The sequence below is a fragment of the Planctobacterium sp. AWM4_229 genome (assembly GCF_056160305.1).
Genome location: NZ_JBSWWX010000015.1, coordinates 1 through 49,142 on the forward strand (window position 1 = coordinate 1; position 49,142 = coordinate 49,142).

48 protein-coding genes are annotated in these 49,142 nt (G+C 43.6%); 14 read left to right on the forward strand and 34 right to left on the reverse strand.

What is annotated here, in order from left to right; translation table 11 throughout:
* Nucleotides 1-462: 462 nt before the first annotated feature.
* Entirely contained in the window at nt 463-918 is a 456-nt protein-coding gene (locus tag ACXAGP_RS21635) for an RNA recognition motif domain-containing protein (protein WP_475263861.1), read from the forward strand.
* Nucleotides 919-971: 53 nt separating this feature from the next.
* On the opposite strand, the gene ACXAGP_RS21640 is transcribed toward ACXAGP_RS21635, so the two are convergent.
* Nucleotides 972-2,237: a DUF5610 domain-containing protein gene (locus ACXAGP_RS21640; RefSeq protein ID WP_475263862.1), complete on the reverse strand. Its 1,266-nt coding sequence runs from the start codon at nt 2,235-2,237 to the stop codon at nt 972-974.
* 165 nt (nt 2,238-2,402) lie between these two features.
* Between ACXAGP_RS21640 and trmA the strand changes: the two genes are divergently transcribed.
* On the forward strand, nt 2,403-3,503 hold the full coding sequence (trmA, locus tag ACXAGP_RS21645; RefSeq protein ID WP_475263864.1) for a tRNA (uridine(54)-C5)-methyltransferase TrmA: 1,101 nt from the start codon (nt 2,403-2,405) through the stop codon (nt 3,501-3,503).
* Nucleotides 3,504-3,507: 4 nt separating this feature from the next.
* On the opposite strand, the gene fabR is transcribed toward trmA, so the two are convergent.
* Nucleotides 3,508-4,134, reverse strand: coding sequence for an HTH-type transcriptional repressor FabR (gene fabR / locus ACXAGP_RS21650; protein WP_475263866.1), 627 nt, complete (start codon nt 4,132-4,134; stop codon nt 3,508-3,510).
* A gap of 104 nt (nt 4,135-4,238) precedes the next feature.
* Here fabR and ACXAGP_RS21655 point away from each other — a divergent pair, with 104 nt between their 5' ends.
* Together ACXAGP_RS21655 and sthA are read left to right on the forward strand one after the other, a co-directional pair.
* Complete coding sequence (locus tag ACXAGP_RS21655) at nt 4,239-5,372, forward strand: acyl-CoA desaturase (RefSeq protein WP_475263867.1); 1,134 nt, start codon at nt 4,239-4,241, stop codon at nt 5,370-5,372.
* A gap of 97 nt (nt 5,373-5,469) precedes the next feature.
* Nucleotides 5,470-6,906: a Si-specific NAD(P)(+) transhydrogenase gene (gene sthA / locus ACXAGP_RS21660; protein WP_475263868.1), complete on the forward strand. Its 1,437-nt coding sequence runs from the start codon at nt 5,470-5,472 to the stop codon at nt 6,904-6,906.
* Here the strand turns inward: sthA and ACXAGP_RS21665 are convergent.
* Nucleotides 6,903-7,241 carry a pyridine nucleotide transhydrogenase gene (locus tag ACXAGP_RS21665; protein WP_475263869.1) on the reverse strand — a complete coding sequence of 113 codons (339 nt, stop codon included), beginning with the start codon at nt 7,239-7,241 and terminating at the stop codon, nt 6,903-6,905. The two genes, sthA and ACXAGP_RS21665, sit on opposite strands and share 4 nt — an antisense overlap.
* An 87-nt stretch (nt 7,242-7,328) precedes the next feature.
* Here ACXAGP_RS21665 and ACXAGP_RS21670 point away from each other — a divergent pair, with 87 nt between their 5' ends.
* A complete protein-coding gene (locus tag ACXAGP_RS21670) occupies nt 7,329-7,898 on the forward strand; it encodes a uracil-DNA glycosylase family protein (RefSeq protein WP_475263870.1) in 570 nt (189 codons plus the stop codon).
* Here ACXAGP_RS21670 and ACXAGP_RS21675 read toward each other — a convergent pair.
* Nucleotides 7,890-10,142: a bifunctional diguanylate cyclase/phosphodiesterase gene (locus ACXAGP_RS21675; RefSeq protein ID WP_475263872.1), complete on the reverse strand. Its 2,253-nt coding sequence runs from the start codon at nt 10,140-10,142 to the stop codon at nt 7,890-7,892. The genes ACXAGP_RS21670 and ACXAGP_RS21675 overlap by 9 nt on opposite strands.
* A gap of 302 nt (nt 10,143-10,444) precedes the next feature.
* On the opposite strand from ACXAGP_RS21675, the gene ACXAGP_RS21680 reads away from it, so the two are divergent.
* A complete protein-coding gene (locus ACXAGP_RS21680) occupies nt 10,445-11,350 on the forward strand; it encodes a TIGR03899 family protein (RefSeq protein ID WP_475263874.1) in 906 nt (301 codons plus the stop codon).
* Nucleotides 11,351-11,361: 11 nt separating this feature from the next.
* Here ACXAGP_RS21680 and ACXAGP_RS21685 read toward each other — a convergent pair whose 3' ends face one another.
* The 9 genes from ACXAGP_RS21685 to ACXAGP_RS21725 form a co-directional block, all read right to left on the reverse strand.
* On the reverse strand, nt 11,362-12,117 hold the full coding sequence (locus ACXAGP_RS21685) for a phosphoadenylyl-sulfate reductase (protein WP_475263875.1): 756 nt from the start codon (nt 12,115-12,117) through the stop codon (nt 11,362-11,364).
* The gene (gene cysI, locus ACXAGP_RS21690; protein WP_475263877.1) at nt 12,110-13,810 is read right to left on the reverse strand and encodes an assimilatory sulfite reductase (NADPH) hemoprotein subunit; all 1,701 of its coding nucleotides are present in this window, start codon (nt 13,808-13,810) and stop codon (nt 12,110-12,112) included. Before cysI ends, ACXAGP_RS21685 begins: the two co-directional genes overlap by 8 nt.
* Nucleotides 13,810-15,624, reverse strand: a complete 1,815-nt coding sequence (locus ACXAGP_RS21695; protein ID WP_475263879.1) for an assimilatory sulfite reductase (NADPH) flavoprotein subunit — start codon at nt 15,622-15,624, stop codon at nt 13,810-13,812. Before ACXAGP_RS21695 ends, cysI begins: the two co-directional genes overlap by 1 nt.
* A 160-nt stretch (nt 15,625-15,784) precedes the next feature.
* Complete coding sequence (locus ACXAGP_RS21700; protein WP_475263881.1) at nt 15,785-16,756, reverse strand: DUF2333 family protein; 972 nt, start codon at nt 16,754-16,756, stop codon at nt 15,785-15,787.
* 56 nt (nt 16,757-16,812) lie between these two features.
* Complete coding sequence (locus ACXAGP_RS21705; RefSeq protein WP_475263882.1) at nt 16,813-17,139, reverse strand: hypothetical protein; 327 nt, start codon at nt 17,137-17,139, stop codon at nt 16,813-16,815.
* A gap of 27 nt (nt 17,140-17,166) precedes the next feature.
* Nucleotides 17,167-17,367, reverse strand: a complete 201-nt coding sequence (locus tag ACXAGP_RS21710; protein WP_475263883.1) for a PspC domain-containing protein — start codon at nt 17,365-17,367, stop codon at nt 17,167-17,169.
* 43 nt (nt 17,368-17,410) lie between these two features.
* The gene (gene pspA, locus ACXAGP_RS21715) at nt 17,411-18,070 is read right to left on the reverse strand and encodes a phage shock protein PspA (protein ID WP_475263884.1); all 660 of its coding nucleotides are present in this window, start codon (nt 18,068-18,070) and stop codon (nt 17,411-17,413) included.
* A gap of 408 nt (nt 18,071-18,478) precedes the next feature.
* Nucleotides 18,479-18,601: a hypothetical protein gene (locus tag ACXAGP_RS21720; protein WP_475263886.1), complete on the reverse strand. Its 123-nt coding sequence runs from the start codon at nt 18,599-18,601 to the stop codon at nt 18,479-18,481.
* Between the two features lie 10 nt (nt 18,602-18,611).
* Nucleotides 18,612-18,884, reverse strand: a complete 273-nt coding sequence (locus ACXAGP_RS21725; RefSeq protein WP_475263888.1) for a hypothetical protein — start codon at nt 18,882-18,884, stop codon at nt 18,612-18,614.
* A gap of 290 nt (nt 18,885-19,174) precedes the next feature.
* Between ACXAGP_RS21725 and nadE the strand changes: the two genes are divergently transcribed.
* A complete protein-coding gene (gene nadE / locus ACXAGP_RS21730; RefSeq protein ID WP_475263889.1) occupies nt 19,175-21,148 on the forward strand; it encodes an NAD(+) synthase in 1,974 nt (657 codons plus the stop codon).
* 16 nt (nt 21,149-21,164) lie between these two features.
* Here the strand turns inward: nadE and dusA are convergent, their stop codons facing one another.
* The 3 genes from dusA to ACXAGP_RS21745 form a co-directional block, all read right to left on the reverse strand.
* Nucleotides 21,165-22,181: a tRNA dihydrouridine(20/20a) synthase DusA gene (dusA, locus tag ACXAGP_RS21735; RefSeq protein ID WP_475263890.1), complete on the reverse strand. Its 1,017-nt coding sequence runs from the start codon at nt 22,179-22,181 to the stop codon at nt 21,165-21,167.
* Between the two features lie 157 nt (nt 22,182-22,338).
* Nucleotides 22,339-23,409, reverse strand: a complete 1,071-nt coding sequence (locus ACXAGP_RS21740; RefSeq protein ID WP_475263891.1) for a c-type cytochrome — start codon at nt 23,407-23,409, stop codon at nt 22,339-22,341.
* Between the two features lie 150 nt (nt 23,410-23,559).
* Nucleotides 23,560-24,789, reverse strand: coding sequence for an OmpA family protein (locus ACXAGP_RS21745; protein ID WP_475263893.1), 1,230 nt, complete (start codon nt 24,787-24,789; stop codon nt 23,560-23,562).
* Nucleotides 24,790-25,058: 269 nt separating this feature from the next.
* Here ACXAGP_RS21745 and ACXAGP_RS21750 point away from each other — a divergent pair, with 269 nt between their 5' ends.
* From ACXAGP_RS21750 to ACXAGP_RS21760, 3 genes are all read left to right on the forward strand, one after another.
* Nucleotides 25,059-25,490, forward strand: coding sequence for a transcriptional repressor (locus ACXAGP_RS21750; protein ID WP_475263894.1), 432 nt, complete (start codon nt 25,059-25,061; stop codon nt 25,488-25,490).
* Between the two features lie 133 nt (nt 25,491-25,623).
* Entirely contained in the window at nt 25,624-26,088 is a 465-nt protein-coding gene (locus ACXAGP_RS21755) for a chemotaxis protein CheX (RefSeq protein ID WP_475263896.1), read from the forward strand.
* A gap of 16 nt (nt 26,089-26,104) precedes the next feature.
* Nucleotides 26,105-26,524, forward strand: a complete 420-nt coding sequence (locus tag ACXAGP_RS21760) for a secondary thiamine-phosphate synthase enzyme YjbQ (RefSeq protein ID WP_475263897.1) — start codon at nt 26,105-26,107, stop codon at nt 26,522-26,524.
* A gap of 6 nt (nt 26,525-26,530) precedes the next feature.
* Here the strand turns inward: ACXAGP_RS21760 and ACXAGP_RS21765 are convergent, their stop codons facing one another.
* The 14 genes from ACXAGP_RS21765 to ACXAGP_RS21830 form a co-directional block, all read right to left on the reverse strand.
* Complete coding sequence (locus ACXAGP_RS21765; protein WP_475263899.1) at nt 26,531-27,052, reverse strand: SEL1-like repeat protein; 522 nt, start codon at nt 27,050-27,052, stop codon at nt 26,531-26,533.
* Nucleotides 27,053-27,077: 25 nt separating this feature from the next.
* Complete coding sequence (gene dnaB / locus ACXAGP_RS21770; protein WP_338294059.1) at nt 27,078-28,490, reverse strand: replicative DNA helicase; 1,413 nt, start codon at nt 28,488-28,490, stop codon at nt 27,078-27,080.
* A gap of 131 nt (nt 28,491-28,621) precedes the next feature.
* On the reverse strand, nt 28,622-29,587 hold the full coding sequence (locus ACXAGP_RS21775) for a DUF4097 family beta strand repeat-containing protein (RefSeq protein ID WP_475263901.1): 966 nt from the start codon (nt 29,585-29,587) through the stop codon (nt 28,622-28,624).
* Between the two features lie 63 nt (nt 29,588-29,650).
* A complete protein-coding gene (locus tag ACXAGP_RS21780; protein WP_475263902.1) occupies nt 29,651-30,184 on the reverse strand; it encodes a hypothetical protein in 534 nt (177 codons plus the stop codon).
* Nucleotides 30,177-30,743: an RNA polymerase sigma factor gene (locus ACXAGP_RS21785; RefSeq protein WP_475263904.1), complete on the reverse strand. Its 567-nt coding sequence runs from the start codon at nt 30,741-30,743 to the stop codon at nt 30,177-30,179. The genes ACXAGP_RS21780 and ACXAGP_RS21785 overlap by 8 nt, the downstream gene beginning before the upstream one ends.
* Before the next feature lie 259 nt (nt 30,744-31,002).
* A complete protein-coding gene (gene rplI / locus ACXAGP_RS21790) occupies nt 31,003-31,455 on the reverse strand; it encodes a 50S ribosomal protein L9 (RefSeq protein ID WP_338294062.1) in 453 nt (150 codons plus the stop codon).
* A 28-nt stretch (nt 31,456-31,483) separates the two neighbouring features.
* On the reverse strand, nt 31,484-31,711 hold the full coding sequence (gene rpsR, locus ACXAGP_RS21795) for a 30S ribosomal protein S18 (protein WP_229531161.1): 228 nt from the start codon (nt 31,709-31,711) through the stop codon (nt 31,484-31,486).
* Nucleotides 31,712-31,733: 22 nt separating this feature from the next.
* A complete protein-coding gene (gene rpsF / locus ACXAGP_RS21800; RefSeq protein ID WP_338294063.1) occupies nt 31,734-32,132 on the reverse strand; it encodes a 30S ribosomal protein S6 in 399 nt (132 codons plus the stop codon).
* A gap of 209 nt (nt 32,133-32,341) precedes the next feature.
* Nucleotides 32,342-33,217 (reverse strand): DMT family transporter, encoded by an 876-nt coding sequence (locus tag ACXAGP_RS21805; protein ID WP_475263905.1) that lies wholly within the window; start codon nt 33,215-33,217, stop codon nt 32,342-32,344.
* Nucleotides 33,218-33,269: 52 nt separating this feature from the next.
* The gene (locus tag ACXAGP_RS21810; RefSeq protein ID WP_475263906.1) at nt 33,270-33,728 is read right to left on the reverse strand and encodes an NfeD family protein; all 459 of its coding nucleotides are present in this window, start codon (nt 33,726-33,728) and stop codon (nt 33,270-33,272) included.
* 27 nt (nt 33,729-33,755) lie between these two features.
* On the reverse strand, nt 33,756-34,691 hold the full coding sequence (locus tag ACXAGP_RS21815) for an SPFH domain-containing protein (protein ID WP_475263907.1): 936 nt from the start codon (nt 34,689-34,691) through the stop codon (nt 33,756-33,758).
* Between the two features lie 367 nt (nt 34,692-35,058).
* Nucleotides 35,059-36,264 carry a hypothetical protein gene (locus tag ACXAGP_RS21820; RefSeq protein WP_475263909.1) on the reverse strand — a complete coding sequence of 402 codons (1,206 nt, stop codon included), beginning with the start codon at nt 36,262-36,264 and terminating at the stop codon, nt 35,059-35,061.
* Nucleotides 36,265-36,344: 80 nt separating this feature from the next.
* Complete coding sequence (locus ACXAGP_RS21825; RefSeq protein WP_475263911.1) at nt 36,345-37,109, reverse strand: glycosyltransferase family 2 protein; 765 nt, start codon at nt 37,107-37,109, stop codon at nt 36,345-36,347.
* An 85-nt stretch (nt 37,110-37,194) separates the two neighbouring features.
* Nucleotides 37,195-38,166: an NAD-dependent epimerase/dehydratase family protein gene (locus ACXAGP_RS21830; RefSeq protein ID WP_475263913.1), complete on the reverse strand. Its 972-nt coding sequence runs from the start codon at nt 38,164-38,166 to the stop codon at nt 37,195-37,197.
* 150 nt (nt 38,167-38,316) lie between these two features.
* Here ACXAGP_RS21830 and ACXAGP_RS21835 point away from each other — a divergent pair, with 150 nt between their 5' ends.
* Entirely contained in the window at nt 38,317-39,420 is a 1,104-nt protein-coding gene (locus ACXAGP_RS21835) for an O-fucosyltransferase family protein (protein WP_475263914.1), read from the forward strand.
* Nucleotides 39,421-39,575: 155 nt separating this feature from the next.
* Here ACXAGP_RS21835 and ACXAGP_RS21840 read toward each other — a convergent pair whose 3' ends face one another.
* From ACXAGP_RS21840 to ACXAGP_RS21855, 4 genes are all read right to left on the reverse strand, one after another.
* A complete protein-coding gene (locus ACXAGP_RS21840) occupies nt 39,576-40,322 on the reverse strand; it encodes an ABC transporter ATP-binding protein (protein WP_475263916.1) in 747 nt (248 codons plus the stop codon).
* Nucleotides 40,323-40,337: 15 nt separating this feature from the next.
* Nucleotides 40,338-41,159 carry an ABC transporter permease gene (locus tag ACXAGP_RS21845; RefSeq protein WP_475263917.1) on the reverse strand — a complete coding sequence of 274 codons (822 nt, stop codon included), beginning with the start codon at nt 41,157-41,159 and terminating at the stop codon, nt 40,338-40,340.
* Between the two features lie 33 nt (nt 41,160-41,192).
* Nucleotides 41,193-42,254, reverse strand: a complete 1,062-nt coding sequence (locus ACXAGP_RS21850) for a glycosyltransferase family 2 protein (RefSeq protein WP_475263918.1) — start codon at nt 42,252-42,254, stop codon at nt 41,193-41,195.
* A gap of 70 nt (nt 42,255-42,324) precedes the next feature.
* Nucleotides 42,325-44,790 (reverse strand): STT3 domain-containing protein, encoded by a 2,466-nt coding sequence (locus tag ACXAGP_RS21855; protein WP_475263919.1) that lies wholly within the window; start codon nt 44,788-44,790, stop codon nt 42,325-42,327.
* Nucleotides 44,791-45,511: 721 nt separating this feature from the next.
* Here ACXAGP_RS21855 and ACXAGP_RS21860 point away from each other — a divergent pair.
* From ACXAGP_RS21860 to ACXAGP_RS21870, 3 genes are all read left to right on the forward strand, one after another.
* Nucleotides 45,512-46,942, forward strand: a complete 1,431-nt coding sequence (locus ACXAGP_RS21860; protein WP_475263921.1) for a GMC oxidoreductase — start codon at nt 45,512-45,514, stop codon at nt 46,940-46,942.
* A gap of 44 nt (nt 46,943-46,986) precedes the next feature.
* Nucleotides 46,987-48,009: a glycosyltransferase family 15 protein gene (locus tag ACXAGP_RS21865; protein WP_475263922.1), complete on the forward strand. Its 1,023-nt coding sequence runs from the start codon at nt 46,987-46,989 to the stop codon at nt 48,007-48,009.
* 575 nt (nt 48,010-48,584) lie between these two features.
* On the forward strand, nt 48,585-49,142 hold a 558-nt coding region (locus tag ACXAGP_RS21870; protein ID WP_475263923.1), incomplete at its 3' end, for an O-fucosyltransferase family protein.

Sequence of the window (49,142 nt, forward strand, 5' to 3'; positions counted from 1 at the left end):
TAACTAAAGGCCTGTAGAGTTTTTACGCAATTCAGTTTTTGTGCCTTTAGAAGCTGCTTCTGAGTTGTCTCTTTACTAGGAAAGAACGTTTGCCCCTGAAGCGAGCGCGCATTCTACAGACATCATCTTCACCGTCAACACTTTATTGCAAATTTTTGACAAAAAAGGTTTAAGTGATGAATTATTGACCACCCCGATGAAAAAACTATCATTTCCAGGCATTTATTGGACTACATTTATTATTTATTAATCGAGGCGTGCTTTCTAAGTTCATTTATATAAATAATCAGCACAACGGTACTAGCGCATTCATGGCAAGCCCCGCTTATGCAACATAACATTGTGTTTGAGCAGATATTGGTTACTATGTTCTACTATGCGTGTCTTTATTTAGTGTCATCTTTTCAGTGATACAAAAGCGCACTATTACTTATTACAATAATTATAGTTAAAGGATATCTCATGCCACTTTTCTTACCAGGCTTGGCAATTGGTGCACTTATTGGTGTAGCAGGCTATTTGCTCTTAGCATTTGAACTTTTCAATCTCGATTCATCCATTGCTTTTTTAGCAGGCGCTCTTATTTCAGCGTTAGCTATAAGTTTCGCAGCGAAAAACAAAGACGTTTCTGATGATGCAGAAGATTCTGATAGTGAAGTCGCTACTTTATATGTGGGCAATCTTCCATATCGAGTTAATGAACAAGCCGTAAAAGACTATTTTGAAAAAGTCACTAAGGTTCACTCAGTGAGACTTCTGCGCGACCGAAAAACTGGTAAACGCAAAGGCTTTGGTTTTGTTGAAGTGCCAGAAAAAGACGTGGACAAAATTATCAAGAAGCTCAATGACAGCGAATTTGAAGATCGAACATTAAAGGTTCGGGTTGCTAAAGACAGAAATGACAGAGAAGAATCCTGATCTGATTTTACCACTTTAGTAGAACATACTAAAAAGGCGCTTTAGCGCCTTTTTTATTGAGTTACATCATTTGGTTGTGATTCTGGAGCTGCACCTGTTGTTTCGGGTAGGCTACTCAACAACCTCTGATTAAATTCCTGAAATCGGTTAAACGCTTCAAGTAACTCTGGCGTTTTTATATTCTCAACTTCACTGATAAGGCCATTAACAAGTTCGTCAAAGGTATTTCGTTGGCCAAAGATTTGCTCGTTCTTACCGATGGAATCCAATAAATTATCGAGGTATTCAGAGATAGTCTTAATTGGTGGTTTTTCGGCTTTTTCTGCTTCACCCTCATTATAATGGGAAACCTGTTCGTAACGCTGCACCGTCTCCAACTGCTCGCTCTTAGATAACTCTAAAGCAAAAGCCGTAATTTGTGAGTCTTCCAGTCCTATGTCACTTGCTTGCTGGTAGGCTTTTTCGATGTCACCGTTAAAAAACTCATCAACAACACCGGACGTTTGCTCTACAAATTGGGCGATATCTTCCAACTCTTGAGCACTTAAGTCACCTTTTACTGAGAAACTAAAGCGCTCACTCTGGAAAAACTCATAAGATTGACTGTAACCAACCGTGGTCTCTAAACTACCGTCTACAGACGTTTGTTGACTGGCAAAGGCCTCTTGCTGAGCTCTGAACCGCTGAATAGATTCAAATGAAATACTAACTTCATCTCCTTCGGCAGTTCGAAGTGTCAATTCACTACTTTCTTCCTGTGAACCTGCAACACTCAGACTAGCTGCAACAGTTTCAGATTCTGGTTTGCCAAAATACTCTTCTTTGAGTTCGTCTAAACCCTTAGTAATGGCTTTAAGACTGTTAGTGATCCCCTCGTCTAACTCTTCATTCATAAAAGCAGCAAGATCTTTGCGAGCAAGAGAGATCCCCTTTTCAACGCCTTTTCTGGCCTGCTCAAACATTTCCGTTAATTTTTCGTCATCAGCACCATTTTGCTTTGCTAGCTTTAAAGCGCCACCAATGAAGGTCAGCACATTCTCAGCCACTTCTTCAAAGTCGAATGGTTTATTTTGGGGCTTGGGTTTTAGATCCGCCAATAATTCAGCTTGACCAGAAAACATCACATTTTGATCGAAACTAGACTGCAGAATACGAGCGGCCGCTACAGACTTGGCATTGCTACTCAGCGATACCTGTTCGTCTACCATTTCCTTTAAAGCCTGATTGTCCCCTGCCGTAGCTAGTTTATCAGGCGTTACCTTTTTACCTTCCACCTGCGTTTTGTCAGCACCTGTGGATTTGATATCACCTAAGTTCATGACACTTTCCTCAATTAACCTCATCCATGTTATCGACCTCCAGAGTACAGATTTTAGTCTCTATTGCAGATAAAGTCAGGGATACACTGATCTTCAGCCAGTTTATGGTATTATTAGCGATTGCTTATAACTACTAACCAACCTAATTTTGGTGATTGCTGCGCTATGCAAAACTTCTCTAGTGAACCTGAGCAATATCAGGCACAACTTAACGAAAAGCACGAAAGATTAACGACACTTTTCCAGCCCTACTACCGTGATGAATTGGCGGTATACCCTTCTCCTCTAAAACATTACCGTTCCAGAGCGGAATTTAGGGTGTGGCATGAAGGCGATGAGCTATACCACATTATGTTTAACCAAGAGAACAAAGAGAAGTACCGGGTGGACCAGTTTCCGGTGGCAATAGAAACCATTAACGAACTTATGGTTCTGCTACTCTCTTATATCAAAGACAAGCCGGTGCTACGTCGTAAGTTATTCCAAATTGATTACTTAAGTGGATTAAGTGGTGAGACTGTTATTTCACTACTTTACCACCGTCAATTGGATGCGGAGTGGGAAGCCGCCATTGCGAAGTTGAAAGAGAATCTTGCAACCACCCACAAAGTCCATTTTGTCGGACGGGCAAGAAAGCAAAAACTAATAAAAGAGCAAGATTACATCACTGAGTCTCTCACTGTGCATAACCAGAAATATCATTTTATGCACATTGAAAATAGTTTCACTCAGCCAAATCCCTACGTCAACCAAGCCATGATTGAATGGTGTCTCGACAACACGCAAAACAAATCCAATAGTGACCTCCTTGAGTTTTATTGTGGCGCTGGAAATTTCTCAATTCCACTGGCGCAAAATTTCAGGAAAGTTGTGGGCACAGAAATATCCCGTACTTCGGTGATGGCTGCTAACCACAACATTAAACTAAACAAGCTAGATAATGTGTTTGTTGCACGAATGTCCAGTGAAGAATTCACTGAATACTACAAAAATGGTGGAAGTAAAAAACGCCTTGAAGGCGCAGGACTTGAGGATCTCGACATCTCAACGGTGTTAGTGGATCCTCCTAGAGCAGGAGTCGACCCTGATACCATTGAATTGATAAGAGATTACAATGAAATTATCTACATTTCCTGCAACCCCGAAACACTGATAGCCAATGTTGCCAGTCTCAGTAGTAGCCACGAAGTCACTCAAGTGGCGCTATTTGATCAATTTCCTTATACCCATCACATCGAAACGGGCGTGATTTTGAGAAAAAGATAGGGCGCTACTCGCCCTCTTCCTCAGTGTTATTGTCGGAACGAGAAAAGCGCAATGCCCCGATAGCGATAAAGCGCAATTGTTTTTCCACTCGCTGGGCAAGCATTTTCATTTGTTCCGGTGAGGCATCGATAGCGTCCGCTCCTGCGCTAAACACTATCCGTACCATAGCTTCTGCTTGTAAACTGGACATCTCACGACTCATTTTAGTGGTTTCCACCGTGTAATCTGTAAGCTCGTCTGCGAAATGACTTATTTCTCTTTGCACCGCAGCCCGAAACGCCTGTGATGTTCCCGTATGTTCACGCAATAACAAACGAAAAACATTGCTATTGGCTGAGACGTATTCCATGAATGTACTCACGGAAGTATGTATTACGCTACCACCGGATTCGATACGGATGCGTGCCTGACGCATCAACTGTCTCAATGCCAAGCCAGCTTCATCTACAAGGGTCAAACCTAGCTCATCGATATCATTAAAATGTCGATAGAAAGAGGTAGGAGCGATACCAGCCTTACGAGCCACTTCTCGCAACGAAATACTGGAAAGGCCCCGCTGTTCATCCAGAATTGAAAAGGCCGCATCAATTATCGACCTGCGAGTTTTTAGTTTCTGTTCCTTTCGATTCAAATATCTTCCCCTGCATGAATCAAATGATTGTTTTCTGTTTCAAGGTTGCCAATCATAATTGAAGGCACTAAAATTAGCGAACACTTGTAAGCTTAAATATTCAGATGACCAAACCACGCCTTTTAATTGTTAACGTTTTATTCTTCCTTTTCACCACTGCGGTTGCAGTATTTGCAGTGCCTTTAGAAGCCGTAATCAATGGCCTGGACTGGGCTGAGATCACTGCATGTATCGCGCTAATCTGGATGTCTGGTATGTCCATTACCGCCGGTTACCACCGACTATGGTCGCACAAAGCCTACGAAGCGCATGCCATTATCCGTGTACTTTTCGCTATATTCGGTGCCATGGCGGTACAGCGGAGCATCTTGCATTGGAGTTCTGATCACCGCATTCACCACAAGCACGTTGATGATAACGAAAAGGACCCTTATTCCGCCAGGAAAGGGTTTTGGTTTTCTCACCTGGGTTGGATGCTGAGAGATTATCAGACCAACCCCTATGTAGATTATGCCAACTGCCGAGACTTGCAAAAAGACAAAGTTGTAATGTGGCAGCATAAACACTATGGAAAAATTTCGATTGCGGCAAATGTCGGTATCCCGGCATTGTTGGGGTGGCTGAACGGTGATGTATTAGGCATGTTACTCTGGGCTGGGGTCTTGCGCCTTGTAGTAGTTCACCATGTCACTTTTTTCATCAACTCACTGGCGCATTTGTGGGGGCGTCAACCTTACACAGATAAAAATACGGCAAAAGATAATGATATTTTGGCCTTTTTTACTTTTGGCGAGGGTTACCACAATTTTCATCACATTTTCGAATACGACTATCGCAATGGCATCCGTTGGTGGCAGTTTGATCCCACTAAATGGTTAATCGGTGGCTTGTCTTGGTTAAAACTTACCTACAATTTGCGTCGATGCCCGGAAGAGCGCATAGAGAAGGCAAGACTCGCAATGCAATTGCAGTATGCTACAGAAAAAGCGCTGAGCTTGGGTCATCCAAACAAAGATGAAATTTTAGCCAAACTTCAGGTGGAATATGACGCGTTGGTTATGAAAATGACAGAGTTTTATCAAGCGCGGAAAAGACTGATGGAGTTAAAAAAGCGTGCTCTCATTCAATCCTATGAAGGCCTAGAGATTCGCTATAAGTACAAGGAATTAAAAGCATCTTTGGCAGTACAACGAAATAAATGGCTGGATTTGAGTAGAATGCCTTTGCAATATGCTTAGTTAAACTGTACTTAGCTACCGCAGTTAAGACTTTACAGTTTCACAATTGCAGTTACCTGGCTATTATTCTCCTTAAGCGTTTGAATTGGAGACAAAAATGGCTAAAAGAGCGAGTCGTAAACGGGTAACTGCAAAACCAAAGTATCAATTTGATGCTATCGTTATTGGTAGCGGTCCCGGTGGCGAAGGTGTGGCCATGCAGTTGGCCAAAGCCGGCAAAAAAGTCGCCATCGTTGAGAAATATGAATTGGTTGGCGGTGGTTGTACCCACTGGGGCACGATCCCCTCAAAAGCATTAAGGCACTCTGTAAGCCGTTTAATCGAATACAATAGCAATCCTCTATTTAACGACAGTGAAAAAGCTCATCACTTAACGTTCGAGCAAATTCTAAGTCACGCCTCCTCGGTTATTCGCAAACAAACGCAATTACGCAGGGGTTTTTACGAGCGAAATCGTGTCACCGTTTTACATGGTGAGGCTTCCTTCGTAGATGAACATACCTTAAAAATCAACCACCCGGATGGCTCTGTTGAAACTCTGACGGCAGAACAATTCGCTATTGCCACTGGTTCCAGGCCTTACACGCCCAAAGACGTCGATTTCAATCACCCGAGAATTTATAACAGCGATACTATCCTGTCACTCAATCACGATCCTAAAAGTATCATCATTTACGGGGCGGGTGTTATCGGCACAGAATATGCCAGTATCTTTCGCGGTATGGATGTGAAGGTAGATTTGGTCAACATGCGTGAGAGACTGCTTTCTTTCCTGGATGCGGAGATATCAGACGCCATTAGTTACCACTTATGGAACAGTGGTATCGTTATCCGTCATAACGAACAGTATGAATCCATCGAAGGTAGAGAGGATGGGGTAGTTCTGAACTTGCAATCGGGTAAAAAGATGAAAGCCGACTGTTTGCTATTTGCCAACGGTCGAACGGGTAATACTGATATGCTTAACTTGTCAGCGGTCGGCCTGGAGGCCGATGGTCGAGGGCAGTTACGGGTCGATGCTAATTACAAAACCACTGTAGACAATATCTATGCTGTCGGAGATGTAATAGGTTATCCAAGTCTTGCTTCTGCGGCATATAATCAAGGCCGTTTCGCCGGCGAGGCGATGCTTCAAGGTGAGAGCCACTCGACGCTGGTTGAGGATATTCCTACCGGTATTTATACCATTCCTGAAATTAGCTCTGTAGGTAAAACCGAGCAAGAATTAACCGCACAAAAAGTCCCCTATGAAGTGGGTAGAGCACAGTTCAAACATCTGGCCAGAGCGCAAATTGCACACAGCTTAGTAGGCGGATTAAAAATCATTTTCCACAGAGAAACGAAAGAGGTGTTGGGAATACATTGTTTTGGGGAACGTGCTTCTGAAATTGTGCACATAGGACAAGCGATTATGCAGCAAGGAGGCAGTGCTAACAGCATTGATTATTTTGTTAACACTACCTTCAACTACCCTACTATGGCTGAGGCCTATCGGGTAGCTGCCATCAACGGATTAAACCGTTTATTTACTTAATAGTACGCGCTTTTGCTCTGCTCTGTGTCAAGCTTGGCCAGAGCACCGCTGTTCGCTTCGTCATCATGAGCGATGATATGAATTTCCATGAGTTCTGGGTAAAACTTCATGGTCGCCATTGCGTTACCGCCTAGATCTCCAATTTGCGTCTGGAAATCTGACTGAAATTCTTTAAATTTTACATTGCTTTCAATAGTTTGAGACAAGCACTCAGCATTTAAGCTTAATTCTGTTGAGTCAACACACTTGAACAAGTTGTTTTTATCCTGGACAGACTCAGCAAAAGACATTGTACTTACTAAGGTTGATACCAAAAACAAAACTGATTTACGCACCTTTACCTCCAAATAAGAGCCAATCACATTATTAATGTAGCACAATTAATTACCAATGTAACCATTTTCGATTATATTCTTTTTTGTATGAAAAATTTAATTCAAATTATAAGCAAATGTGACCTGTGCAAAGCTTCATTGCCGCAGTCTCCCAAGCCGATATTACAGCTAGGGAAAAGTGCAAAAATCATTGTTATAGGTCAGGCTCCAGGAAGATTAGCTCATGAAACGGGTAAGCCCTGGAACGACAAATCAGGTGAAAGGCTGAGAAGATGGCTAAACCTGACGGAAACAACGTTTTATAATCCTGAACAGCTAGCATTAATACCTATGGGCTTTTGTTTTCCTGGCTCTGGAAAAAGTGGTGACTTGCCACCGAGGAAAGAGTGCGCCCCTTTTTGGCACCCCCAAATCATTGCTGCGTTGCCTAAAGGTATTCCGAGATTGCTAGTGGGAAATTACGCACAACAATACTATCTTAAAGATAAGTTGTCGCTGACTGAACGCTGTCGCCAATGGCATCGGTATGCGCCAGATTATCTGCCACTGCCGCACCCGTCTCCAAGAAATAACATCTGGATAAAGAAAAACCCCTGGTTTGAAGCAGAGGTTTTACCTGAATATCAAAAAATAGTACGAAATGTCTTGTCAGCCTGAAGTCGGCGCCTCGGAGTCATGCTTGGCCAAGAACTCAATGAGTTCATCATAAGGCATGGGTTTGGCGAACAGATAGCCTTGGGCTTCATCACATCCCAGATCCAGCATGTACTTGGCTTGTTCGCGCTTTTCCACCCCTTCAGCAATCGTTTTCAAGCCCAATTTCTGCCCCAAGGTAACTATGGTTTCAGCAATAAAGGCTTGTTTACCTGGCTCTACCTCTTTCACAAAAGCACGATCAACTTTCAGCCGATCTAAGGGTAACTGCTGTAGATAACTCATTGATGAGAAACCCGTTCCAAAATCATCAATGGCAATTTGCACACCACTGCTTTTCAGATCTTTTAACGACTCCACAACAATTTGTGGATCGTCCATTACCAAGCTTTCTGTTATCTCCAACTCAAGATTTTGTGGCTTAATTTCCAGTTTGTTTAACGTGTCCTTGATTAAAGGTACAAAGCGAGGATCACGAAATTGTGGCATAGAAATATTAACCGCAACACGCAAGTCCTTATAACCTAAACCTTCCAACGCTTTTAAACGTTCACAGGATTCAAGTAACACCCATTCACCGATCTCTATAATCAACCCAGAATATTCAGCGAGAGGAACAAATACCGCCGGTGAGACATAACCGCCTTCTCGTGAAGGCCAACGCAACAAGGCCTCCATACCGATAACTTTTTCAGTAGCAAGATCAATTTGTGGTTGAAACCATACCTGTAATTTTCGCTCGGCGAAGTCAGCCCGCAACTGACGAATCATGCCCAAACGCCAGGTGGTTTTTTCTTCCATCTCTGGCGCGTAGAACTCGTAATTTGTAGTAATGTTTTTCTTGGCGCGATTTAATGCAATATTAGTTTGCTTGAGTAAATTAATACCACTGGCTGATTCTAATAATCGCGTTAATCCGATGGTGATATTCACGGGTAAGGTGTGATCTCCGGCCTTAAAAGGCACCGAAAATATGGAATCGATATGTTTTGGTTCGAGTCTTTCACTCTTGCCAATCAAGCCAAATACATCGGCTCCGATTCTCGCCATTAAACAATTATCACCAAACTTTTCGGTCAATCTTTCAGATACAGCAATTAACAACTTATTGCCCACTTCTTGACCCAAGCCATCATTGATATCAGAGAAGTGATTAATGTCGATTAGCGCAATCATATCCGCATCTGAATCGTTATCAGTGCGATTGAGCTCATCTAACATGTTGATGAATTCGTTGCGATTAGGCAGTTTGGTAAGATAATCCCTGAACGCTGCATTGCGTAATTGATGGAAAAGATTCACGTTCTCGTAACCAACAGAGACACTGGATAGAAATACTTCTAATAATTGCTTGTTTACGTCACTGATTTCATTACCGGCCTGGATATACACTGCCGCTTCGTAACCAGAGCTATCCATGTAGAGAACAGAATAATCTTCACCAAAGATATGATTTCTCATCTGAAGACATTGCGTGACGTGCATCACTATTTTATCGTTGCGAATGCTTTCCAGTCTTTCATTAATAAAGGTGGCAAAGTCACCAGCAGCGCCAAGAACATAAACGCCATCTTCTTCTTTGTCCAACACAGAGCCAGCTCGCGCGCACAATACGCCGCCCGCTTCCAGCCCTATTAAAGAGCTAATTTGCTCGACAACCCCCTCGCAGAATCCTTTAACGGAGTGTTCCTCCAACAGGTTTGCGGCGGAGCCAATGATTTTTTCAAGGCCTTTACGGCTCTGATTGATGGTTAAAATTTGTTGATAGGAACGCAACGAAGCAATGATAGTAGTGACCAACTTACTGCGGGTTAGCTCAGTCTTGGTTTTGTAGTCATTAATATCATACTCTTTAATGACACTTTCTTCAGGGGCATAACCGGGTTGCCCCGTACGCAAAATAATTCGGGGTTCTTCAAGATTCATTTCCTCGCGCATTTTACGCGCTACCTGAAGCCCGGCATCATCAGCTTCCATTACCACGTCAAGTAACAGAACCGCTATCTCATGACCCCGCTCCTTAAGAAATGACAAGGCCTCTTCGCCTGAATAGGCATGATGAAAATATAAGCTTTTGCCATTTAGGCTCAAATCTGAAAGGGCGAGGCGGGTAACGGAGTGAATTTCCTCATCATCGTCCACAACCAGCACATGCCAAACTCCTGCTGTTGACTCAGATGCTTCTAAATCGGCATCTTCTTCATCCAGGAAGATTAATTCATCGTTCTCGTAATCAGTGGGACACATCTACTCTTCGCCAAATATTATTATAGTAAGTTGACTAAAACCTTGTACGCCATCACCTCTGCCTTAAGCGCATCGGCTTACAAATGGCTCTGCTTTTTTCACTTATTGAACTTACCTTAGCCTAAAGTCAGCAAAAGCGAAACATCTATTCACATCGAAACAGGGGTTTTACTGTACAAAATTCCATCACATCGTACTGTTTACCATGCTACCGCCTAAAATTACCTAAAGTCGGGGACATTTTGATGAAAATAGTGGCATATTAATGATAAGTTCAAACCCTGTAGTCTTTTGAATATTTTATGACAGATGTACGAAGCGTGTCAGGCGCAACACCGCAATCGCTAGCCAGTCCCAAAAAAACAGCTTCAGCTACAGAAGCCGTGCAACTGCCTGAATCTGACAAAAGTGCTGAGCGAAAATCCTCGCAAGCCATAACGAATCGCATTACCAACTGGTTTGCTCAAGCCGGAGTTTCCAAAAAGAGTGATGGCTTTGAACGAGATGTACATAAAAAGACCGAACGTCGTCGTATAATCAATGAACAACGCAAGCTACAAAACCTTGAAAATGTAATGGAGAAGGCGCTGGAGTTTTGCCCTGATTCAGACACCGCCGAGAATATTGATCCCGATTGGTTTTTTAGTTTCGTCACAATGGCGGAAGATATTTATTCGCCAACTATGCAGGAGATCTGGGGAAAGATATTCGCTGTTGAAGTTACCACTCCAGGCACTTTTTCAACCAGAACGTTGCGCACTTTAAAAGAATTAACTCAACGGGACGCCAAAATGTTCCAGGCTGCAGTGAGTCTGGCATCAAGGAAGAAGGGAGAATATAGTCCTAAAATCATTTATGGCTATTATCAAAAACCCTCATTCATCCGCTTTTTACACCTCAATAAAAATCGCCAACTCAACCTTGCCGAGTTTGGGCTTCCTTATCCTGACATATTGTCATTAATGGATGCTGGCCTTATTTATAACTCAGAAATCGAATCTGGTGAGCTATCCACGCGTTCCCGCACAGAATGGCGGTTAGGGAACCATACTATCCACTTGTCCCCAAAACGTAGCAGTTTATTTTTGAATTATTATAAATTTACGCCAACCGGCGCAGAATTAAGTAAATTGGTGGCCACAGAACCAGGCCACGCTTATTTGGAAAAGCTCAAGACGTTTTTATCAGTCGATTTCGATGTGGTATGAAGTTACCCGAATTAAATACCATCACCAAATTCGTGCAATCCACACTCTCTTTTCAAACCATTAAAGCGGGTGTCTTGTTCGCTCATACCTGCTTCTAGTGGCCTTGTCGTATGCCAATCTCCGACAGATACATAACCCTGCTCCCAAAGAGGATGATAAGGCAAGTTATTGTCTTCCAGAAAATAATGAATGTCTTTGTTGGTCCAGTCCAAAATTGGATACACTTTGAATTTATCGTCCACAATTTGAAGAACCGACAAAGTATTGCGCAGATCAGACTGGGTTCTGCGCAAACCCGCAAACCAACTTTTTATGCCTAGCTCCTCCTGCGCATTCCGCATAGGAGTAACCTTATTCATGTGGTTATATTTGGCGAGGCCTTCTTCGCCTTTTTCCCAAAGCTTTCCGAATCGGGCCTCCTGCCATGCAGGAGAAAGGCTGGCTCGGTAAGTTTTCAAATTCAGGTTGAGTTTTTCCGTTAATTGGTCAGCAAATTGATAGGTTTCCGGAAAAAGGTATCCCGTATCCGTAAACACAACCGGGATGTCTGGCATTTGCTCGGTAATCAACTTCAGCATTACAGCGGCCTGAATGCCAAAACTGGAAGACACCATGAAGTTTTCAGGTAGGTGTTCCATTGACCAGCTTATGCGCTCTTGAGCACTGGCTTTCTCCAGTTGGTTATTGATTTCCAGCAACTGCTGTGACGACAGCGTTGCTGGATCCAATTTTACATTACTTAGCTGCTGTAGTGCTGCATTAGTCATAAAAATCTCTCGCCGGATCAATTACTGGCTTGATGACATCTGCTCGGATCAGAAAATCACCGAAGCGCTCATCATCATTACGCTCTTTTGCCCATCGTCCCACTAACAAATCGATATCTGCAAAGATCTCATCTTCGGAAATATTCTCTTTGTACATTCTGGGAATTCGGGTTCCGGTGTAGTCACCACCTAGATGCAAGTTGTACTTTCCGGGACCTTTACCCACCAGGCCGATTTCCGCCAACATGGCTCGACCACACCCGTTGGGACAGCCCGTAATACGAAAAATAATTTCCTCTTGTGCAACACCGTGCTTGTCTAGAATCGCTTCCAACCTGGCAACTGCTTCAGGTAAATAGCGTTCAGCCTCAGCCATTGCGAGCGGGCAAGTAGGTAAAGACACACAGGCCATGGAGGCTTTTTTCTGTGGCGAAACACCGTCCTGCAACAATCCGTGCTGACGCGCCAGCTGTTCTATTTGCGCTTTATCTTCCGTGGCAACGCCTGCAATTATTAAATTCTGATTTGCCGTAATTCTGAAGTCACCTTTGTGTATTCTGGCAATTTCTGCACAACCTGTTTTCAAGGTGGCGCCTTCAAAGTCCAAAATACGTCCATTTTCAATAAACACGGTCAAGTGATGCTTGCCATCAATACCTTCAACCCAGCCAATACGGTCGCCACGAGCAGTAAACTCAAATGGTTTCGGCTCTGCAAAAGTCACCCCTGCACGGCGTTCAACTTCTGCTTTAAATACGTCAACCCCAACAGCTTCAAGGGTGTACTTAGTTTTGGCATTTTTACGGTTGCTGCGATTACCCCAATCTCTTTGCGTGGTCACTACCGCCTCAGCCACCTTCAAGGTATCTTCTTTAGATATATATCCAAAGTTATCGGCTTGTCTTGGATAAGTTTCAGTATCCCCATGAGTCATGGCTAATCCACCACCTACCAATACATTAAAGCCCACCAGCTTTCCGTTTTCAGCAATAGCAATAAAACTCAAATCGTTAGCATGCACATCCACATCGTTTTGTGGAGGGATTGCTACGGTGGTTTTGAACTTCCGGGGCAGATATTTCTCACCCAAGATGGGTTCTTGATCTGTTGTTTCTAACTTTTCCCCATCCAACCAAATTTCAGCATAAGCACGTGTTTTAGGTAGCAAGTGCTCACTTATTTTTTTGGCCCAATCATAGGCTTCTTGATGCAGCTCAGATTGATATGGGTTTGAGGTGCACAAAACGTTGCGATTAACATCGCCAGCGGTTGCAATAGAATCGATACCCACTTTATTCAGCGTTTGGTGCATCAATTTAATGTTTGGCTTCAGCACTCCGTGAAACTGAAAGGTTTGACGTGTCGTCAGTCGAATGCTGCCATATAAGGAGTAATCATCAGCGAATTTATCAATCGCTAACCACTGCTCAGGATTAATAATCCCTCCGGGTAATCTGGCGCGCAACATCACATTGTGCAAAGGCTCCAACTTTTGTTTTGCACGCTCCGCACGAATATCGCGATCGTCCTGTTGGTACATACCGTGAAATCGAATTAACTGAAAATTATCCGGACCAAATCCACCAGTTACATTGTCTTTCAAGTCTTCTGCGATAGTGCCTCGCAAAAAATTACTGTCACCTTTAATTCTTTCATTCGGTGAAGGTTTGCCGTGATTATTACCGGTACTCATTAATAAACATCCTTCTGATAACGCTTTGCTCTGCGCAAATCATTAATATACTGCTCCGCCTCTTCGGCTGACTTTTTGCCATACTGCTGGACAATGCTTAACAAGGCATCATTGACATCTTTGGCCATGTGAGTGGCATCGCCACACACATAAAAGTGCGCGCCCTGCTCCAGCCATTGCCAGACTTCAGCACCATTTTCTAAAAGGCGATGCTGTACATAAATCTTTTCTTTTTGATCTCTTGAGAACGCTAAAGAGATCTTATCTAGTACGCCTTCACTCAAAAAGCGTTGCCACTCCACCTGGTAAAGGAAGTCTTGAGTAAAGTTAGGGTTACCAAAAAATAGCCAGTTTTTGCCTTCGGCTTCTTGCGCTTCTCTCTCTTGCATGAAGGCTCTGAAAGGTGCGATGCCTGTTCCAGGTCCAACCATGATAACTGGAGTATTGGGATCTTCTGGCAATCTGAAGTTAGCGTTTTTCTCAACATATACCTTTACTTTCTGGCCTTCTTCCAAACGCGTCCCTAAATAGCCGGAGGCGCCACCTTGATGCTGGAAACCAAACTTTTCATACTCCACCAAAGCCACTGTTAGATGTACTTCATCTTCCACTTCAGCCTGGCTGCTGGCTATGGAATAAAGCCTTGGCATCAGTGGGCGCAGTGAATCCACCAGTTGCTGGGCAGTGATTTGCGCTGGAAATTCTTTAATCACGTCGATGATTTGCCTGTCTGCCAGGTACTCTCGCAATTGCGCCTTGTCATTTAGCAATACTGAGACTTCTTCAGCCCCAGTTGCATCAGCATATTTTTGTACAAAACCGGGATAACTCTGGGTCAGCTCCAGCTTTTCAACTAAGGCGGCTTTCACGGTGAAGCTTTCGTCTTTCAGCTTAACTTCCGTGGTTTCATCAATACCCAATAAGCTCAAAATATCAGCCACCAGGGCTTCGTCATTCAAAAACCAAACGCCCAAAGCGTCACCGGGCTGATATTCTAAACCGGACTCTTCCAGTGAAATTTCGATATGACGAATATCTTTAACCGAATCACGTCCAGTAATTTTGATACTTTCAATAAGCTCGGCAGCAAAGGGATTCTTTTTGGAATACTGCGGCTGAGATTGCGGTTGAGCAGTACTTCGCTGAATTCCCGGAATAGAGACAACTTCGGCAGATTTAAATTCTTCCTGTAAACGCGAGGTCAACTGGTTGCTCCAGACATCAGCATCAGTTTCAAAGTCTACGTCACAATCAACGCGAGCAACAATTGGTGTGGCACCTAATTTATTGAGCCTTTCGTCGAAGTCTTTTGCGGTCTGGCAGAAAAACTCATAGCTGCTATCGCCCAAACCAAGAACGGAATACTTGAGACCATCGAGCTTAGGCGCCTTTTTGCTGCTTAAAAATTCATGTAGCTGCACAGCATCATCAGGTGCATCCCCCTCACCGTGGGTGCTAACAACAATTACAATATGGCTTTCGTTTTTAAGGTTTTTAGGTTTGTAATCTGCCATGTTAAACAGTTTGGCATTGATCCCATCTGCTTTGGCCTTATCCAGATATTGCTCAGCCAGACTTTTAGCGTTACCAGTCTGAGAGCCATAAAGGATAGTGACACTTTTGCTTGCTACCGCTTCAGGTTGTGCAACAGGTGCAGCGGGTAATTGCCCGGCTTGTGCCAAACCTGCAAGATAGCCACTCGCCCACAATAGTTGGGTGCTATCGAGCCCTGACACTGCAGCATTAAGTTGCTGCCATTGTTGTTCATTAAGAAGTGCAACTGGCGAGTACGCCGGATTTCCTGAAGTAGCCATAATTTAATTAACCTTTGAAAATACACTATAAGGTTAACGCTACTTATTCATAACTTGAAAGAATTAAAGATGATTTTTAATAACCAAAAAGATTAAAAACCAATGAAAGAATAATTCAATAAAAAGAAAGGAGTGCCATCATGACACTCCATGCTTCTCTTTAACCCTGAGTGAGTAACTCAGATAAATCAATAATTGCGGCATTTGCCCTGGAGATATAGTTAGCCATAACAAGCGAATGATTAGCAAGAACACCAAATCCACTGCCATTTAATATCATAGGACTCCAAACGGTTTGTTGAGTCGCTTCGAGCTCCCGAATGATTTGTTGTAGGCTAACCCGTGCATTTTTCTTCTCTAACACGTCGGCAAAATCAATTTCCACGGCTTTAAGGAAGTGAAGTAATGCCCAACTAGCACCGCGGGCCTCATAGAAATTGTTATCTAATTGCCACCAACTGGTTTTAACCATCAAATTATGCGCAGATGGTGTCGACTGTCTTGCGTTGGGATCGCCCGCCAGGTCAGTGTTAATTCTCTCCTGTCCAACACTGGCGCTGAGTCTTTGAGACAAACTACCTAATCGTTTTTCCACTTGCTTAAGCCATTCGCGCAAGTTGTCTGCTCTCGCATAAAATTGTGCTTCTCCCTGTCTTGGATCTTGCAAATCCACCAGATAATCATCAATGGCATCTAGTCCTTTTCGATATTGAGATTCAGCGGAAGGTAAAATCCAACCTCGGTGATTGATATTTAGTGCCGGTTGTGCGATTACCAACGCTGGGTTTTCAATAGACTGAGATTGAGAACGGCTGAAATCCTTGCGCATTGCCAACGCCAGATCACGCACCATTTCCAGTGCACCGAATTCCCAAGCAGGCATATCATCCATAAAGACAGAAGGCGGAATGACGTCGTTTGACAGATAGCCACCGGGCTTGTCTAACAGCGTGGAACCTACGGTGTGTAAAGTGCGGGTAAGCGTCACCCCGGTAACAGGAGGCTGGCTAGTTTGTTGCCTGACGTCAAAAACGTCTGGTTCAGCGCTCCAGTAGAAAACCAGAAAAACAATGAGCACAAAAACAATACTGACTGATGCAATTATCCAACGTTTGTCTAATGCTTTTTCCATATCCATTAACTCCTGGTTTTGTCATCCACTAATAGGTTTACGGCAATAATAGCAAACTATGATGCCGTTTGTTTGCCCCCGCCTGCAACTAAATAAATAACAAGTAATAAAAACAAGATGGGCCAGAGCATGTGCAATCCAATAAATAAAACACTGAATATCACGGCTCCGAAGCCCAATAGCAAGGCACCAAACAAGCTGACCGCCAAAAACAAACCAAATAACAGCAATGCACCTGCAATGATGAAAAAGATTAGACCTTCCCAAAAAGGCTCAAACATCTGCAAACCATCGAGGTGAACTGCGTACCATCCGAAGGAAGGTTCGTCACACAATAACGTTAACCCCACCAGTAAAAATACTGCAATCAACAAGGTTTTCATGACACCCTCTTCTATCGGAAATTAGTTTTATCTTGATGGTAATAAAACAACGGCAACCAGATATGCCACAGCAATAGGCACCGGGAACGCAAGAAAAGCGAGCACGGTTGCCAATCTGACCATCCACGCCTCGATGCCATAATGGCGCGCGATGCCTGCACAAACACCCATTACTTTTTTGTTAATACTGCTTTTGTATATGCGGTTGGTATCGTACATCTCTTTCATGTTTGTTCTCCGGTATTATTAATGACTGCTTTTTTGCCTGGAATTACGCAACTTTTTTCTTCAACGCTTCTAATTCAGCCTCAATTTTTTCTTCAGCTTCCATTTGCGCAAATTCGTCATTTAGAGATTTCGCCGCAGAGGTGAATTCATAAGCATCAACCTTGGCTTCCAACTCATCAATTTTGGTTTCATAGCTTTCGAAGCGCCCCAAAACCTGATCTATATTGTAAGTTTCCACTTGCTTCTTCACTTCAAGGCGGGTTTTGGCATGCTCAAATCGTGTTTGCATAGTTTTGCGTTTAGCTTTGGCCTCGGCCAGTTTGGCTACCAGTCTTGAGCAATCTTCTTGGATTTTTTCCAGATTTTCAGTTACTTGCTCGTTGGCACCATTGATGTGTTCAATCTCTGCATCGACTTTTTGCTTTTCTACAAGCGCCGCTCTGGCCAGATCATCGCGCTCTTTACTGATGGCTTTCTGCGCTTTTTCTTCCCAATCTGCAGAAGTTTTGTTCAGCGCTCTTAATTTGCGTTGAATGGTTTTCTGTTCAGCAAGATGCTTGGCAGCAATAGCTCGGATCTCCACCAGGTTTTCTTCCATTTCAGAGATAATCAGTGACAATAACTTTTCCGGATCTTCGGCTTTATCCAGTGCAGAATTGATGTTTGATTGCAGGATATCGGACATTCTTGAAAATACACCCATAGCAGGTCTCCTTGGTCTTTAACTGTTTTTCACATAAGTTACTCCATTGATTACAATCAGCGTGCCAACATTTAAAACTCAGCATCCCATTGATATTAAAGGCTTTTTTATGAGTGCCTTATATTTATTTTTGGAAGACCATAATCCCAAAACAAAAAAGTGGTGATATTGGTTAATTATGTGTGAATTTAGCCAACCCTGTTTTTCATTGCGCATTAATGCCCTGCATCGACAACGTTTGCAATCCGCACATATCAGGTAAAGAATGAAAGCACTTGTATTATAAAATGTAGAAAGTTTGTTAGAGCCATCATTAAGGTTTGCGAGGCTGCGAATAACAACAAAGATGAAATGAGAAATCGAATGTGAGGCAAATGAGAAAAGAGAATAATCTGCCGATTATTCTCTTTAAAAAGACCCTTGATGCTTTTCCAGTTGCATCTTGTGCAACAGACTCACCAGAAAAGCGCTTAACCCAAATGTGAGTACGGGTGCCAACAAAATGGCCAGCAGGCTGAATGAAGAAATCATAATAAACAACTTATTCAGAAGCGGCTATTTCTTCATCAGACTGATTTTGAGTCGCGCTGATAAGTACCCGCGTCTCTATACCACTATCTTGCAACTCAACTTTGTGCGCGGTGTTTAATACATCTGCATAGGCAGCGTTTTGCAATTCAACGCTGGTTTTGCTTGATGCTTCCTGGACGTAATAGTCCGTTACATCATTTAACGACACTTCATGCGCAGTTGCAGCACCTGCTAAGGTGACACCCGCGATAACAAATAAAACATTTTTAAGCTTACCCGACATGATCTGAACTCCTGATTGATTACTAAACCCTGTTAACCCTTTATGTCGTTATAAACGACGCAAAGGTTTTAGCGATAGTTGTGCCAGATTTGAATTATTTACTATCTTATTGATTTATATGGTTTTTATTTTTTGAAATTATTTAGGTCGCATCCCGCCTGTGTTTTGTCCAATTAAACATTGGGAAAATTAACCAGGAATTTGGTTAAATTCGCCAACTCATGAGAATTTCTTTACAAAACCTTGGCATCACCTGACAATATTGGCAGTAAAACTTGACTGATGCTCCGATGAAAATAGCCTTAGCACAAATGCAAGTGGTTCCCATGAACCCTGAACAAAATCTCGAAACGATGCTTAACATGATAGCAAGCGCCCGACAGCAAGATGCTGAAATTGTGGTGTTTCCAGAACTGTGTTTGAGTGGCTATCTGTTGAGTGACCAATGGTTAAACCGGCAATTTTGTCGCGACCTTATGCAACTAAATGAACCATTGTTAGAAGCAAGCAAGGGGCTGACTTTAGTTTTTGGTAACATTTATGAAGTCCCGGCAACAGAATCAGGCGGGTTTCATCCCAATAAAGATGGGCGCACGCGACTATATAATGCCGCTTATGTAATGCATGATGGCAATTATGCGCAGCGCTCGGAAAGTGCCGACTTTCTGTTGCCTGACGGAGTTCACCCTAAAACTCTGCTGCCAAACTATCGCTTTTTTGATGATCAACGCTATTTCTTTTCCCTTGCCGATGTGGCGCAAGACTTTTCCATTCCGATTGCAACATTAGCTCAACCATTTTTGATAAATACCTATGATGGCCCTACAAAGTTAGGCGTTCAGGTATGCGAAGACCTCTGGTGTAAGGATTACCGCATTCAGGGGGAAAGTATCAACATATCCAAATATCTAATTCAAAATGGTGCTGACTTGCTGGTGAATATCTCCGCATCTCCCTGGACATTCCACAAGAACGATGCGCGCGACCGCCGTATTAAGTTTCTCAAAGCAGAAATAGAGCAAGCAGATTTGTCTTTTGTACCTTTTTATTATGCTAATAACGTTGGCGCGCAAAACAACGGCAAGAATATCGTTACATTTGACGGTGACAGCTCTGCCTACAATCGCAACGGAGAGCTTGTCCTGGAGAGTACTAAACCTTTTCAAGAGGACCTGCTAGTACTTGATCACCAGAAAATTGACAAGGTTACAGCTCAACGTGAAAGCAGTAACCGAATTGCACAAAAGTATCATGCTATTGTGACTGGTCTTCGCCATATCCCGGAATTATTGGGCTGGCAAGAGCCTCCTAAGTTTGTGATTGGGTTAAGTGGTGGCGTTGATAGTGCGCTTGTAGCCGCCTTATTAAAACAGGCATTTGGTGCAGATAGTGTCTGGACAGTGAACATGCCAAGCCAGTACAACTCGGAAAAAACCAAAAATGCTGCCGCATTCATCAGCGAGAAATTGGGCGTAAAACACTTGGTTGTGCCCATTGAGTCCCTGGTGCAAGAGCAGATGGCAGTGTTTGAGCAATTAGACGAAAGCTGCCCCTCACCGCAGTGGATGCGCAAACTTTCCGATGAAAACATTCAGGCCAAAATCAGAGGCACCAGCATCCTGTCCAATATTGCAGGTCGCTATGGACGCATGTTTACCAATAATGGCAATAAGGTGGAAATAGCACTGGGTTACGCCACTTTGTATGGGGATGTCGGCGGTGTTATCGCTCCGATAGGCGATCTGACTAAAGCCGAAGTATTTGCCATGGTACGTTTTTTAAATAGCGAAATTTTCAAGGAGGAAGTACTACCGGAAAGCATGCTACCTGATGAACTTTTCCGTTTTGGTAGCGACGACATTGCCCCCAGTGCTGAATTGCGTGACGCGCAAATCGACCCTATGAAATTTGGCTATCACTGCGCTCTTCTGGAAGCTGCAACATCATTTAAGAAAGTTATCGCTGAAGATGTGATGAACTGGTATCTGAAAGGTACCCTGGCAAAACAATTGAACATCTCAGAAGCCCTGTTACAGCGTTGGGGGCTGGAAGATCCTGAAACTTTTATCACGGATCTGGAATGGTTTTACGAAGCAATTCGCAAAAGTGTGTTTAAGCGTATTCAGGCTCCGCCCATTATTCTGACAAGCCCATCGGCTTATGGTTTTGATATCAGGGAAAGCCAGCTTCCACAATGGCAAAGTCCGAACTATTTAGCTCTTAAACATAAAGTACTTGGGATGGATAGCTACCAAGAACGATAAGCTCTTGGGCTGAGATTCAGGTCAAATACTCTTCTTTAGATTTTAACCTGGCGCGGGTGGTCATCATGGCATCAACTGCCTCATTGAGCACGCTGGCCTGAGTACCGGGTTTAATAGCATTCTCACTCAAATAGCGTCGCCAGACCCGAGAGGCGGGCTCGCCCTGATATAACCCTAGCATGTGTCTGATGACGTGCCAGGCTCTGCCACCACCAGCAATGTGTCGTTCAACATAGGGTATCATCAGTGCAACAATATCTTCCCGGCTAAAGGATGTTTTCAGATTAAACAGTTCCGCTTCTACCTGAGTTAATATCCACGGGTTACTGTAGACTTCGCGGCCCATCATCACACCATCAGTGTAGCCGAGGTGGGTGTGGACATCTTCAAGGGTTTTGATGCCGCCATTGATGCTGATATGCAGCTGCGGAAACTCTTGTTTTAGCTGATAAACACGCTCGTATTTAAGTGGTGGGATTTCTCTGTTTTCTTTCGGACTCAGTCCTTGCAACCAGGCTTTTCGGGCATGCACGATAAAATGCTTACAACCAGCGTCAGCAACGGTTTTGATAAACCTGGTCAGGTCCTCATATTCATCCATATCATCGATGCCAATACGGGATTTAACCGTTACCGGAATATCAACCGCTTTTTGCATCTGTTGCACACTGGCAGCAACAACATCTGGCTCTGCCATTAAACAGGCGCCAAAACTGCCGTTTTTGACCCGATCTGAAGGACAACCTACATTGATGTTAACTTCATCGTATCCCAGCGTTTGCGCTTGTTCAGCGCAGCGTGCCATGTCCTCAGCATTCGAGCCGCCCAGTTGCAGTGCAACCGGATGTTCTTCTTGGTTGAAGCCTAGATAATCGCCTTTGCCAAATATGATCGCCCCGGTAGTCACCATTTCGGTGTACAGCAGAACGTTTTTACTCATCAAGCGATAAAAATAGCGGCAATGACGGTCTGTCCAATCCAGCATGGGGGCAACGGAGAACTTGCGCGCAATATTAATATCGGTTGGTGCCATGACAATTCATATCCAGTTTAAAAATGGGCGCGAAGTGTACAACAAATGGACAGGCGTACGCAAAAGATCCTGACCGGGTCTTATTACTAACAAAAAGAAAAGGCTCGACAAATATCGAGCCTTTGAAACAGCTAGCGTGTATCTGAGCGCAGTAGCATTAATCAGAGCGGGTCACTGGATAGCCTTTATGCATCCAACCAAAAATGCCCTCGTATAGCACAGCGGTATTATCAAAGCCCATATCCTTCAGTTGATCAACGAGGTAAACAGATGCAGCTCTAGGACATGAACAGTAAGCTACAATTTGGGCATCCCTTGGCAAATCTTTTACTTTATCTGTGAGATTAGTGTAGTACGGAAACGGAATAGAGCCTTCAATATGTGCTCTCTGCCATACAGAGGGTACCCTTGTATCTAGTATCACCATCTTAGCTTTGCTCTGAATGGCTTGATAAAGCTGTTCAGAGTCTATGAATTGGCCATCTTTAAGGTCCCATTCGGGATTGTCGCTATCTTTATTAAGCACATACTGGTCTGGAGTTGGAATGGGCCTGAGAGGCATTTTTTCCTGAGTCCATCCACTGGCTTTACTTCTGATAAACGCCGTTACATCGTCTATTTCGCGATCTGATAGCAAATCCCCAAATGCTGGCATTGGTGTGCCTTGTCGCCCCTGCTCAATTGCGTAACGGATGAACTCATCTTTATTGTGAGCCAAAAAGGACTGATTACCCAAGGCTGGTGCCGTAATGCCCTCGCCATTTTTACCGTGGCAAGAAGCGCACTGCCGCTGATAAATCCGCTCACCCACTTTGACATCACCGGAAACCTTATCCTCGCTGAGTTTAATGCGTTCAGCACCCGACTCCCAAAATAGCCAATAGGTTAAATCCCAAGCTTCGTCCAGTGTTAACGGCCCCCCCACTTCATCGAGATAACCTGCCATTGCGGTACCTTCTCTACCGTAATTTAATGGCCTCAGTACACCGTGAGGAATACCAGACTCCATCAAACTCTTACTGCGTAAGGAGGGTGCGTGGTCGTTGGCATGCCCCTCTCTGTCTTTTCCATGACACAAACTGCAATATTTTTGGTAATTTTGGGCGGCACGCTCCGCTTGTTCGCTGGTCAACTTGCGAGGAGGTTTTTGTTTTTCATAAGTTGCAGCGAAAATTGGCAGTGCTGCAAGCTGTACTAATAGAAACGCGGTTAACAGGCTGGTTTTCATATTGAGATTCTGATTATCCTTAATGTGATTACTTTATCATTCTGGCACAAATCTGGGGATTTTGAATGTTTCCAGCTATTTCAAAAAAGCAAAAAGGCCGCAATTTTGCGGCCTTTGGTTAAGTTTTTACATTGCGTAAAGCTTAACTGCTTATCTCTTTTTGGGGTTTTTACCCGTCGCGGATAAGTTCACTACGATGCGACGATTTTTACTGTGGACAGACTCACCATTACCTTGCACAGCGAGTTCGGTTTCCCCCTTGCCAATTGTTTCTATCTGGTTTGCAGCGAAGCCATATTTATCCACGAGGATCTTCTTAAGAGACTCTGCACGGCGCTTAGATAAGTCCATGTTGTATTCATCGGTTCCAGGCGCCGAAGTATGACCAACAATTTGCAAATATTTAATGTCATTTCCCCGCGCAAACTCAACTAACTCCTCGATCTTGCGATTGTACTCTGAAGTGATGACATCACTGTTATTCGCATAATAAATGATAAGTTGATGCTGGTAGTCCACCGCTTCGTACACTGTACAACCTTTGCTGTCTACAGCGTGATTGCCAGGCGTACCCGGACATGCGTCTTTGTCATCATAGACGCCATCTCTATCGCTATCGACAGGACCAGCCTCCGCCATTTTTACTGGTGCCGGCGCAGGCTTAGGGGCTGGTCTGGCCGCTGGTTTAGTGGTTTTCTTCGGATTATTGGTATCAAAGAAATAACGCAGGCCCAAGGTCACGTTGTCTGATTTGTCGCGATCAAATTCATATCGAACGGCAGACAGGTAAGCTTGCATTTTTTCGGTGACCTGATAGCTCACTTCTGCCCCATAGTACATATCAGAACCTGAGTCAGACGCAACAGAAGAAAATGGCGTCGAATCTACGTCGTTATCCCACTCCCAGAATCCCACTTTGGCTGAAAGTTTCATTATGTCAAAAGGTAAAGAAAGCACGATACCCGCAGTCAAGCCCTCTCCCGACTCTGGCACCTGTGCAGTGGCATCTCGTAAAAACTCCGCCGTATCAGTAGTGAAGCCAGTAAAGGAAGACGTATACTCCCCTAAGTCTCGATAGCCAAGTTCCAGCGCAAAATTTGGGTTAACCTGGTAACCAAATAGCAAGCCATGGGACAAATCTGAATCGTCGAAACTAAAGGAATTAATCTGCAATCCTGCGGCATCGGCAGTACTCAAAAAGCGTTCGTTGTCGAAATCGCTTACGCTTTTCCCAAATTCGCCACCAATGTACCACCCCAATTGTGGAGAGCACTGAATATCGGTATCAAAACAAGACTCAACAGCGCTTGTTTGTGTCGTATACAAACCAAGGGATAACAAGCTGGTCAGAACGAGTGAATGTTTAAAGAGGCGCTCCATATGCAATTTGCTCCAGATATATGTGTTCAAAAATTTTTTGCCATTTAGGCATAGTATATAGTGTGATGAAATTAATTCAGCTTTGCTGAGCAATAATTCATGTTAATTGCTGTATGGACTCTATTTTGGTTATCAAAGTCACTTATTTTAGATATCTTTTACCACTTTCTTCGTATTTCAGGTGATAAAAAATAAAAATACAACAAGACTTCCTCATGCAGCTAAACATTGTGGTACAATCTCCCCGTTTGTTGTATTTTTGAAGTGCTATGAGTCAGGAAGCTATTTTAGATAAAGCAAAGGCCTATTGCGAAGCCAAAGGTGTACGATTTACGTCACTAAGAGAAAAGGTGTACGCGTTGATGCTGCAAAGACAGGGCGCTGTGGGTGCTTATGACTTATTGGATCAACTGAAAACCACTGAGGATTCAGCAAAACCTGCCACCGTTTACCGCTCTTTAGACTTTCTGCTAGAAATGGGCTTGGTGCACAAGGTGGAATCTGATAACACGTTTATCGCCTGTCATCACTTTGACTGTCATCATCCTGTGCAGTTTTTGATCTGTGAATCATGCGGAAGCGTGCAGGAAATCCAATCTGCAGGTCTCAAAGAGCAACTTGAAGAACAAGCCACCAACCTTGGCTTTAAAGTAAAAAAACAAACAATTGAAGCGCATGGCTTGTGTGCGCAGTGTCAATAACTTGCTTCTTCTGATGCTTGGTTGTAAGCAGCTTAAAGACCAATTAGATATTTTTCGATAAATCTCTTAATTTCTTTGCTAAGCTAATGACTAGCAAAGAAAAAATAGAATTAACTTTGGAAGTTTTTAAATAATGAATGCGGAATTCGTTAACCCATTTATCATCTCTTTAGTAAATGTGTTAAAAACGATGGCTCAAATCGAATTGCAAATCGGAAAGCCTCAAAAAAAAGCCGACTCTAAAGCCAGAGGTGATGTATCTGGCCTTATCGGTATGGTGGGCTCTAATATTGCGGGCTCGATGTCGATTACCTTCGAGGAAGGATTAGCGTTACAAGTCATGGAAGGCATGTTGGGAGAGAAACCAGACTCACTTGATGATGAAGTCAATGATATGGTGGGTGAAATTACTAACATGGTGGCAGGCGGTGCTAAAAAAGAGCTAGCCAAAAAAGGCTATGATGTGGGTATGGCGACACCTGTTGTAGTGTCCGGAAAAGAGCACACCATCAACCATAAAGTGAGTGGCCACAAAATGATCTTGCCTTTCAAAGCAGAAGGTGGAAAAGCCTACATCGAAATTTGTTTCGACAAATAAGCCGGCAAGCGGCTCTATGTGGCAACAAAAAAATATCCGTTTAAAGGCCCGAAAGAGAGGGTTTCATCTAGTTACCGATGAAATCCTTGACGCCCTGCCCGAACTATCAAGCATTGATATCGGTTTGTGCCATTTATTCTTACAGCACACCAGCGCCAGTTTAACCATAAACGAAAACGCTGACCCTACTGTGCGCAGTGATATGGAAGCCCATATTAATAAAGTTGTTCCGGAAAATGCCCCCTATTACCAACACACCTACGAAGGTCCTGATGATATGCCTGCGCATATTAAATCCAGTATTTTCGGTGTCAGCCTCGCAATCCCCATCAGCAAAGGTCGGCTTGCCTTAGGCACCTGGCAAGGAATTTATTTAGGTGAGCATAGAGATCATGGCGGGCAGCGCAACGTTCAAGTCACGCTGCAAGGTGAATGAACAGAGTTATTCAGCCAACTCTACAGAGTAGCGTTTAGTCACCCCCGGCCCTTTACTACAGCGTACTTTACGCTTAATCGAGTAGGTTTGAATCTGCTCTGCACAAGTCATGTTTTGCGCCTTTAAGCCAAACTTAGCGATATATTCCGCTTTTTTCGCATCAATACGTTTCTGCAATTGTGCCGGAGCCGCGTTGTAAAGGGTGTCGTATTGCTGCTGCCAGTCATCTCGTTTAACTTCATTGGCGACAGCTAACCAAGCCATTCCCAACACGGAAGATTGTTGTACATGCTGACCTTTCATAAACATAAAGGCGAGAAAGTATTGAGACTCTTTAAGACCCCATGCGGCGGTTTCACTTAACAGCTCGAAGGACTCTTGATATTCACCGGCATTGTACTTTTTGATACCGAGCCGCTCTTGCAGAAACAATGTTTTTGAAGATTGCTGCTCGATGCCTGTACTTTTACAAGCAGTCATCGCCGCAACCGTGATGACAAGCAAAAACGCTCTGACTAATAATTTCATAACCTTCCTTGTTTAAAAAAGTGTTTTATTCTTGTGGGAAATCAGTTGCTACCACCGGGGTATAATTGTCAAAGCGAGAAAACTTGCCTTGGAATGTGAGTCTGACAGAGCCGATAGGACCGTTCCTTTGCTTACCTATGATAACTTCAGCGACGCCCTTATCTGGTGAATTCTCGTTATACACCTCATCACGATAGATAAACATGATCAAATCGGCATCCTGCTCGATAGAGCCCGACTCCCTCAAATCTGAGTTGATGGGCCGTTTGTCGGCTCTTTGTTCCAAACTACGGTTAAGCTGAGACAGTGCGATAACCGGGACTTCCAGCTCTTTCGCCAACGCTTTGAGAGAGCGGGATATCTCGGCAATCTCCAAAGTACGATTATCGGAGAAAGCGGGGGCACGCATTAACTGCAAATAGTCCACCATGATCAGGCTAAGACCACCGTGATCGCGATGGATTTTCCTGGCGCGAGAGCGCACTTCCATCGGTGTTAAGCCGGAGGAGTCATCGATAAAGAGGTTGTTCTTTTCATCTAACTGTTTAACGGTATTTGAAATTCTGGCCCAATCTTCATCTTCCAATTGGGCAGTACGAACTCGGGTCTGATCCACACGGCTCAGAGAAGCCAACATCCTCATCATGATCTGTTCTGAGGGCATCTCAAGACTGTATACCAAAACAGGTTTATCCGAGCCCATCATGGCGTTTTCACACAGGTTCATGGCAAAGGTAGTTTTACCCATAGAAGGACGTGCAGCCACAATGATTAAATCAGAGCGCTGCAGGCCACTGGTCATCTTATCCAGGTCCGCGTACCCGGTAGACACACCGGTAATGTCTGCTCCTTGTTTGTTCAGAGTATCCAAACGGTCGATAGTGGCTTTGAGCACAGAATTAACGTCTTGCGGACCTTCGCTTTGGCTGGTGCGCTTTTCCGCAATCTGGAAAACTTTGTTTTCCGCCTGATCCAGAATCTCTGAAGACTCTAACCCTTCAGGATAGTAACTGGTTTCGGCAATATCATTAGCCGCACCGATAAGTTCGCGGCGAATCGCCCGTTCTTTGATGATGTTGGCATAAGCCACCACATTAGCGGCACTGGGAGTGTTTTTCGCTAGCTCAGCCAAATAGGCAAAACCGCCTGCATCTTCCAGTTCGTCTCGGTGCTCTAAGTCTTCGGAGACGGTAATCAAATCTACGGGTTTGGATTTTTCCAGCAAACGGATGATAGCGGCATAGATAATCTGATGAGAGCGGTTGTAAAAATCTTCCTGGATGACAATTTCAGCAACGCGATCCCATGAATCGGGCGCGATAAGCATACTGCCCAATACCGACTGTTCCGCCTCTATGGAATGAGGGGGGGTTTTGAGTTTCTCAACTTTGGCATCTTTTTCGCGCGCTGACTCGCCGCGTCCACCGACCGCTTTCACAATATACCTACATCACCTGATTGAATGGGCTCATTATCACTTATTCTGTCTTCAGCTACCAGTATTCTAAGCGATATGGCAATGAAAAAAGCCGACTCAATGGTCGGCTTTTGCAATAGAGATTACAGTACTCAGTTCTTGTGTGTATCCAGAACTATGCGGCCACTCACTGTGGACAGCTCCACTTTCGCTTTGCCACCATTAACGGCAAACTCTAACCAGCGACCAGGACCATATTTGGCTTTTTGCATACGATCATCTGTGATGCGATTGACGATATTACCACCGGCATGGCCCGTAATATCAAAAGACGCTGATACCTCTTTTTGCACTTCCAGATAGATACGTCCTGAAACCGTTGCCCCCTCTATTTCACCGCGCTCCATAAGTGTCAGGCTCACATCCATTTCACCATTTACTGAATCCATCCGCAATGAATCAACTTCCGCCAATTGTAGTTCAATACCGCCATTAACTGTTTCAACACTCACGTCTTTGATATTGCTGCGACTTTCGATGTTGCCATTAACAGACCCTAAGCTAAGCTTCTTACCGCTAGAGTTACGGTCACGGATTTTGCCATTGACGGTTTCCATATCAATATCGCCAGTCAAACTGTCCCCTTCGATTTTGCCGTTAACCGACTGCAACCCTATACGGCCACTAATATCTTCGGCTTCAATATTGCCATTAACCGTATTGGCATCCAGTCCACGCTCAAGTTTGCTGATTTCAGCATCGGCATTCACACCGCTGTAGGTAACATGGCTTTTAATGGGTACGAATATTTCCAGATTATCACCTCGACCACCAGAGCCCCAATTGCCACCGCGATTTTTGGGGAGCTTCACCTGGATAAGAATGCGGCCGTTACGCTCTTCAAAGATAAACTCTTCTGCTTTTTCGTCCAGCTCACCTTTCACTCTCACTTCCGCTTTATCCCAACCTCGTATATCGACATTGCCATTGACATGCTCGATTTCGACGTCGATATCGTTCTTCACTTGCAAGGTTTCATTAACCTTTTCTCCTGCCACCAGGGGTAAGGAAATCGTCATCACAAGTGCCAATAGGGGACTCAGTAATTTGTACTTCATAATCTACCTTCTCTTCTCAGGGGTAAAAACGTGAGATCTGTCATTTAACAAATCTATCAAACCTTAAATTTGCTGCCAAACTGGCGCATGTACTCTTTCAATCAATTCAAGCTGCTGCTGATGCACCTGTTGTAACATCTTAAGCAAGGTAATGTTATTAGGTTCATTCTCTAACGCGGCTTCGATTGCAGTGGCAGCCTGTTCTAATTCTTGCAACTGAGCTTGCCAGTTATCCGTTAACTCAGGTGATTCAGACATCGAAGCCAATAATACCGACTTTTGCTCATCGTGTTGTTGCATCATCCTCGCCACAAGCGACGAACTCACCTCGTTACTCGGCGTTTTCTGTAATCCGTTCCAACCGATAAGGGCAACCAAAACCAAACTTGCCGCCAACGCCATGGGCTTAGCAGGAAACCACTGAGACAAACTAATAACTTGCCCAGTAGTGGCGTCATTGTCGTTTTTTGCAGCCACCTTTTCTGCAGATGTTAAGGCAATGTCAATCCCTTGCCACAAGTCCTTTTCCGGCTGCATCTCAGTGGGCAAGGACTGTATTTTGTCCTGCAAAGTTTGCTCAAAATCTTTGTTACTCATAACCCATCCAATTTTTCATCAATTGCTTGGCTCGGTGAAACTGTGCCTTGCTAGAGCCAACCGCAATATTCATTCTCTGTGCAATTTCTTCGTGGCGATAACCTTCAATTGCATGCAATACAAACACGATTCTGGCGCGCTCTGGCAGGCGAACAATGATGGTATCCAAATCAATTTCGCCGGTTAACCCTTCACTTGGCATATCTGCCACAGCGCTGTCTTCCAGATTGAACATTTTTTGCAACCAGCCCTTTTGCTTACGCAGATAAGAAATGGCGACATTGGAGGTGACACTGTGTAGCCAGGTAGAAAACTTACTGTCCCCTTTAAAGTTATCCAGTTTTTGCCAAACCTGAATAAATACCTCTTGGGCCGCTTCTTCTGCGTGGTCTCTATCACCTGTTAGGCGATAACACAATGCATACACTTGTCCAATGTGTTGCTGGTAGATTTGCTGATAGGCAGCGCGATCTCCCTGCTGGGCAGAAGCGATTAGACCTTTCATGCGCTGCTCCATAATCACTGGCTCAGCATCTACAATATTGCTTTTCAACGTCAATGTTCGTTTTATCTGGTTTGTTTGATGAGTAAGACGCAGCTTAGATGATAAAGGTTTAAATGGAAATTTGAATTTTTTAAAAGTTTTTGAAAAATAAGAAAAAAGCCGCTAATACCGATTAGCGGCCAAGTTCAAGTTCAGAACACACAACTTGGGAAAAACGTCCCTGTTTAAAATAGAGACGTTTAAAGTAACTTTCTTATTCCCATAAAAAAACCGCTGACCAGGCAGCGGTTTTTAACAAGCTTCAAAGTGGCAATTAAGCTTCTCTGATAACCTGTAATTTAACAGTTGCAGTCACATCAGCGTGAAACTGGATATCGATTTCGAACTCACCAGTTTCGCGGATTGTGCCTGTAGGCAACTTAACTTCAGCTTTAGCTACTTCAAGGCCAGCAGCAGTGATTGCATCAGCAATGTCACGCGTACCAACAGAACCGAACAGCTTGCCTTCGTCGCCAGCAGGAGCAGCGATTGTTACTTCAGCAATCTCAGCCAGTTTTTCAGCTTTAGCATTAGCAGCATCAAGCTCAGCAGCGATTTTCGCTTCAAGCTCAGCACGACGTGCTTCGAATTTTTCAACGTTAACTTTAGTTGCAGGAACAGCCTTACCCTTAGGGAAAAGGAAGTTACGTGCATAACCAGATTTTACGTTTACAGTGTCACCTAAACCGCCCAGATTGGCGATCTTATCTAGTAGAATGATTTCCATCTTGCTACCTCTTTAATTTCGCCAAAAATTACTTGTGGCCGTCAGTGTAAGGCAATAAAGCCAATGAACGTGCGCGTTTGATCGCAGAAGATAACTGACGCTGATATTTAGCGCTAGTACCTGTAATACGGCTAGGCACGATTTTACCACTTTCAGTGATGTAGTTTTTCAACAAAGAAATGTCTTTGTAATCAATTTCCTGCACGCCTTCAGCAGTGAAACGGCAGAATTTACGACGTCTGAAATAGTTAGACATAATAAGTCTCCTTAATTTTAACTTATGCTTCTTCGGCGTTATCTTTAGCTTCTACTTTTTCAGCAGGAGCAGGACGCGCAGGTCTTTCGCGACTTTCTGACTGTTGCTCTTTAGCCATTGGAGATGGCTCAGTAACAGCAGCTTTAGTACGCATAACCATGTTGCGAAGAATAACATCGTTAAAACGGAAAGCAGTTTCTAACTCTTCAACGGCTTCTGGAGTAGCTTCAGCATTGATCAACACGTAGTGTGCTTTGTGTAGCTTTTCGATTGGGTAAGCCAGTTGACGACGACCCCAGTCTTCCAGACGGTGAATTTGACCACCATCGTTGGTCAAAATATTGGTATAACGCTCGATCATACCTGGAACTTGTTCACTCTGATCAGGGTGAACCATAAATACGATTTCGTAATGACGCATGATTGCTCCTTACGGTTGAGGCCTTGTACAGCACAGCCGGACTGCTTGAAGGCAAGGAACTAAAATAGTTGGCTGATTTAAGGGCGCGAAGTCTATAGAAAATACAGGCTATTAGCAAGGTTTATTTTTGAACAGCCACGAAACAGCTCTGTGACGTAGGGCGCGCATGAAACAAGCCCACCCTTTTTATTGCAAGAAACGGAATTCTATCATTCCAAAGCCACCAAAAATGCGACTCCACCCAGCGCCACTAATGACCAGAGCATCACTCGGCCGCTGACCTTCTCTCCCATGATACGCGCTACACCTAAGGATAAAATCACACTGGTCGCAAATAACGTTTGAACAATAGCCGCTTTGGTGTGGGTAAATGCCAACATCTGCAAAAACAAGGCGGCGAATGTACCAATAATAGTGGCACCGGCAAAGAGCAACCAGGTTTGTTTTAAATTCTCAGTTTTGGGTAGCCAGCGGTCTTTTTTAATTAACATTAACACTACAATAATCGCCATACCGCCTAATAAGCGGATCTGGCTAGCATTGGCCGGGTCGATATCGGTAGAAGTGAGTATGTCACGGCTAATCACGGCCCCAAAAGCCTGACAAATAGCTGCTAGTGCCGCGTAGACATAGCCGGTCATTTCAAAGTGTTCGACCTTTTGTTTTTTCTGCAATTTAATAACCATGTCTACCGACAAAATCACTACAGCTATTCCTAACCATTGCTGCCAGGTTAGCCACTCGGCAATCCAGGCCATGGCAAACAGAGCAGTAATGATGGGCGCCAGTGTTTCAGCCACTAAAATAGCCTGACTGTCACCAATTTTATTGAGAGCCTGAAAGAAAAAGGTATCGCCCAGACCAATACCAATCGCACCACTCAACAATAACCAAAAGACCTGGTTGTAAGTAAGGGTAAAATCAGGGTAGACAAACTGGGTAACGGCAAACAGGACGATGGCGGCAACGAGGCCTTTCCAGAAATTCAGTGCCAGTGGGGAGAAGCTTTTCCCCAAGATTTGAAACATGCGGGAGGCAACGGCCCAACACAAGGCCGTGCTCAATGCAGCAATTTCACCAATCAAAATTATCTCCGGTACATCCAGTCATATCAGGGCCGGGGATTGTAGCGTTGATTTAGTTTTCGTCAACCGCAGTAATATGCATAACGCCCACTTCGACATCAGTGACTTTTACCCGAGTACCCGCCTTCTCCTTGGTGGTGGATTTAAGCTGCCAATCAATACCAGAGAAGCGAAAATGTGTGGTTTTACCCGGCTCGACATCGTCTAACAATTCAAACTCCATATCGATTAAATCGCTTTTGGCTTTTTTGGTTTCGGTTTTTAGTTGCATGTCTTTCAGGGGTCGCCACAACACAGCAGCGCTTATAGCGGTGAGAATTGCGGTGCCCAGTACCGCATTTACCAGAGTTTCCGGCACGCCTAACAAAAACAGAATGCCCGTAGCCACCGCACCTAACCCAACAAAAAACAGGAAAAACGTCGCAAAGCCCAATACGACTATCTCTATAGCCAGTAAAGCCAAACCCAGTACAATCATGGTTTCAGCCATATGTGTTTGCATATATTCCATAGCAATACTCCCGGTTCAATGTAGCCGTTATTGTTTATTCAGGGTGTTAATAATGGCTGTCGCTTGAGCCACGACACTAGCGGCATCAGAGCTGCTATCTGGTAACAACACCACGGAAGATTCTTTGGCGATGGCTTGTTTCGCATCAATAGCTTTAGTGGCCAAGTCCAGTTGCACCGCTTTTTGGCCTTCGTCAGTATTGGCTGCGGTACCTACGGTAGTCAGAGCAGCTGCCTGAGCATCGGCCACAGCGATAATAGCCTTGGCCTCACCTTCTGCGCGCAGCACCTGCTCGGCTTTCTCACCTTCTGCCGCCAGAATTTGCGAGCGCTTTTCCCCTTCGGCGACATTAATAGCTGACTGTCTTTGTCCTTCAGACTCCAGGATCTGTGCCCGCTTCATCCGCTCCGCTTTCATCTGCGCTTCCATGGCATTCATTACCGACTCGGGCGGTACGATATCTTTAATTTCGTAACGCATCACCTGAATGCCCCATGGTGTGGAGGCTTCATTAATTTGCGACACTATACGTGCGTTCAAGGTATCTCGCTCTTCAAAGGTTTTATCCAGCTCAATTTTGCCCAATTCGGAACGCATAGTGGTTTGCGCAAGTTGAGTCACGGCGAATACGTAATCTTCCACGCCATATGTGGCCTTATAAGGATCTAATACGCGGAAATATAAAACACCATCGACGGTAAGTGAGATGTTGTCTTTGGTAATTGCCGACTGGCTGGGCACATCAACAGCCTGCTCTTTCAAAGAACGATTAGCTGCCACCTTATCAATGAAAGGAACAATAAAATTCAAACCCGCTTCTTTGGTGGATTGATACTTGCCAAATCGCTCCACAATGAACGCTCGGTTCTGGGGCACGAATTTAATCGAAGAGCGCAATATAACGATGATCAGAACCAGAATAAAAATCTGGGGGGTTAGCAGGTATTCAAAGACCATATCCATACATAAATTCCTTGAGCAACATAATAAGTAGACTCCAATATATACCCAAACTACCTCAAGATACCAGCTTCAGAGCTATCACAGCGCTTTCAGTACAAGGCGCACTTGAGATGGAATGTCGGCTACCTTTCAAACAAGTGCAACGAAGTAATGGAAGCGCTGTGAAGTTCCCGAAGGGCGGGGCTTAAAAGCATTTATGCGGCGTTAAATTGGTTCGACGTGAGAACAACCATGCCTTCTCCAATTTACCTTGCCTAAATCCTTTTATTCTCCCGCTGAAGTCGAGTATCTTGAGGTAGTTTGGGTATACAGAAGGAATAACAATCAGGTCAAATTTTGTAGCTAGATAATCGCTGCCGAGGGGTGCTCAGCGCCATGGGGCTTTTGCCAGCGCCTGGGAAATTGGAATATCCGGGTAATAGTTATCTCGCAAATAATGCACATATTTTAGCGTTCTGAAAGCATCAAACCAATCGCTGATGGCTTTCAAAAAATGGGTTTGTGTGTAATTTTGTTTTTGCCACTTAGCGCAGGTATTAAAAAAGCCAGCGCTATCTAAAAACGCCTTACTTTGTTCATTCACCACAAGGTTATCTTCGATGCTTGCCAAATCAGTTACTGAGGTTGCACCGAGAGTGGCAAGTAATGCTTTTAACTGCACAAATGTCTGTGGCTCGTAAACACAATAGCTATCTGCTTTGAGTTTATCCGATACAATCTGCTCAACGGCCGGTCCGGTGCCAAAAGGCACTCTTTGTGAGAGCCGTGATTGTATATTGACGACCGGCGAAAGTGCCTTGATCTTGTGGATTTTTGCCAGTTTATTGAGCAGATAAAAATCTTCTCCTGCCGCTCTTGTGGGGAAACCCCGAACTTTGCAGTAAGCTGTCATATCCACCAGCAAGCAGCTACCAATGGTATGAAACGCATAGGGAGAACCTGCGTATTGCAGCCCATCTACGTAGTACTGCAAACGCTGTTGATAGAGCTGAGTTGCGACATTTACCGACTCACTGTCTCCAGAGACATGCTCAAAACAGAACACACCCGCACTACAATCCGGGTCAAGATGCTTAGGTTTAAAATAATCAGCAGGCAATACCGAGTCAGCGTCAGTAGAGTAAATTTCCTGACTGATAACCGCTCCACTTTGAATGGCGGCGACTGCCACATCCATAGCTATTTTTCGTGCCAGCCCCACACCTTGTTTGTGAGGAATAGTTAAGCCTTCAGAAAAGCGGTCAATAATCAGCAAGGCACTGTCTGTATCGATTGGCGAAACAAGTGAAAGGTTCTCCTGTTGCGCTAGCAGTGCTCCTACCTCAAACGCTGCTTTTTGCAAGTTGACTTGAGGACTTACATCACTGTCATTATCAGGTTGATTGATAACCAGGATCACGAGTACTGAATTTTGCCGGCATTGGCTAATTACAGCTTTTAAGAATTCAGGGGATTCCCGATAAGCAGGAATGATCAAGCAATATTGGTATTGCTGCGGCACTAACTCAGACACAAGCCGAGACTCTGGCTCTGCGAACCGGGTTAGATATTGCTGAACGGCTTTTTCAGACACGGGATATTCTCATGGAAGCGGATACTTGAAAGAATTTAATGATCGTATAGCTGTTAGTCTTTCTATTGTGCAGGTCAAGCTTAAGAGGAGCTTTTATCACTGCCGCTGAGAAATTGCGGCAACTTGCGCAGCAATTTAAAAGGAATTGCAAGCCATCCATAACTAAGCTCATTCAATTGCCAGGCGTGTAAGTCTTCCGCAACAGATTTGAATTTGCTAAAAGCCTTACCTGAACTATTTCCCCCCGTGCGCATCTTCACTAAAAACTCAGGTAGATAAGTACAACTCACATCATGCTTCAGTAAAAAACGTAACATTAGCTCGTAATCCCCTGAAATGGCGAAAGATTTATCAAACAAGCCAAACTTTTCATAAACCTGTCGTTTAACAAAAAAAGCCGGATGAGGAGGGCACCACCCCGTTCTAAATTTGAATTTATGAAACGCCCCCGCTTTCCACACTCGCCAGATACGATTGGTATTCTCTCTTCTGACATACATCAAATCACCATAAATTGAATCGACATTACGGCGTTCGACTGTATCCATGACCTTGTCCAACACAAATTCATCAATATAAAAGTCATCAGAGTTGAGAATGGCTACGAACTCCCCCGAAGACAACAAAATAGCCTGATTCATCGCATCAAAAATACCGGTATCTTTACCTTGAATAAGCTTCACCCGGTCACCAAAAGACTTAATAATACTCAGGGTATTATCCGTCGAGCCACCATCAAAAATGATGTATTCATAATCTTCAAACGTTTGCATTAAAACGCTGTGGATGGTTTCGCTAATAGTGGCTTCGCTGTTTAAACAAACGGTGATAACTGATAACTTCATTGTTATCTCAGCATGCTCAGTTGTTTGCTATCGAGTAATTCAATCATTCCCGTTTTTCAGATTTGTTCTACGCAAAGTACTTTATTCAGGCACTGTGTCTGGAATTAACCTGCTTGGATATCCACTCATAAGTTCGCTCTAGGCCTGAATCAAGCGTGACTCGAGGTGACCAATTGAGTTTTTCGGCAATCAGTGTGTTGTCCGAAGTTCTCCCTCTGACCCCAATCGGACCTTGAATATGCATCAACCTCAATTCTTTCCCCGAAATATTCATATAGCGCTGGGCGAGTTCATTTATCGAAATTAATTGTTCAGAGCCAATGTTAACTGGTCCGGAAAAATCAGACGCAACCAGTTTACGCACGGCTTCAATACAATCGTCAATAAACAAAAAGGAACGGGTTTGCTCGCCATCACCCCATATCTCGATCGCTCCACCATCCTGCGCCATGGCTACTTTCCTGGCCAATGCCGCAGGAACCTTCTCCTTGCCGCCATCATAAGTTCCTTCTGGACCATAAATATTGTGAAACCTACCAATGCTAATATCCAGACCATAGTTGCGTTGAAACGACAAATATAGGCGCTCGCTGAAAAGCTTTTCCCAACCATATTCACTATCCGGAGCCGCTGGATATTCAGTACCTTCAGTACAATTGGGATTGTCAGGGTCTAATTGATTAAATTCGGGATAAACGCAAGCAGAGGACGAATAGAATACTTTTTTGGTTCCCTTTTTGACCATAGCCTTCAGAATATTCAAGTTGATCAACACAGAGTTGTGCATGACATCTGCGTCATTGTCCCCTGTAAACAAATAACCCGCCCCTCCCATGTCAGCAGCTAACTGGTAAACTTCGTCCACTTCATATCTGAAAAGGCTTTCGACAAATTTAAGTTCCCTCAAATCTCCGATGAAGAACTCATCTGCTGTAGTTTCCGAAAATTCGGGGTATTTCAGGTCAGCACCAATTACGGTATACCCTTCAGACTTTAGTCGGGTGACGAGATGACTACCGATGAATCCACCGGCGCCGGTGACAAGTGCTACTTTCATTTTGCCCTTTGTTATTATCTAATTATCAGCTTAATCTTAACCTTATTTCGGTTTAGAAAACTATATTTTCAACAAGTTAACTCTAAAAAACACCAGCTAGCCGCCTGTGATAACAGCATGGGGGAAGTATCGGAAACAGGTAGTTAATAAGTGACTGACACATCTAATAAGTTATTGTTCTGGAACGGAAGACAATGGGACAAATTTCTCATCATCGAAAATTATGATATCCAAGCCGGATTTTGCGCGCTAGTTGTCTTTGTACTGAATGGAATTAGAAAAGCCAGCGCTATCAATGCAATTCCCATTTTTGACTTTAACGGCCGCAATACCTGCTACTTCTATGATGAAAGTAAAGGAGATTCAATATGGGAGTATTTTTTCCAGCCAATCAGTCCCTTCAAGGTTCAAGAGGTAAAGCATTGGCTATCAACTGGAAAACTGAATCGAGATGATGTGGAGATAATGTCTGCTAAAGAGTTTGGTTATCTTCACCATCATGATCCTCATAGAATAGCAACATTTTGGGCATGGGAAGTTCCAAAGGACAAAGCACTGTGGATGCAGGAAAAGCGTCGTTTAGGTCGGGAGTATGTGAGAAATTATATTCGGCCCAAAAACGACATTTTAGTTAAAGTGGAACTTTTTTGCCGCAAAAAATTCTACGCGCAAAAAGTGTTTGGCGTCCATATCAGGGGGACTGACTTCGCTTACGCCAAGCCGATTGGCATTGCAGAATACTTTGTACATTTGGATGACCTTATCGATGATTTACCTCATGAAGACTATCGTATTTTTGTCGCTACAGACCAACAACAGTATTTAGACCAATTTATGTACCGTTATGGCAACAAAGTGGTGACATATAATGCGGCGCGCTCAACAAGTCATATCGCTCCATTTAGACTTGGAGGGATTAGCGGTTATCAGCGGGGAGAGGATGCCTTAATGGATATGCTCATTTTGTCTCGCTGTCAGCATATTATTAAAGGTCCTGCAGCCTTAGGAGAAATGGCCACATGGTTTTCAAACCACTGTAACGTCATTGACTTAGGGCTAAAGAGTGAATTTAAAGATAAAGGCTATGCTCAACTTACGAGCGCCTACGCTGAGCTGAATATAGACCAGAAAAGCCAGCGAGAAATCCGCGCTCACAAGATGAAAGAGAGATTGGTCAAACAGCTGTTCAGTTGGAAACTAGTCTCCTACTTTTATAAACGTGTTGAACTTGTGAGGCGTTGGTTGCTGCACTGACGCTTCTGTTGTTCTATCCGGCGATAGGTGATTCAACTGCAATGTATTCCCGGACAACACAATATCATTGCTCGCTAGTCCGTTAATGATAATAGAGTGCTCTTTTCAATATTCACAGGTACAATAAAATCAAACTTCATCAGGCTTGCTATTACTCACTCAGCAACCTGATTCTGTCCATAATAAAGCGCGTGAATTGTTTGATAATCTCCTTGTTGGATTAACCGCCCATTTTTAATCAACAAGGCATCACTGCACAATCTATTCAATAATTCGACGTCATGGCTAACGACGAGAATAGTTACACCATTTTTAGCTAAATATTTTAATCTTCGAATAGATTTTTCGCGAAAGCCTGCATCGTTAATCGATAAAACTTCATCCACAATCAAAATATCGCGGTTTTGGTGAGTCGCCACAGCAAAAGCAAGCCTGGTGAACATGCCCGTGGAATACCGTTTCATCGGTGTGTCCAAGTAGTCATTAATCTCGGCAAAATTGACAATATCGTTGAATCGAAGTGCGAGTTCTTTCTTGCTGAACCCCATTAGTGTTGCGTTGAGGTATATGTTTTCTCTGCCCGTTAATTCCGGGTGGAATCCAACACCGGCCTCCAACATGGGGGCAACTGTGCCTCGAAGCATGATTTCACCTTCGGAAGGATCAGAAATCTCGCTTATCAACCGAAGTAAAGTAGATTTACCGGACCCATTGTCCCCCATAATGGCCACAATAGAGCCTCGCACAATGTCGATATCCATATGTCTGATAGCCCAAATCGTTTGGGTTTTCCTACGAAAAGGAAAGGATCGCGTTGAGTCTTTCTTGTTTACCTCCTCTTGGACCAACGGAATGCGATAGCTTTTCCCAAGGTTGCGAACTTCAATAACGTTATTAGGCAATTCCACTTCCTACTCTCAAATGATGTCCGCAAATTTTCGCTCGTTCGAGCCAAAAACGTAAATTCCACTTATAAGAAGCAACACTAAAGAAACCCCTCCCGCTAACAGACAACTCATATCGGGACGAAACGTCTCACCTAAAAGACAAAAACGCATCATTTCGATGATGGCAACGAGTGGATTGAGGCTATATAACAGTTGCCATTGTTCCGGTACACTGTTGATGGTAAATGCAACGGGACTGACAAACATCGCTAACCGCAAAAGATAGGGTACCAGAGTCCCAATATCCCGCTTAAACACGTTAAGTGTTCCAAGCCATAATCCGAGTGAAAAATTTAACAATACAAGCGCTGCAAATACAACAGGGATCCAGAGTAAATTCAAAGTAAAGGGAATATTAAAATACACCATAAAACCAAATAACACGCCTAAATTGATAACCGGTCCTAATGCGTTTTTCAGGGCCGCGTTAATCAGAAATACGATTCGTGGAAAACTGGATCTGACGAGGATATCGGCGTCATCGAGTAGACAGGTAGTTCCTTTGCTTACAGAGCCGGAAAAGAACTCCCAGCAAACCAGGGCAGATAGTGCGATGAGGATATAAGGAACCCCATAATCGGGAAAATTTCCAATGTGTTCAAAGACAAATATTATGGTCAATGCCATTGCAACAGGTTGTATTCCCACCCAGCCTATACCGAGCAAGGTCTGCTTGTACGTTACCATGAGGTCTCTCTTCATCAAGAGAAAAAGCAGCTCTCGCGTTTGCCATATCGTGGCTAAGCTGACGTGCCTAAAACGCTTGTCATCATGACGAATAATTTTTTTCATTGGGAATTTATAATGTACTCAAGTTATTGTTTATCAAAGATAAGGTTTACCCAAAAGCGTTTTTATTCGATAACGCACAAACCTCGCGGCATTATACAAAGCACCTTTCAAAGACATCAGGATAATTTGAAAAATTAGTAAAATCCTGTGACTCCTTTTATTCAGAACACCCAGACTTCGATGACCGCCGCCAGCCTGCACAGGTTTAGCGTGCCCTTCTTCAAATGCAACATCACCTAACCCCCAGTTATGCCCATTAGGGTTTAGAGTGGGCTTATCAAAAGACTTAGACCAGTCTGGATTCAATTTCCGATGGCTATGCCTTAATTTAAAGCCAACGTTAATATGCTCAAGGTGAAAAAAATGATACCCAAACACTTTGCCGATATTAACCACCGGGTATTTCTTGATCAGTCGGGTTGCAAGATCGACATCCATATACCAGTAATAAATCAATCTCTCATCATAACCACCTATATCTTGCCAAAGTTTTCGATGCATCATCAAAATACCTACGGCAGAGGCCCAGTAACAAAAAGGAAGTTCTTCGCTGAGGTTCAAACTCTGATAGCGAGAAATGGCAAAATCTAAATCATCTAACCCCGGCTTTTTAGCAACAAAACTATAAGGCAGTTGCTTTCGGGCGGCGAACATGTAGGTATTTTCCAAATCGAAATCGACTTTGGATTTGCCCTCAACAGCGTTGAAAAAGTTGAGCAGGAAGCTTTTTGTTACCAGCGTATCTTGATCAATCCTACCAATAAAACTGCCCCGGCTCCTTTTGGCGGCAACATTCAATGCAATGACTTCCCCAAAGGGACTATCTTTTTGCAGCTCATTTGCCATGGCTAACGGAACCATAACAAAACGAGTTATTGCCGCAGCTTGCTCTGTAAGCTCAATAACGTCCGCAATAGGGGTTTCACTGCCCCAGTCAGTCACGACGACTTCAATTTCACTTTGCCGATTGAGTGCGTATATATTTTGGCACACATAATTAATACTGGTGGCGAGACGCCACATAGGATCTCCCATGTAATCATCATTTCTGGAACAAATGATCAAGGAAAGACGGATGTTGTCGTCAGGCAACAAATGGATATCCTTAGCTTTAGGCAAAAGTCGATAGTTTGGATAATCCCCAACAACTTTGTCAACGAAGAAGTTAGTTCTGGGGCAAAAACGGTAATTTTCTCTCTTTAAATGTGGCCTCAGGCACCTTTAACGTAGCCTGTAAAACATATTTATCGTTGCCTTTTTTACGAACCCACAACTGGTATTCACCTGTAGCGATAATGTCACTGTGGGGTAAATCTTTGTCGGTAGAATACGGCACAACAAATTCAAAATAGCCTCGCTCATCAGCCACGCCAGAACGTTTATAAACAAATTGACGCCCCGTCGTCTTGCTGTAAAGCTGCAGCCTTGCTTCAATCAGGTCGCCAGGCGTAGCATTACCATTTATTGTGGTTCCTTTTACCACTTCATAAATTTTAATCGCAGACAGTATTTTGCCGTCGTAAAGATAGCCACTACTAGTCTCGACCACATCTGCCGCCATCCATTTTTCATAGCGTTCAAGCTCTTCAGAAGTTCCAATTGGAAAAACCTTGGGAACATAATGGTAATTCTCCGTTTCAGATTGTTCCGACGCTTGCAAAAAGCCAGCAGAAAATGATTGTTCCGCACTTTCATAAACCATTCGATAGTGACTGAGCTTATTTCCGTCTTTGGCATACAATCGAGTGAGTATAGAGTTTTGGTGAGTATCATCCAAAGTAACGTAAGGCACCTGTTTACCATTGACGGTCAATGTCCCTCGTTTAACTGCGCTTACCGGATTGTCTGTAAACTTTGATTTTGCGTGGATCAACGGACCATATGTATCTTTATCTACAATGACGTATCGAATAGCCCCGTCACCGCTGGAACGTTGAGACAAAACATCCAGCGACTCCTGCTCATTTTGAGCTAAAAACCACTGAGGTGTGTAAGTGGTAGGTAAACTACTCCAGACAGGAATACGATTGCCATGTGAAGCGACGATATTACCGAAATCCCAAGCAACCAATACACCATAATCTTGCATCTCCCTGCCTTCAAAATGCTCTGAGCCGAGAACATTAGTTAATGGCGTTCTCGCAGGTTGTGGTGTGTTTTGTTTAAGCCATGCCAAAGAACTGTACCAGTCGTTGGAATAGATGGTCATCGCAGTCAACTTTGATTGATCAACCCAAGGCAACGAAACAATGTTTAAAGGGTAAATGGGTAATACCAACATCCCAAAACCAATGGTGTACCCCGCAATTCTGGAAATAGTATTGTTAAAAATGTAAAAAGGTAATATACGTGGAATAATTATTAATCTTAGCGAATAAACCACAAGCGCAGCATTGACAGCAACGAATACGGGGACGAGATAGTCAAAATCACCGGAACTCCACCATATTACAAGCCAAAGTCCCCCCAACACTAAGGGCACAAGCGCAGCTACTGACATTTGACGCTGTTTAACCAACATCGGAATTAATAAAAATGCCGAAATAGCCAGTATTCCAACAACACCAAACTGCGTTAAGAACGTAGTGAGCGACACCGCTTTTTCTTCGTGTATCAGGTTTACCGACGGACTAAATACCAAATTAGACAAAAACCTCCCCAGCTCCGTAAAGTAAGCCAAAGACGCCGTACCAATAAACGCAAACACCGAGATGCAAATAGAAACAACTTTCGCCACCAAGTCATTTGTCAGAGTTTGAAAAATTCGCATATACGCGCAGGCACCGACGATCAATAACGATGCCCCAATAATTAACAGCGTTTCACGCTTAGTCAGGAGAACAGCCAACAGTAAGACAATACCGTAACAAGCACTCGCACTTGTCACTGCTGTGATATCTCCTCGAGTGATCACGGTAAAGTTCCAGCAAACTAACAGTGCTACCATCACTAGTAAAAATGGTAACGCAGCGCCTTGCCATGTATGAAACAACAAAATCAAGGGCAATGATGCGATTATTGCCCCTTTCCACAACACAGTAGCTGATTGCTCACTTTTTTTATTAAGCAAACTCACAAGGCCCAACGCAATGGCCAATGATAAGCAATATTCTGCTGCGTGATGATCTACAAATCCGAGTACAGAACGATCCAAAGATTTTCCGGGATAAAGAAAAAAGAACAGGGCAGCCAAAAGTGCAATGCGGGTATTAACGAGTTGCCGAACAAGTAAAAATATCAGTAAACAGGAAATCACTGATAAAGTCGGTGTAAGCCAGCTTGCCACGAGCGCAATGTCGTTTAACGACGCCCCCTTCCCAAAAATCAACAGAACGGCAGTAGAGATTGTCAAACCAAATAAGCCTGTGGCCTCATTTGGCCTGGCTTCCGGGTAGCTTGCACCGATATCTAAACGCTGAATTTCAGGGTAATTATCAAGCGTGTACTTTGCGTGGCGTAAATGAAATAGCGAATCCACACCAAGCAATTTTACCTGGTTCAGATCGGAAAAAATATAATCATACGCAGGCCAGATACGAGTACCAAAAACAGCAATAAGCAAAAATAATAGCGCCATCAGGCTCATCAATTTTGCTGCTTTTTGGTTCCGGATGTGTGCTGATTGGTTCATGACTATGAGAAATCCAGGCAGTTTATTAATATTAAGAAGTGTCTTCCGTAGTTAGCAAGGAAAATAACGAATGGAAGGTGAAAGATTACTGATGCTGTTAATACCAAGTACCAAGCCTATTTTAATCAAAATATCAGGTTTCAGTTGACGCCATCAAGAGCCTTGCAAGAAAAACAGACGATGAGCTTTACCAATATCACAAAGACAAACTTCAACAAGACTTGGTTTTCTTTCCTCTAGGGTCATGGGTTAAAGCTGTTTGCAAAAACTTAACTTTTACGCCCCCTTAAATGATGCCCATTAGGAAATTATGGACGCCGAATTTGACCCGCAGTGACGGATTCGACAATTAAAGTAAGATTTGCTGTCCGATATGTGGTCCCCGCTACCAACGTAGCAGCTGAACAATAGACATATCCTGCCATAAATAGTAGAGTCGTGGCACTAAACCTATTGAAATATATATAAAAATGCTGCACATCTCACGACGACGGTTACTATTAGGGGGCTTATCATTGGTGGGATTGACTGCCTACGGTAGGACGTTGCAGGCAAAAGAGCTCAACAACGAGGTCATTGTCTTCAATAACTGTTTTCTGCGCCCTGAAGATTTAAAAAGTACTTTCAATAACCTATAAAACTGCCATGAAAAATCCGAACTAGTTGTTTGCTCAATATCAAACATATCCTATTTGGTCTAACAACACATCAATGGTGATACATGATAATCGACGCCATGAAAGATAATTTGGTTCCTTCAATACGTAAACATTACGATGTTTGCATTTGTGGAACCGGGCCTGCGGGATTGACCTTAGCCATTTCACTGGCAAATCAAGGCTACAAAATAGCACTCATTGAGGCCGGCGGTGTTGCCGCGAATGAATCGAGGCAAGACCTGTATGAAGGTCAAATTCATAAGCTGTATTATCCCTTATCCACTTCCAGACTTCGCTATCTGGGCGGCACGTCAAATCATTGGGGAGGCGAAACCAGACCTTTAGATGCACGAGATTTTGAATCTTTATCTTATCATCCACTGAATGAATGGCCTATCAGCAAGTCAGAACTCGACAAATATGCAGTGCAAACAGCAAAAATCTTAGATCTCGCAGCACCAATACCTCAACAAGATCTGTTTTATGGCAAAACCACTAATTTTGAACCGATAAGGCCAGGCTTTCGTCAAAGCCCCCCAACAAGGTTTGGCACTAAGTACTATGATAGGGTGCGCGAAGATTCAAATATCGATCTTTATTTAAATCTAAATCTTGTTGATATCCACTTAAAGGCTGAACTGGATTCCGTAGATTCTTTTATTACCAGGACATACAAAAACAACACCGAGCACCAAATCAGAGCAAATAATTTCGCTCTGTGTTGTGGGGCCCTGGAAAATGCCAGAGTTTTACTACTTTCTGACAAGCAACTCATGCAGGGAATAGGAAATCAATACGATCAGGTAGGCCGATATTTTTGTGAACATATCGCAGTACCCATCGGACAGGCGGTATTAAGAGAGCCAGCTATGAAAGAGCTTTTCTACGTTGTTAATGATGCCTTTATGCACTCTCAAAAATGTCTTAGTTTCCTTGTAAGTGTAATATCTTCAAAACAGCTGGCCAACGTAACCTTTATAGAACGATTATCAAAATTAGTACAAGAAACTCTATCCGGTGGAGACGAGTCACTGATTAGCGTTGTCCTGCAACAATCCTGCGAGAAAGATAATCGAGTAACCTTATCCGAGAAAAAGGATAGTCTTGGATTAAAACAAATTGCATTACACTGGCAAGAATCAGAGCTAGATAGACATACATTGCGTGTAGCGGCCATTGAATTTGCCACCGCTCTGGCGAAATACGATGTCGGTCGAATGCAAGTTTATGACCATATAATGGATAGAAATATGGCCCACCCATACGAATACATTACAGGAATGGACCATCCAATGTGTACGACGAGAATGAGCGGCTCTCCCGCAACAGGTGTGGTAGACAAGAATTGTAAAGTATTCGGTTTAGATAACCTATTTATTGGTGGGAGTAGTGTTTTTTCAAGTGCAGGGGTTTCTAATCCGACTTATACTATTGTGCAACTCGCATTAAGGCTCAGCGATCATATTCACCAAAAGATAAGAGCAACAGTCTGATTAACCAATAATTCTCACAAGTAACCGTCAAATAACAAGCTTACATGAAACCCTGTATTGTCTACCTCGCTCAAAACACGCCAAAAGATCCTCAATATGGCCGCGATTCGCGCGCCATGCTAGAGAGAAGTCTCGACCTGTTATATAAAAACTATAATGAGACATTTCGACAAGATATTTTAATTTTTCACGAGGGCGATTTTGACTTAAAAAGCCAGGAAGCGGTCAAAAAAGGACGACAAGAAATTCAATTTCAAGAGATTCAATTTGAGCTCCCTTCCTTCCTGAATCCATCGGAAATTCCAGAAAAATGGGGAGGTACATATGGGTTCGGTCACCGACATATGGCTCGCTTTTTCTATTATAGTATTTTTCATATCCTCGCTGAACTGGGTTATGACTGGTTTATGCGTCTCGATGACGATTCATTTATCCACTCCAGAATTGACTATAATTTGTTTGAATTTATGGCTACCAATGAATATGACTACGGCCACAGAGCAATACTTAAAGAGCCCTTGCGTCCCACTTACGGTTTCTCGGAAATGGTACTGGCCTATATAAAAGCAGAGCGCATCAAGCCAGTGTCGTTTTTTGAGCAGTTTGATAAATCGATAGTAGTAAACAACGAGCATTTCTCGTTCAAAGGGCGTGTTAAAAAACTAATCACAAATAGCATCGACAGGCTGTCGGCAAAACTACATCACGATTTGAATAACTGGCCAGCAGCCACTGAATGGAACAGACTAACGTATTATAATAACTTCTTAATTACGCGAATCGGATTCTGGTTACAACCTGAAGTTCAGTCCTTTTTGGGTTACTTTGATAGAGTAGGCGGAACCTATAAATATCGATGGACCGATCATATAGTGCAAACCGCTGCCATACAGATTTTTATGGATAAAAGTAGAATCCACCATTTCAAAGACTTTACCTACGAACATGCCACAATTAAAAATGGCAAACTGGAATGGGGAGGAATATTCCCCGGCTCAGATGATACTGACTGCGAAGCTGTAAAATCCTTCAAAAAAGAATACGGCAAACTCATTGCCAACGAGTAACATGCCGTACTACGAAGATATAGAAAAAGCAGGTTCCAAGGCGCTTACATTGTTAAAACATGAATAATGAAATCAGCGAAAATTTGCCGGATAAACACACTCGAACAGCAACAACCTTGGGCTTTAATTAGATGAAACGCTTTTTTGTCATAGTTGAGAGAGACGCGGGGTTATTCTCACTAATTCAGCAAGTTATAGCCAACATCCCCAGGGCACTAAACGATCGCAAAATCCCAGTGGTATATTTTGCTAAGCATTGTTGTTATTGGGTTCCTGAAGGGTATTACGGCAAAAATAATGTTTGGGAGTACTATTTCGAACCCTTAGTTACCAAATGGGACACCGATACTCTTCCAAAGGAGGTTAGAGAATTCGCCTGTGAATTCCCTGCAAGGCCAGATTCAATTGGGATAAGCTATAGGACAGATTTTTACCTGAGTAGCAATTTCGGCGACCACTCTGAATTGAGGAACGACTGCTTGCAAATCCCCTTTAAATGGCGTGATCCAGACCAATGGTTGAGGCACACTTGCGCACGACTAATTCAAGAATTTATTCGCCCAAGAAAAATTTTATTGGAACGCGTTTCCGATTTCGCTGAGCACCATTTTGAAAACAAGAAGATTATCGGTTTACATATCAGAGGGACAGATGCGGTTTCATCTGCTGAACCTCGAATGTTCCGCAAGAATTCGCTGGTTATTGAGCGATATTTACAGCAAGTAGCCGTCGAAAAGCAAAACTGTCCTGAAGCAAAAATCTTCGTGGCCACAGACTCCAAACACAGCCTCGAAGCAATAAAAGCAGAATACGGCGAGGATGTGTTGAGTTATTCCAAAATAATGCATGACGCTGGACCCGCCGCGGGCAAAGGTCCCACAGGTGCGCTCATGCCATCTTACGTAGCGAGTTGCGCCAGCAACGCTGTTGAAAACGGTGCGGAGGCAGTCGTGGACTATTTATTGTTACGGCGCTGTGATGTCTTGATACACAACGGAGCAAGCTTGGCTCGCACGGTACTACTCAGTGAGCCTGATATGCCTCATATCAATACTCACCGGCCAAATTGGAAAACGCGTATAGCCGGGATGTCTGTGACTCCCCGAGCATTGCGAAGGGCAATGCAAAAACTG

Bases quoted from the DNA above. Each gene is read 5' to 3' on its own strand.
- ACXAGP_RS21635 (WP_475263861.1), top strand. From the start codon at position 463: ATGCCACTTTTCTTACCAGGCTTGGCAATTGGTGCACTTATTGGTGTA.
- ACXAGP_RS21640 (WP_475263862.1), bottom strand. From the start codon at position 2,237: ATGAACTTAGGTGATATCAAATCCACAGGTGCTGACAAAACGCAGGTG.
- trmA (WP_475263864.1), top strand. From the start codon at position 2,403: ATGCAAAACTTCTCTAGTGAACCTGAGCAATATCAGGCACAACTTAAC.
- ACXAGP_RS21655 (WP_475263867.1), top strand. From the start codon at position 4,239: ATGACCAAACCACGCCTTTTAATTGTTAACGTTTTATTCTTCCTTTTC.
- sthA (WP_475263868.1), top strand. From the start codon at position 5,470: ATGGCTAAAAGAGCGAGTCGTAAACGGGTAACTGCAAAACCAAAGTAT.
- ACXAGP_RS21670 (WP_475263870.1), top strand. From the start codon at position 7,329: ATGAAAAATTTAATTCAAATTATAAGCAAATGTGACCTGTGCAAAGCT.
- ACXAGP_RS21675 (WP_475263872.1), bottom strand. From the start codon at position 10,142: ATGTGTCCCACTGATTACGAGAACGATGAATTAATCTTCCTGGATGAA.
- ACXAGP_RS21680 (WP_475263874.1), top strand. From the start codon at position 10,445: ATGACAGATGTACGAAGCGTGTCAGGCGCAACACCGCAATCGCTAGCC.
- ACXAGP_RS21685 (WP_475263875.1), bottom strand. From the start codon at position 12,117: ATGACTAATGCAGCACTACAGCAGCTAAGTAATGTAAAATTGGATCCA.
- cysI (WP_475263877.1), bottom strand. From the start codon at position 13,810: ATGAGTACCGGTAATAATCACGGCAAACCTTCACCGAATGAAAGAATT.
- ACXAGP_RS21695 (WP_475263879.1), bottom strand. From the start codon at position 15,624: ATGGCTACTTCAGGAAATCCGGCGTACTCGCCAGTTGCACTTCTTAAT.
- ACXAGP_RS21700 (WP_475263881.1), bottom strand. From the start codon at position 16,756: ATGGAAAAAGCATTAGACAAACGTTGGATAATTGCATCAGTCAGTATT.
- ACXAGP_RS21705 (WP_475263882.1), bottom strand. From the start codon at position 17,139: ATGAAAACCTTGTTGATTGCAGTATTTTTACTGGTGGGGTTAACGTTA.
- ACXAGP_RS21710 (WP_475263883.1), bottom strand. From the start codon at position 17,367: ATGAAAGAGATGTACGATACCAACCGCATATACAAAAGCAGTATTAAC.
- pspA (WP_475263884.1), bottom strand. From the start codon at position 18,070: ATGGGTGTATTTTCAAGAATGTCCGATATCCTGCAATCAAACATCAAT.
- ACXAGP_RS21720 (WP_475263886.1), bottom strand. From the start codon at position 18,601: ATGATTTCTTCATTCAGCCTGCTGGCCATTTTGTTGGCACCCGTACTC.
- ACXAGP_RS21725 (WP_475263888.1), bottom strand. From the start codon at position 18,884: ATGTCGGGTAAGCTTAAAAATGTTTTATTTGTTATCGCGGGTGTCACC.
- nadE (WP_475263889.1), top strand. From the start codon at position 19,175: ATGAAAATAGCCTTAGCACAAATGCAAGTGGTTCCCATGAACCCTGAA.
- dusA (WP_475263890.1), bottom strand. From the start codon at position 22,181: ATGGCACCAACCGATATTAATATTGCGCGCAAGTTCTCCGTTGCCCCC.
- ACXAGP_RS21740 (WP_475263891.1), bottom strand. From the start codon at position 23,409: ATGAAAACCAGCCTGTTAACCGCGTTTCTATTAGTACAGCTTGCAGCA.
- ACXAGP_RS21745 (WP_475263893.1), bottom strand. From the start codon at position 24,789: ATGGAGCGCCTCTTTAAACATTCACTCGTTCTGACCAGCTTGTTATCC.
- ACXAGP_RS21750 (WP_475263894.1), top strand. From the start codon at position 25,059: ATGAGTCAGGAAGCTATTTTAGATAAAGCAAAGGCCTATTGCGAAGCC.
- ACXAGP_RS21755 (WP_475263896.1), top strand. From the start codon at position 25,624: ATGAATGCGGAATTCGTTAACCCATTTATCATCTCTTTAGTAAATGTG.
- ACXAGP_RS21760 (WP_475263897.1), top strand. From the start codon at position 26,105: ATGTGGCAACAAAAAAATATCCGTTTAAAGGCCCGAAAGAGAGGGTTT.
- ACXAGP_RS21765 (WP_475263899.1), bottom strand. From the start codon at position 27,052: ATGAAATTATTAGTCAGAGCGTTTTTGCTTGTCATCACGGTTGCGGCG.
- ACXAGP_RS21775 (WP_475263901.1), bottom strand. From the start codon at position 29,587: ATGAAGTACAAATTACTGAGTCCCCTATTGGCACTTGTGATGACGATT.
- ACXAGP_RS21780 (WP_475263902.1), bottom strand. From the start codon at position 30,184: ATGAGTAACAAAGATTTTGAGCAAACTTTGCAGGACAAAATACAGTCC.
- rplI (WP_338294062.1), bottom strand. From the start codon at position 31,455: ATGGAAATCATTCTACTAGATAAGATCGCCAATCTGGGCGGTTTAGGT.
- rpsR (WP_229531161.1), bottom strand. From the start codon at position 31,711: ATGTCTAACTATTTCAGACGTCGTAAATTCTGCCGTTTCACTGCTGAA.
- rpsF (WP_338294063.1), bottom strand. From the start codon at position 32,132: ATGCGTCATTACGAAATCGTATTTATGGTTCACCCTGATCAGAGTGAA.
- ACXAGP_RS21810 (WP_475263906.1), bottom strand. From the start codon at position 33,728: ATGGAATATATGCAAACACATATGGCTGAAACCATGATTGTACTGGGT.
- ACXAGP_RS21815 (WP_475263907.1), bottom strand. From the start codon at position 34,691: ATGGATATGGTCTTTGAATACCTGCTAACCCCCCAGATTTTTATTCTG.
- ACXAGP_RS21825 (WP_475263911.1), bottom strand. From the start codon at position 37,109: ATGAAGTTATCAGTTATCACCGTTTGTTTAAACAGCGAAGCCACTATT.
- ACXAGP_RS21830 (WP_475263913.1), bottom strand. From the start codon at position 38,166: ATGAAAGTAGCACTTGTCACCGGCGCCGGTGGATTCATCGGTAGTCAT.
- ACXAGP_RS21845 (WP_475263917.1), bottom strand. From the start codon at position 41,159: ATGAAAAAAATTATTCGTCATGATGACAAGCGTTTTAGGCACGTCAGC.
- ACXAGP_RS21855 (WP_475263919.1), bottom strand. From the start codon at position 44,790: ATGAACCAATCAGCACACATCCGGAACCAAAAAGCAGCAAAATTGATG.
- ACXAGP_RS21860 (WP_475263921.1), top strand. From the start codon at position 45,512: ATGATAATCGACGCCATGAAAGATAATTTGGTTCCTTCAATACGTAAA.
- ACXAGP_RS21865 (WP_475263922.1), top strand. From the start codon at position 46,987: ATGAAACCCTGTATTGTCTACCTCGCTCAAAACACGCCAAAAGATCCT.